The following is a 56,143-nucleotide window of genomic DNA, read 5'->3' on the forward strand; positions in this document are numbered from 1 at the left end:
ACCAGGGCACCGCCCTGGAGGCGGCCTGCCGCATCATCATCCTGGAGGACCAGCTCGCCGAGGCCCTGCGCATCAACACCGAACTCCAGCAAGCCCACGACCGCCAACGATCCGACAGTACCGACCGCATCTCCGCGTGAGACCGGTGACCGGTGCCCCAGCGGCACCGGTCCGGGTCCGGTCGCCGACCGGGTCACCCGGTCGGCTCCACCGGATCACCGGGACGCCGGCCGGGGAGCGATCCCCGGCTGTCCCTCCCGATGGCTAGAGGTCGATCTGGTAGAGGATGAACCCCCTGTTCACGCCGACCTTGTCGTAGAGCCGCCGGGCGGCGGTGTTCGTCTCCTGGGTGGACCAGTAGACCCTGCTGCAGTCGCGGGCGCGTGCCCACTCGGTCACTTCATCGATCAGTGCCCGCCCCGCCCCCTTGCCCCGGGCCTGCGGCGCGGTGAACAGGTCCTGCAGGTAGCACACGTCCAGCGCCGTGGTGCTGGAGTGGATGAGGAAGTGCGCGATGCCGACCAGCTCGCCGTTGAGCTTCGCGCCGAGGGCGTGCATCCGGACGTCCTCCCGGAACTCGTCCCAGGCACGGTCGTACAGTTGGGGCGTGAGCGTGCGCTCGTAGAAGTCGTTGTAGCCGCGGAACAGGGTTTCCCATTGAGGGCGGTCCGAAGAGGTGAGCTTGCCGATCCTGAGCATGCGATGTCCTCCGAGCGACGATCGGGAGTTCAGCCCCTATGTCCCCCGTGGAAACCACCCCGAACGTTGACCGGGTGTCGCTTCCCGACAGCCTGCCACCGCTTGCCGTCCCCCAGGACCACGTCCCGGAATCTCCCTGGACCGCGACGGCCCCGGTGTCCCCGGGGCCGTGCGCGGTTTACGCCGGGCCCGTTCACCGGTCACCGGTACGGCTGCCACCTGACCGTCTGGTCGCGGGACCTGAAACTGCGCATGCGGTGTTCCCACTGCGGCCGGATGCCCGGGTTGCTGCGCAGGACGGGCACGACGCTGGTGACCAGCTTCAGCTCGCGAAGGCGGCGCAGCACCGGGAAGCCCGGCCAGCGGGTGACGTCGAAGCCGTAGCCCTCGGCGAGCGGCGTGTGCTCGTCCCAGGGATAGTCCATCCGCAGGCGTCCGACCGCGACGGGGGCCAGGTCCCACTCGCGCGGGCCGATCGCCGTGCTGTCGAAGTCGCACAGCACCGGCCCCGCGGGACCGGCGATGACGTTGCCCATGAACACGTCGCCGTGGATGACCCCGGCGGGGAGCACGTAGTCGAGTGCGGCGAGCCGCTCCTCGATCTCGTCGCACTCGTCGAGCAGGAAGGCGTGGTCGCCAGGGGGCAGGTCCTCCGGCTCGTCGAGCCGCTGGCGGACCTCGGTCATCGGGGCCCACTCCGGCAGGTCCACCGGCGGGTCCGCGAGCGTGTGAAGCCGCCTGAGCATGGCGGCCAGGTCACCGCCGCCGGGGCGCGGCCCCACCTCGGGGGTGTTCTCCCACAGGGTGACCAGGTGGCCCTCCACCTGGAGCGGCTGCTCGCAGCCGGGCAGCAGCCGCACCGCGGGGAAGTCGTGGTCGGCCAGCCAGCGGGCGACCCGCACCACCGTCGGCACGCGGGAGCGGGCGGCCGAGGAGCCGGCGACCCGCACCACGACGGACGCCCGCCGCAGGCGGAAGACGGCGTTGTTGGTGAACTTGATCAGCTCGGCGTCACCGGGTACGAGCCCCGCCCGGGCGCAGACCGACGCCAGCAGCGAGTGGAGCCGGTCGCGAGTGAGCCCGCCGGCGTGGTCGGTGGTCATCGTCATGCGGCGCGCACCGCCGAGATCCGCCGGGCGAGGTCCTGCGCGTCGCCGCTGTGCGCCCGCATCATGGCGACGGCCTGCAGCGGCGCGAGGCGGTCGCTGATCCTCACCGAACGGATCTCGGTCGCCAGGGTGACGGCCTCGTCGCCGTTGGCGAGCCCCGAGGTCATGTCACCGGCTCTGAGCTGCACCGTCGCGAGGGCCGTCAGCTCGAAGGCCCTGCTCCTGGCCATGCTCGGATCGCGCTGCCCGAGCGCGTCGGTGAGGAACCGCTCGGCGATGCCGAGGTGACTGTCGAGGTGGGTCACGGCGAGGTCGGCGTGGACCATGCCGCTCGTGGCGTCGAGGTCGGCGGTGCCGAAGAAGCTCACCCAGGCGGGTGACTCGCGGTCACGGGCGCGGGCCAGCTCGTCACTCGCCCTGTTGATCGATTTGAGGGCGAGGTCGCTGTCGCCCAGCAGCGCGTAGGCCCACGCTTCGTTGGCGAAGAGCATCGCCACGGTCCGCTCGCAGCTGGCGTCCTGCGCGCAGATCTGCCCGAGCTGGAAGAACCGCAGCGCGTCCAGGATGCGGTCGCAGTGCAGGTGGACGCGTCCCATCCGATACAGGACGTTGGCCGCGAGCGAGGGGTTCCTCGCGTACTTGGCCTGTTCCAGCGCGCGGGCCAGGTGACTTCTCGCCGCCCCGTACAGGCCGACGTCGAAGGAGGTCCAGCCCGCGAGGTTGTGCTGGTCGGCCAGCGCCTGGTGCAGCCGCAGGGTGACCGACTCCGGGCACGTGGCCCGCAGCAGCCGCTGCGACCAGGTCAGCTGCGCCACCACCGCGTCGCGGCAGACACCGCCCCCGTGCCGGTAGTCCAGGGCGCGCAGCGTGCGGGTCACCGCCTCGATCTGCTCGACGTCGGCCATGCCGATGCGGTACGGGACGGGGGTCTCCGTGGGCGTCAGCGGCTCGGCCCACTCCTCGGCGTCCCCGACCGTCGCGCCGATGGTCACCTGCGCGGCGTGCGCGAGGAGGCGGCGCACCTGCTCGTCCTCCCCGGGGTCGTCGCGGTGGTCGGCCGCCGCCGTCCCGGCCAGCGCCGCGGAGGAGGCGTCGTAGGCCAGCCCCATGTAGCCGCGCGGGATTCCCAGACCGTCGGCGATCCGGCCGAGCACCTCGTACGCCATCACCTGGCGGCCCTTGAGGATCTCGGAGATCTCCGACTGGGACTGGGCCGTGAGGGCGGCGATGTGACGCTGGGAGACCCCGATCCGCTGGAGTAACCGGTACACGGTGGCCATGTCGCGGGCGGCCAGAGCCTGGCGCATCTGCGGGCGTTCCCAGAGCGCGGGGTCGATTTCCTGCGCGTTCCCACTGCTGACGTTCATGCCGACCTTCCCGGCCGAATTCCCCTGACGGGTTGCCTTGACGGGTTCCCTTGACGCCAAGGTAACCGGCGACCGGGCACCGCCGGAGCCGTATCGGTACGACCGATCATGCAAGGTGATCGGTCTCACCTATCACCGGACCGATCTGCGGACAGTATTGGCCCTGCGACTCTCCGTATATCGGTCTTGTCCCGCACCATGGGTAATTCAGACCAGCGAGCGGCCGGAAGCCCCGGCGGCACCTGCCCCTGGTGCCCTACGCGATAGGAGCGACGATGCTCATCGAGCACGCTCAGGCTCTGGAGTTCGGCGTGCACGGTGGAATCCACGGCCGCTTCCGGATGACCGCCTGGCGCCTTCCGCAGGGCGACGCCGCCCGCCGCGCCCGCAAGCTGCTGCGCGACCTGCTGTCCCGGCCGCCTTTCGCCGCCCACGATGTGGCCGAGATGGAGGTCGTGGTCACCGAGCTGGCCACCAACGCCGGCAGCTACGCCCCGGGTCCGTACGAGCTTCGCATCCTGCACGACGGCGATCTGCCGATCAGGGCCGAGGTGGCCGACGCCGGTGGCGGGGTCCCGCTGATCGAACGCCTGTTGCGCCGCCCGTTCACCGCCCCCGGCCGCGTGGACGATCTGGAGCTCGGCGGGCGGGGCCTGCGGATCGTCGACGAGTTCACCGCGGGCCGCTGCGGGGCGCGCTGGACACGTCTGTGCGGCACCGGGCAGATCGGCACCGGCGTCTGGTTCGACCTGCCCACGCACCGCCCCCGGACGTGACCCTTCACACCTCCGCACGCCCTGGAAGTACCCCGGGCACCGCTCACCGGTCCCGCCTGTGCGCCCCCGGACATACCCGCGGCCACCGCTCACCGGCACGCCCCCGGACGCACCCCCGGGCACCGCTTCCGCGCCCCCGCCCCGCACCCCGTCCCCGTACCGCCACCTCTCCGGCGGTGTGGTATTAATTAAATGACCAGATGAGGATATTTGGTCAAATTTACGGAAAATGGTGGGGACCATGAAGCCGGAGGGCAGGAAGGCGGGCCGACCCCCGCAGGACGCCTCGCACCGGCTCGCACGGGCGCACCGCATCCTGGACACCGCCGCCGACCTCGTCCTGCGCTGGGGGTACGACAAGACCACCGTCGAGGACATCGCCCGGCGGACCGGGGTCGCCAAGGGCACGATCTACCTGCACTGGAAGACGCGCGAGGAGTTGTTCGCCGCGCTGGTGCGCCGTGAGCGGGTCGAGATGATCACCGAGGTGCGGCGGCGGCTCGGGGACGGCCCGGCCACCCTCCGCGACCTGCTCAGGTCGCTCGCCTCGGAGGTTCTCGGCAGGCCCCTGATGCGGGCGAGCATCCTGGGCGACTCGGAGGTGCTGGGCAGGCTCACACGCCAGAAGCGGGACGGCACGGCCGGCGCCGAGCTGGGCGGCGACTTCCAGGCCTACCTCGGCACGCTGCGGGAACACGGCGCGCTGCGGAGCGACCTGTCGCCCGCCGAGCACGTGACCATGCTCGTCTCCGTCCTGTACGGGTTCCTGCTCGTCTCGCCGATGATGCCGGGCGGGTACAGGCCGTCCGACGAGCGACTGGCGGAGCTGATCGCCGACGCCGGCGGCAGCGCGACGGAGACCGCGGGCCCGCTCCCCGCCGGCGTCACCCGGGTGGTGACGCGGGCCACCCTGGAGTACGTCGACGCCACCGTGGAGGCCGCGCGGCGAAAACTGCGCGTCTCCCTGGGCCTCGAGGAGAACGGGGAGTCCGGGGAGAACAGGGCGTCCGGGGAGTCCGGGGAGTCCGGGAAGTTCGAGAAGCCAGAGAAGTTCGAGGAGAACACGCGGTGAAGACCCTCCCCCTGGACGACGAAGCGGCCGACCTCGCGCTGGCGGGCGGCAAGGGAGCCTCGCTGGCCCGGCTGGCCCGCGCGGGCCTGCCGGTTCCCGGCGGTTTCCACGTCACCACGGACGCCTACCGCGACTTCGTCTCGCGCGACGGCCTGAACGAGCAGATCATGGAGGCCGTCTCCGGCATGCCTCCGGAGCAGGCGTCGCCGCGGATCGCGGCGCTGTTCTCGGAACGGGAGATACCGGCGGAGACCGCCGCCGAGATCCGCGCGGCCCACGCGAGGCTCGGCGAGGACGTGCCGGTCGCCGTACGCTCGTCGGCCACCGCGGAGGACCTTCCCGACATGTCGTTCGCCGGGCAGCAGGACACCTATCTCAACATCCGGGGCGACGGCCTGCTGGACGCCGTCCGGCGCTGCTGGGCCTCGCTGTGGACCGCGCGCGCCATCGCCTACCGGGCCGCGAACGGCGTGCCGCAGGACGACGTGACGCTGGCCGTGGTGGTCCAGGAACTGGTGGCCGCCGACGCCGCGGGCGTCCTGTTCACCGCGAACCCGGTCACCGGCGCGCGCGACCAGATCGTGATCAACGCCTCGTGGGGCCTGGGCGAGGCCGTCGTCGGCGGGCAGGTGACGCCCGACACCGTCATCGTCGCCAGAACCCGCGGTGGAAAAGGCGAGAACAACGAGAACAACGGGAACAGCGGCATTGGCGACATCGACGACATCGTCGAGGAACACGTCGGCGACAAGACCGTCATGACGGTGCGCACCCCCGGCGGCACGCGTGAGGAACCCGTGCCCGAGGACCTGCGCCACCGGCCCGTGCTCGACCCGGCCCAGGTCACCCGGCTCGCGCGGCTCGCGACGGAGATCGAGGAACTGTACGGGACGCCCATGGACGTGGAGTGGGTCAGGCGCGAGGGGACGTTCCTCATCGTGCAGGCCCGCCCGATCACCCGGCTCAGGCAGCAGGTCGAGGAGTGGAACGACAGCCTGACCGGCGACTACCTGTGGACCGGCGCCAACCTCGGCGAGGCCATCCCCGACGTGATGACGCCGTCCACGTGGTCACTCGTCCAGATCTTCATCGGGGAGGCGATGTCGACGTCGGCGCTGCCGGGCTTCACCATGGTCGGCAACATCGGCGGCCGCTTCTACATGAACCTGAGCGTCGTGTTCTCGGTGGCGCGCGCCCTGGGCATGCGCAGGCGGCTCGGCGCGGTCGAGCAGGTCTTCGGCAGGCTGCCGCGTGGCCTGGACGTGCCGCTGCTTCCCGCCTCGCGCCGGCAGATCATCAGAAGCGTGCTGCCGCTCGCCTTCACCCTGCGCAGGCGGATCACGGCCAACGCCGCAAGGATGCCCGGTTTCCTCGCCACGGCGCGGCGGCGATGCGAGGAACTGCGCGGGCGGATCGCCGCCACCGCGACCACGGGCGAGCTGGCCGGGCTGTGGGAGGCCGAGCTGCTTCCGTACTTCGTCGAGGCCTGCCAGACCCTGGAGGCCGCCGGGCGGCAGGGCGGCAACACCCTGGTCATGACCCGCGCCAGGCTGCGCGAGATGGTGGGCGAGACAGACGCCGAGGCCATACTCACCGGCGCCAACGCCGACGGGGAACTCGCCAGCCTCGGGACGATCGTCGGCCTGGAGAAGCTCGCCGCGAAGGAGATCGACAGGGAGACGTTCGCCCGCCTCTACGGGCACCGGGGCGCGCACGAGTTCGAGGTCTCCATCCCCCGGCCCGGCGAGGACCCGCGGTGGATCGACGCGCAGCTCGCGGCCGTTTCCGAGAGCAGCGGGCACACCGGTGCGCTGCTCGACCGCCAGCGGGAGGCGCGTGAGGCGGCCTGGAGGCGCTTCGGGGAGCGTTACCCCCGCAAGGTGGCCGGGACGCGCCTGCGGGTGGCGCGGTGGAACGCGATCGTCCGTGACCGGGAGTCGGCCCGCTCGGAGGTGATTCGCGCCTTCTGGGCGTTGCGCTCCTTCGTCCTGCGGGCCGGGGAGCTCACCGGCCACGGTGACGACCTGTTCTTCCTGTCGATCCAGGAGATCCTCGCCGTCCTGCGCGGCGACGACGCACCGGCGGAGAAGGTGGCGGTCCGGCGGGCGACGTACGAGCGGTACGCGGCCCTGCCCGCCTATCCCACGCTGATCGTCGGCCGGTTCGACCCGGAGCGCTGGGCCGCCGATCCCGGCCGGCGCGGGGACATCTTCGACGCCAGGGGCGGCGGCGCCCCGGTGAGCGACACCGTGACCGGCTTCCCCGGAGCGCCGGGCGTCGTCGAGGGCGTGGTCCGCGTCATCGCAGGTCCCGAGGACGGCGACAGGCTCGCCCCCGGCGAGATCCTCGTGACGACGCTGACCAACATCGGCTGGACGCCGATGTTCCCCCGCGCCGCCGCCGTGGTGACCGACATGGGAGCCCCCCTGTCACACGCCTCGATCGTCGCCCGCGAGCTCGGCATCCCGGCCGTGGTCGGTACCGGCAACGCGACCATGCGCCTGCGCGACGGCGACCGGATCAGGGTCGACGGCGAGCGCGGCACGGTCGAGCTGCTGGAGCCGTGATCCCCCGGCGGCCGGGGACCGCCGGGGTGACCGGCCGCGGCGGAAAAAACGGGAAACCGGGGAAGGACCCGATACGAGAAGACGAACCGCCGAGGAAGGCCATGGCTCATGAGGATCACGCTGGTCCAGGGGGACATCACCACGCAGTACGTCGACGCCGTCGTCAACGCCGCCAACTCCTCGCTCCTGGGCGGCGGCGGGGTCGACGGGGCCATCCACCGGCGCGGCGGCCCCGCCGTCCTCGCCGAATGCCGGGACCTGCGCGCCTCCCGGTACGGCAAGGGACTCCCCACCGGGCAGGCCGTGGCCACCACCGCGGGAGACCTCCCGGCCCGCTGGGTCATCCACACCGTCGGCCCCGTCCACTCCCTCACCGAGGACCGCACGCACCTGCTGGCCTCCTGCTACCGCGAGTCCCTCCGCGTCGCCGACGAACTCGGCGCCACCAGCGTCGCCTTTCCCGCCGTGTCGGCGGGAGTCTACGGCTGGCCGATGGACCACGCCGCCCTCACCGCCGTCGGCACCGTACGGGCCACTGCGACACAGGTGACGGACCTGCGGTTCGTCCTGTTCACCCCGGAGGCCCACGCCGCCTTCGAAAAGGCCCTCGACACCGCGGGATCGTGAGCCGCCCCGGCCGGACGGACCCGGGATCCGACACCGGCTCGCCGGGAGACTCGCCGGTCGCCGCCTCCCGGCGCCCCCGGCCCCGCAGTGCCCCGGCATGCCCCGGTGGACGGCCCGGTCGTCAGGCCGGTTCGTCGCCGAGCGCTCCCTCCAGGCCCGTATCGCCGTCCGGACGGGGCGTCGAGGGACGGCGTCCCGGCAGGAGTCGCCGGCCGGCCCCGCGGCGTGCCCGCGGAGCGAGGGTGAAGGACCCGGTGAACCAGGCGGCGAGCAGCGCGCGGTCGATCAGCGTCAGGCCGGTGCCCGCCGCGCACTCCCTGGCCGGAGCCGTGAAGGTCGACGAGGTGACGAGCACGCCGCGGTGGCCGGGATAGGCGTGGAGCGCGCCGAGAAGGTCGCGGATCTGGGGTGAGCCCACCGAGGTGCCCCAGCGCTTGCACTGGATGACGAAGTGTTCGCCGCCGGGCGCGGTCGCGACGACGTCGACGCCGCCGTCACCGCTGCCGCCGATCCTGCGCACCCCGCGGAAGCCCTCGCGCCGCAGCAGGGCCTCGACGAGGGCTTCGAACCGGTCACCGGTCATGCGGTCGACGCGTTCGAGGCGCGCGTTGTCCTCCAGCCATTCCCGCTCCCGGGCCTCGATCACCCGATGGCGGAGCAGGAGCGCCCCCGCCAGACCCGCGATCAGCACGATCGTGCCGCCGATCACCAGCGGCCAGTTGGCGACGACGACGTCGACGAGCCACACGGCGGCCACGAAGAAGGCCGCGGCCGCGACCGCCCACAGGAACCGGTCGCCGTCACCCTGGCGCCGGCGCGGTCTTCGCCCGCCGGACGCCCGCCGTCGTACCGCCTTGGCGGGTGTCCGTCGCCGTGCCATCGCGCACCTCCGGGGGACGAGGGTGGAACGTTGCCGCTGACCCTGCCGACTCTGACAACGGGCACCGACAGTTTCCGGGGCGACCCAGGGCGACGTGCTTCGGGGCGACCGGCGAACGCGAAGAGAGGGCCGGGCGACGGCGCCTCAGTTCGCCCGGTGGTGGCAGCACACGACCAGGTCCACGGCCTGCCGCATCGCGTTCCGCACCCCTTCGGGCGAGTCGCCGCGCCGAAGGCTGGCCAGTGTCGCCGCGCTCACCGCGCCGACCATCGCGCCCACCAGGGCAGCGGCGGCAACCGGGTCCAGCTCGTCCGGATACGCCTGGTGCAGCGCCCGGGCCAGCTCGGTCTGCGCGGTGACATACCCCTGCAACAACCGCGCCTGCAACACCGGCGCCGACTCGGCCAGGCGGACCCGGAGCGCCGCGAGCCCGCTGGTCAGATCGCTGTCCCAGCTATTGGCGATCATCTGTTCCATCGCCCGCGCGAGAACGCCGGGAAATCGCTCCTCGGCGCCGCGCTCGGCGACCGCCTGCAGCGCCAGATCGATCCGCACGTCGGCGTTGGCGAAGAGCACGTCCTCCTTCGTCTGGAAGTGAAGAAAGAACGTACGGGTGGACACCTCCGCGGCCTCGGCGATCTCGGCCACCGTGACGTGTTCGAACCCCTTCCGCTCGAACAGGCGGACCGCCGCCTCGATCAGCGCCTGCCGTGTGCGCCGCTTCTTGCGCTCCCGCAACCCCGGACTCTCCGTCATGACCTCAGCCTATTGCATTCCATGCATTGCTTCATGCAATGTATTAATGCATCAAGTGTATTGATTGAGAGGGAGTGGTGCACGTGGGGAGTCTGGACGGACGCGTCGTCCTCATCACCGGAGGCGGGCGCGGCATCGGGCGAGAAGAGGCGTTGTTCTTCGCGTCCGAGGGTGCCAGGGTCGTCGTCAACGACCCCGGCGTCGCCGTCGACGGCACGGGTGGCGACGCCGACGTGGCGGCCGCGGTGGTCGAGGAGATCATCGCCCGCGGCGGGCAGGCGGTCGCCAACACCGACAGCGTCGCCGACTGGCACGGCGCCCGACGCATGGTGAACACGGCCCTACGGACCTTCGGTGACCTCCACGTCGTCGTCAACAACGCGACCATCGAACGGAACCGCGGAATGGCCGACCTGACCGAGGAGGAGTTCGACGACGTCATCGCCGTGAAGCTGAAAGGCACGTTCGCGGTCACTCGCTGGGCGGCCCGCCACTGGCGCGAACGGTTCGAGGCCGGTGACCGCGTCGACCGTGCCGTCGTCAACACCTCCTCGGGCTCGGGCCTGCTCAACCCGCTGCCCACGCAGGCCTCCTACGCCGCCGGTAACGCCGGAGTCGCGGCCATGACCATCGTCGGAGCTCTCGAACTCGGCCGGTACGGCGTGCGGGTCAACTGCGTCTCGCCCTCCATGGCGCGCACCCGGCTCACCCTCCAGGTCCCCGGCATGTGCGAGGAGCCGCCGGCAGGACGGTTCGACCCGCTGCACCCCTCCACCAACGCGCCCGTCGCCGCCTACCTGGCCACCGCGGCGTGTCCGCTCACCGGTCAGGTGCTCTCCATCCGAGGCGGATCGGTCACGGTCAACCACGGATGGTCGCCCGGTGCGCACGTCCACAAGGACGGCCTGTGGACGGTCGACGAACTCGCCGAGCGGATGAGGGAGCTGTCGGTGGACGACCCCTTCGAAAAACTCGCCGACGTCCTCGGCCGCGCCCTCGGCCCCACCGGGCGTACGCAACTCCAGCAGATGGTCGACGCCCTCCTCGATCAAGGAGCCCGTTCCGGCGGCACACCCGGATGACCGGCATCGGCGGACCCGCCTCCGGTCCCGCCGCCCGCTGCCGGGCTGTCGCCGATCACGATCGTGACATCTCTTCCACGTGTGCCGAGAACCTCACGCGTGCCGTGAAGAAGCGGGTGAGCCCTCGCGGAACGCCTGGTCGATGTCCCCGACGCCGGCGAGGCGCTCCGCGATGTCGGCGACGAGTTCCCCTTCCGCGTCCATCGGGCAGAAGGGGCCTCCGGGAAAGGTCCGCAGCTCGAACCCGGAGCCCGCGACGCGGCTCCAGGCACGCATCTCCCCGTGGCTCACGCGCGGATCGTCCGTCCCCAGGTAGCCGATGATCGGAGCGGTGACCGGCGGGGTGAACGCGGGCCGGTAGGCGTGCAGGAGATCGTGGTCGGCCCGCAACGCGATCATCTCCAGGTCCATCAGCTCCGGGAAGCGCAGGAGCGTCGGATTCGCGGCGGCGGCCTGCTCGGCGAGCTGGCGGTCGCCGATGGGGATCCTCCTCGCGTCGTCCGCGCACAGGTGCGGCGCCGCGTGCGCGGACACCAGCAGCACCGCCGGGGAGATCCGGTATCGTCCGGCGAGCCTGACCGCGACCTCGTACGCGACCACGGCGCCCATGCCGTGCCCGAACAGGGCGAGCGGCCGGTCCGCCAGGGAGAACAGTGCCCGGCAGACGTGGTCGACGAGGGTTTCCATCCGGTCGATCGGCCGCTCGTTGACGCGGTTCTGCCTGCCGGGATAGCACACGGCGGAGAGCTCGACGTCGGCGGGCAACCGGTCCTGCCACCCGTGGTAGGACATCGGGGCACCCCCGGCGTGGGGGAAGCAGACGAGGCGCGCGCGAGGCTCGGCGAGCGAGCACTCCCCGTGCAGCCACATGCGGGAGTCGGCCGGGATCGTCTCGGTCACGGGAGGTCGTTCCTTCCGGGGGCCGCGTACGGGCCGGCCGCCTCCGGTTCTCCCTCGCCCCCGGCCCGGGGGGTCGCGTCTCCGTGCGCGCGAGGCTCCCCGCCCGCCGCAGAGGTCGCGGCGAGGTGACGCGGGCGCAGGGGCCGTGACCGGGCGTCCGGCGCCGGGGACCGCCGGGCGGGGTCCGTGTCCCCCGGCGGGCGGGAGGCGACGACGACCTGACCCAGCGAAAGGACGGCCAGGCACCTCTCGAAGAACGCCGGCCCCTCCTCGGGGCTCAGCCCTCCGGTGAGGCCCTCCCCGGTGAGCTCACGGTGACGGCGTTCCGCGTCACGGGCCGTTCCCACGCCGTTCCACCGGTCCCAGTTGATCGACAGCACCGGTACGCCTCCGCCGTCGCGCCGGGCGCCGAGGGCGAACGTGTCGAGGAAGGCGTCGGCGGCCCCGTGACAGGTGAGCCCGGGAGCCCCGGAGAACGACGCCAGCGAGGAGAACAGCACCACGAAATCGGGAAGCGCGCCCACCTCCCGCAGGACCGAGACCAGGGTGGCGGTCCCCTCGGTCTTGGCCCGCAGGGCGGCGGCGATGCCGTCCTCGGTCAGGAACTCCGCCATGCCCTCCCCCGGCACGCCCGCGGCGTGGATCACCCCGTGGATCTCGCCGAACCGCGACCGCGCCTCTTCGAGGACCTCCCTGAGGCGCCGGGCGTCGGCGACATCGGCACCTCGCACCAGCACGTCGTCCCCCCGCTCCGCGAGAAGGGCCCTCAGCGCCGCACTCTCCCCGCCACCGGAGCCGGAGCCGTACGACGGGAACGTCCCGGGCGCCTCGCGTCCGATCAGGACGAGCCGCGCCGAGTGGACGGCCGCGAGGTGTCCGGCCAGCCGCAGCCCGATCCCGCCCGTCCCCCCGGTGATCACGTAGGTCCCGCCCCGGCGCACCGAGGGACTCCCGTACGTGCCGGGCGCCACGTCCAGCGGCTCGAACCCGCGCAGCCAGCGGTGCCCCGCCCTCAGGCCGACCGGATCCTCGTGCGGCGGGCGGCAGAGCTCGGCCAGGAGCTCCGCGGCCCGTATCCCGTGGTCTTCGTTGTCGCCGGGGTCCAGGTCCACGAGCCGGACACGTGTGCCGGTCAGTTCGCGGCGGAGCGGCCCGGCGGCTCCGACCGTGAGGGCCGCCCGCGGGTCGAGCCGCTCGCCTCCGGTGATCTCCAGGGCTCCCCGGGTGACAAGGCAGAGATCGGTCTCCGGCCGGCCGCTCAGGGCACGGGCCAGGCCGGCGACGTGGCCCAGCGGCGGGCAGACCTGTGCGGGCAGTGACGCTCCCCAGAGGCAGACGATCCGCGACGGCCCCTCCGCGTCACCCTCCACCGTCTTCAGGAGCTGCTCGTAGTCCTCCCCGCACCGGGGGTCGATCGTGATCCGGTCCCGGGCCGCGTGGTGGAACGCGCGCCCCGGGGTGACGACGACGGTCGTGGCCCCGTACTCCTCCAGCCTCGCGGCGACCGCCTCGGCGAGGGGTGACGAGTCGGAGAGCAGGATCCAGCGGTGTTCCCGCACGGTGGGGCCGGGATCGGCCGGGGACACCTCCACGGCCCGTTTCCAGGTGATCCCGTACAGACCGGCGGACGAACGTTCCCGCCCGGTGACGGCGGGAACGGTGACGCGCGGCCGGTCCGGAGAATGAGCGACGGCCGGCAGGTCCGGCGGGTCAACTCCGGTCGGCCGGTCCGGCGGGTGAACGGCGGCCGGCGCGAAGGGGTGGGGCGGCGCGGGCGGCCTGAGCCGCCGCTCCGGCCGCGGGGAGGACAGGTCGACCTCGACGCCCGCCTCCCGCAGCCGGGCCAGCGCGCCGAGCAGGACCTCCCCGTCGGTTCGCTCCTCCGCCGGATGGCGGGTCACGTTGACGGCGACGGAGTCCGTACCCGCTCGTGCCCGGGCCAGCGTGGTCAGGGTCGTGCCCGGTCCCACCTCGATGAGGATCTTCGGACCGCCGGCCAGGACGTGGCCGAGTCCGGCGTCGAAGCGGACCGTCGCCCGCAGATGGGTGACCCAGTACCCGGGGTCGGCGAAGTCGGCGTCGCCGGTCCCCGTCACGCCGGACACGAGGCGCAGCGAGGGGCGGCGCAGCGGGACGCCGTCGAGGAAGTCGCGGAACTCGTCGATCACGGGGTCGACCAGGGCCGAGTGCGCGGCGGTGCTGAGCGGCAGGAGGCGGCAGGCGATCCCGCGCCGGTCCAGGAGTTCCCTGACCTCGGCGACGTGGGCGGCGGGACCGGCGAGCACGCAGGACGCCGGGCCGTTGACCGCCGACAGGCACACCCCCTCCCCGAGGAAGGGCTCGATCTCCCGCTCGGAGGCCGGAACCGCCAGCATCGCCCCGTCGCGCAGGGTGGCCAGGAGCTCTCCGCGCCTGGCCACGACGGCCAGGGCGTCGCGCAGCGACATGACGCCCGCGACACAGGCCGCGGCGTACTCACCGACGCCGCTGCCGATCAGCAGGGAAGGGCTCACCCCCCGCGTCATGAGGAGCCGGGCGAGTGCGATCTCCATGACGAACACGGCCGGCAACGCCGACGAGGGGCCGGCCTTCCCGGTCTCCTCCCCCGCCGCCCCGCCCGGGGACACACCGGTCTCGCCGGCCTCGTCAGGGAGGGCCGGTGCCGCGTCCGCCCACAGGGCCTGCGGCCGCTCGGCGGAGCGGCCTGGCAGCAGGCCCAGGCACTCGTCCACGGCCGCGCGGAAGACCGGTTCTTCGCGGTAGAGCTCGCGGCCCATCCCGGGATACCGCGCCGCCCCGCCGGGGAACATGAACACCACGTCGCCAACCGTACGGACGGCGGGGACGGGCGCGCGGGGAGGGCGGCGGGCGATGCCGGCGGCCGCGGTGCCGGCACCCGGAATCCCGAGATCGGGAGCGCCGGGATCGGGCATGCCGGGACCCCGGGGACCGGGATCGGGACCTCCGGGGCCGGGGGTGCCGGGACCCGGAACTCCAGGGCCGGGAATCCCGGGGCCTGGGATTCCGGGGCCGGGGACGGCCGGGTCGGGAAGGCCGGGACCGGGAGTGCCCGGCCTCGGGGAACCGGGTCTCGCGACGCCGCCGGTCCCAGCGTCCTCGCCGGAGCCGCCGAGGCCGCCGAAGCCATCAGGACCGTCGTGGCCACCGGAGCCGCCGAAGCCATCAGGGCCGTCAAGGCCGTCAAGGCCGTCGTGGCCGCCGGAACCATCAGGGCCGTCGAAGCCGCGGAGGCCGTCAGGACCGTCAGGTGGCTCGCCGTCGACCGGTTCAAACCCGTGCATGCTTCCCCTCAGCGGTCGTGGAAGGCCGCTCGGCGGCTGCGGAACTGTTCGGTGAGCACCGCCACGTGCTCGCGCCGGTAGCCCTGCTCCATCGCCCTCAGCACGCGCTCGCGCATCACACCGAGGTAGGACTGGTCGATCCCGGCCCGCTCCGCGATGCCCGCCAGGTTGTTGAGAACGCCCAGGTGCGAGGTGAGCGGAGCCTGCTCGAAGGCGTAGTCACGGCGCGCGATGAGACCGAGGCCGACGCCGATCGTGTTCTGGAAACCGGGGTCGTAGAGCGGCACGGACTCCGCGAAGTCGTTGAGGGGGACTCCCATGCTCTCCGCGATGGCCGAGCATTCGAGGAAACCGTTGACGAAGGCGTAGTAGAAGGCGCTGGAGACGACGTGGTAGGCCTTGGCGTAGCCGGGGTCGGGGCCCAGGCGCACCTGCTTGCCGGACAGCGCCTCGGTCACGCCCGCCAGTTCCTTGAAGTCCTCGGCCGCCCCGCCGTAGACGGTGAAGCAGTCTTCGGTGCCGATGGCGTCCGGGTAGTTGAGGATCGCGGCCTCCAGGTATCTGCCTCCCGCGGCCTCCACCCGCTTCCGCAGGGGGGCGACGTCGTCGGGGATGCCGCTGGCGTGCTGGACGACGAGCCTGCCGGAGAGGTCGGCCGCGGTCTCGTCGAGGACCGCGTGGGTGATCTCGTAGTCGAGAAGGCACAGCAGCACGATCGGGGAGGCCTCGATCGCTTCGGCGGCCGTCGCGTGGAGGTGGACGTCCCGTCCCGCGAGCCTCTCCGAGCGTTCCGGCGTACGGTTCCAGACCGAGACCTCCAGGCCCGAGTCGACGCAGGCCCGTACGATCGCGGAACCGACCACCCCGGCCCCGATGACCGTCACATCCGTCATGTCAGTGCTCCATCCTGGTGAAGGTCATGACCACCCCGCCGATCTCGGCGGCGTCCGCCCACGCGGCGAAGGCGGCGGGCGGCCGCCCGGTGCCGGGCGTCCCGCGTCCGGCCTCCGGCCGCGCCCCGCGCTCCCGAGGCCCGCGCGCGAGCCGGGAGAAGGAGTCACGCACGTCCTCGGTGATGTCGACGAGCTCCGTGGCGGCCATCCCGGCCCGCCGCGCCGCCGACAGGTGGTCCTCCGGCGCGTCGAGCGACACGGCGTTCAGCATGGCCAGGTGGGGGCCGACGCGCTCGCGGACCTTCTCGGTCATCGGAACCCGCGGGTAAGGCGTCTCGACCACCAGGCGGCCCCCCGGGCGCAGGACCCTGGCGATGCTCCGGTAGAAGGCCGCGATGTCCAGGTTCGGGGTGACCTCGAGGGCCAGCACCGCGTCGAACGAGGCGTCGGCGAACGGCAGGTCCATCGCGTCGACGTGCCGGAACCGCACCGTCTCCGCCACCCCCTGTGCCGCGGCGTGCTCGGCTCCTTCGCGCAGTGCCTCCCGGTCGATGTCGATCGCCACGACCCGCGCGCCCAGGGTCCGGGCCAGGCGCACGGCCGGGCGGCCGTTGCCACAGCCCGCGTCCAGCACCCGGGAGCCCGGTCCCACCCCCAGCCTGGCCACCACGAGGTCGGTCATCCGCTCCGTGGCCTCCAGGATCGGCGCGACGTCCTGGGAACCCGCCCAGAAGCCGTAGTGCCGGTCGGGCCCCGCGATCCCGCCCACCAGTGCCGTGAGCTCGTTGTAGGTCGACTCGATCTTCGAGGACGGCGAGGGGCCGGTCCTGACGTTTCCCGCGCCCATCCGGAATTCGGAGTCGTCACCATCCAGACCAGAAATGAGACACCCCCTTTAACCAGAATCAACCCGGCTTAAGCAGAGAAACGCGACTTATCCCGATAGGCACACATCGCCGGTCGGGCGAACCTGCCGGTTGGGCGAAACACTAGCAGCGGGCGCCGATACCGTCGATGACCCTGAATATTGGTTTCTCGCCAGACAAGGTCAACGTTTCCACCGACATCAACATGGACACCACCTCCTTTCGCCATAAAGCCATTCTTCAGTAAAGGAGACCTAAAGCCTATCTCCTTCTCCCCGGCCGTTCCCTTTCCGGTCCACGGGCATTCCGTCCACGGGAACCGGCCGGTCGCACGACCTCGTTCCGGCCTGAAGACGCAGTTCGCGGGCTCGTCGTGGACCAACGGGTTCGGCCACGGAACAAGGAGGCCCCCGACAGGGGAACCACCGAGGGGATCTGACGAAAAACAGCCGGCGGCACAGCAGGGCAGCGGGCCGTCTCCCGAACGGGCCCCGGCCGGAGGCGACGCCCTCCCGCACGCCCCGGGCAACGGCGCGCCGAGCGTCAACGTGACGTCAACGCTCCCGGCATCCCCGTCTGAATCATGTAGAGATCACACCGAAACCATCGGAAGGGAGATAACGTCATTTTCGTACGAGTTCTCACCAGGAGGAAGCAATGTCGGAAGTCCCGTTATACGTGCCGGTCCGTGAAGGCGCCTTCAGCATGTCGCTGCGGCTGTTCAGGACCGATTCGGGCAGGAGGACGGCAGCCGCCTTCTCCTCGCCGATGCGCCTGACCAAGGTGCTCGGCGCCGGTCAGCGCTGGATCCGGCTCACCGAGCCCGCGCTCCGGAACATGATCGAAGATCTGGACGTCACCGGCATCGTGATCGACCCCGCCGGGACGACTGCTCAGCGGACATCCCCGCAGGCCGCGTGATGTGCGTTCTCACACAGGACCTGGAATACCAGACCGCCTCCGCGACGGAAGGCGTGCGAGACATCGGCCGAGCGAATCCGCCGGCGCGTTCGCCCGTCGGCCGGCCGGCAAAAGTCCCCGACATCGATCGTGCCCATGCGTCAGGTCCCATTCATCAGGCAAAATGACACGGTGGTTTACCTGTCCCAGGCGGCTCACCAGGATTCCCATCCCTTCGCCCACCTCAGCGCGCCGAACGCGGAGCTCTACCGCCGGGTGCTGCGCACGTTCGCCCAGGCGAAAGAACGCTTCGTCGTGCATCTGCGCCCCGAGGACGTCGCGGCCGAGCTGGGACGCGACAGCGACGACCAGCTCGCGCAGGCGCTGGAGAAGCTGACCGAATGGGGAAATCTGCGCGCCGACGCCGACACCGGCAGGGTGACCTCCGTCGAGGACTTCCACCGCAAGCGGTTCCTGTTCCAGCTCACCGTGGCCGGGCAGGCGGCCGAGCAGGCCGTCGCCTTCTACGAGGAGGCGATCGGCCGGCGGGGCACGCTGCAGTCGGTGGCACTGGGCGACATCGCGGAGCAGCTCGGATCCCTTTCCGCGCTGGCGGGCCAGGCCGATCCCGACCCCGCCAAGACACATCTGCTGCTCCTCTCCCTGGCCGAGCGGTTCGCCTCCCTCGCCGACAACGCCCAGGCGTTCATGGCATCGCTGCGCCGCGCGATCGACTTCTCCGACGGCGACGTCGAAGGGTTCGTCGCCTACAAGGAGCGGCTGATCGACTACATCAACCGCTTCATCGCCGATCTCGCCAACTCCGGCGCCCGCATCGCCGCGCTCCTCACCGAGCTGGAGTCGAGTGATCACGAGAAGCTGCTGCGGCTGGCCGCGCGGCGGGAGGCCGCCGACGCCGTACCGGAGGGAACGGACGCGGCCGACGCGTACGCCAGGGCCGAGGCGGCGGCGCTCGGCTCGTGGCAGAACCGCTGGCGCGGCCTGAAGGACTGGTTCGTCTCCCGCGACACCGGCCGCCCCTCGCAGGCCCGGCTGCTGAGGCAGGCGGCCGTGACGGCGATCAAACAGCTCATCGACGCGGTCGGCCTGATCAACGAGCGCCGCTCGGGCCGCTCCGACCGCTCGGCCGACTTCCGTACGCTGGCCCGCTGGTTCGCCGAGGCCCCCGACGAGGCGGCGGCGCACCGGTTGTGGCGCGCGGCCTTCGGCCTGTCGCCCGCGCGGCACCTCACCGTCACCGCCGAGACCGTGACCGCCTGGCAGGAGGAGGAGCCGGCCCCCAACACGCCGTGGAATGTCGCCCCGCCGGTCCGGATCTCCCCGCAACTGCGCAGGACCGGCTCCTACGAACGGCGCGGAAAGCCCAACCGGGTGCGGGACCGCTCCGAGGCCCGCGCCTTCCTGCTCGAACGGATGGAGCGCGAGGCCGCGGAGACCTCCAGGGCCCGCGCCGTGCTCCGCACCGGCGGACCGACCCTCCTGTCGAAGCTGGACGTCCTCGACCCGCGGGCGTTCCGGCTCTTCCTCGCGCTGCTCGGCGACGCCCTGGCCGCCCGCCTGCCCGGCGACACCGAGGTGAAGACCGTGACCGGCGACGGTTCGATGGAGGTGCGCCTCTCACTCGTCCCGGACGGGGGCAGCGTCGAGATCCACACCGAGGGCGGGGTGCTCACCGGTCCAGAGCATCTCATCGAGATCATCGATCTGATGGCGGCCTCGTGATCCGCGACGAGGAGCGGGCGCAGCGACGGGCCGCGCTGCGCGCCCTGCTGTCCAAGCCGCTGCTCACCACGGAGAACGACGCCGACAGGCTCGTGCTCGTCCGCCGCCACCTGACCGAGCTGCGCGACTGGCTGAGCCGGGAGACCGGCTGGCGGCTGCTGGCCGACGCGGAGACGGCCCGCCTGTTCAAGACCGCCCCGTCCCTCTCCGACGCCACCCATCCGGCTCGCGGACGGGCCGGTGAACCCTTCGGCCGCCGCCGCTACGTCGTGCTCTGCCTGGCCCTCGCCGTCCTGGAGAGGGCGGACGCCCAGACCACACTCGGCCGGCTCGCGGAGGAGGTGCTCAACGCCGCCGCCGAACCGGGGCTCGGCTTCGCGTTCGCCCTGGACAGCCGGGCGGAGAGGGCCGACCTCGTGGCCGTCGTGCGCATGCTGCTCGGCTGGGGCGTGCTGCGCAGGGTCTCCGGCGACGAGGACGCCTACCTGTCGGCCACCGGCGACGTCCTGTACGACGTGCGCAGGCCGGTGCTCGCCACCCTCCTCACCGGGGCGCGCGGCCCCTCCACGGTCGGCGCCACCGCCTTCGAGGAACGGCTGGCCGAGCTGACCGCCGAACCTGTCGCCGACACCGACGAGCTGCGCAACCAGGCGATGCGCAGGAGGCTCACCCGCAGGCTGCTGGAAGACCCCGTCGTCTACTACGACGACCTCGACGAGGCCGAGCGCGCCTATCTCGTCTCCCAGCGCCAGGCGATCACCCGCAGGGTCGAGGAGGCGACCGGTCTGCTGCCCGAGATCCGCGCCGAGGGCGTCGCCATGGTCGACCCCGACGACGAGCTGACCGACGTGCGCATGCCGGAACAGCGAACCGACGGGCACGTGACGCTGCTGGTGGCCGAGCACCTGGCCGCCCGCGGTGAGGCGAGCACGGACGAGTTGCACGCCTTCGTCCGCCAGGCCGCCGTCGCCCACTCCGCCTTCTGGCGCAAGGGCGTGACCGAACCCGGCGCAGAGGAGGAGCTGCTGGCCGACGCGCTGGACAGGCTGTCGGCACTCCGGCTGATCGAGATCGGCCCCGGTCGCGTGCGCGGTCTCCCGGCGATCGCCCGCTACGCCCTCGAAGAACCGACCGTCCGCGAACCAGGAAAGGCCCGGCGGTGACGCACCCCATCCCGGTCTCCGAGCGCTGGAAGCCCCTGCGAGCGGGACTCGTCGACATGTTCCACTACGACGTCGAGGAGTTCCGTTTCCACGACGGGCGACTGCTGCTGCGCGGCAACAACGGCACGGGAAAGTCGAAGGTCCTCGCCCTGACCCTGCCGTTCCTTCTCGACGGTGAGCTCGCGCCGCACCGCGTGGAGCCCGACGGCGACCGCCAGAAGCGGATGGAGTGGAACCTGCTCCTGGGCGGCAAGCACCCGCATCCCGAGCGGCTCGGTTACACGTGGATGGAGTTCGGCCGGCGCGCGGCCGACGGCACCGCCGAGTTCCGTACCGTCGGCTGCGGGTTGAAGGCGGTGAAGGACCGCGGCATCGTCAGGCACTGGTTCTTCGTCACCCCGCAGCGGATCAGCGCCGGGCTGGACCTCGTCTCCCCCACCGGCGTGTCCCTCACCAGGGAGAAGCTGCGCGAGGCCGTCGACGGACACGGCCTGGTCTACGACCGGGCCTCCGACTACCGCAGGGCCGTGGACGAGGCGCTGTTCGGCCTCGGCGAGCAGCGCTACGAGGCCCTGGTCAACCTCCTCATCCAGCTCCGGCAGCCGCAACTGTCCAAGAAACCGGACGAGAGGCTGCTCTCCCGCGCCCTCACCGAGGCGCTGCCCCCGCTGAACCCCTCCCTGGTCGGCACGGTGGCCGAGGCGTTCCGCGGGCTCGACGAGGAGCGCGACGCGTTGAAGGCCCTGGAGGAAGCCCGCGGGGCCGCTACCGACTTTCTCGGCCATTACCGCAGATACGCCAGGGTCGCCGCGAAGCGCAGGGCCGCGGTGCCCCGCACGGCCCAGAGCCGCTACGAGCATCTCGGCCGCGATCTCAACGAGGCCGAGAGCCACCACGCCAGGGCTCAGGCGGCCCTGGAGGCGGCGCGAACGTCGCTGGCCGAGCTGGCGGAGGCGCGGACGGTCCTGGAGGCCCGCAGGGAGACCCTCGAGACGAGTCCCGAGATGCGCGACGCCAAGCAGCTCGAACGGATCGGCGAGGAGGCCGGGCGGCAGGCGGAGCACGCCCGTACCCGCGAGAAGGACAGGGACGCCCTGGCCGCGGAGGCGGTGCGCCGCCGGGACCGGGCGGGCGCCTCCGCGGCCAGGGCCGCCCAGGCGGCCCGCGATCTGTCCGCCGCGCGGGAATCGGCCGCGTCGGGCGCTCGCGAGGCCCTGTGCGAGCCGGCGCATCTCGACATCGTGGCCCGGTGGGAGGAGGATCCGGCCGGGGCCCGCCGTGCCGCCGAGACGCTGGCCGACCGGCGGTCCGAGGCGGTGACCGAGCTCGACCGCCTGTCCGGGGCCGTCGCCCGCGCCCAGGCCCGGCTCGACGCCGCCCGCGCCGAGGCGGACCGGCTGACCGGCGAGCTCCAGGCCGCCGCCGAGCGCGTCTCCGCCGCCGAACGGGCCGTCGGCGGGCAGGCCGGCGATCTGGTCGGCGCCTATGTCGGCTATCTCGCAGGAATGGTCGAGCTGCGGGTCGACGACCCGGACGCGGTGCTCGCCCTCCTGGAGTCCTGGACCACCGCCGCCGAGGGCCCCAACCCGGCCGCGGCCGTCGTCGACGACGCCGCCAGGGCCGCCACCACCGAGCTGGCCCGCGATCAGGCGGGCCTCGACGCCGAGCTGCGCGTCCGGCGGCAGGCCGCGTCGGACCTGACGGAGGAGATCACCCGGCTGGAGGCGGGCGGTCACGACGCGCCGCCCGTCCCGCACACCCGAACGCCGGACTCGCGCGCGGACCGGCCGGGTGCGCCGTTCTGGAGGGCGGTCGACTTCACCGACGCGATCCCCGCCGGCCAACGGGCCGGGCTGGAGGCCGCGCTGGAGGCGGCCGGAGTCCTCGACGCCTGGGTGACCCCCTCGGGCACGCTCGTGGCGGAGGACGACACCGTCCTGCTCGCGGGCGCGGCCGTCGAGGGTCCTTCCTGCCGGGCGGTGCTCCGCCCTGCGGTCGACCGCGCCGACCCACGGGCGGCCGCGCTGCCGGACACTGCCGTCCACGCGGTGCTCGGCGCCATCGGGCTCGGCCCCGGCGCGGCCACCTGGGTCGCGCCGGACGGCCGCTGGGCCAACGGCGTGCTCGCCGGGTCCTGGCACAAGGAGAGCGCCGGATACATCGGCGAGGGCGCGCGGGAAACGGCCAGGCGCGCCCGTCTCGCCCTGCTGCGGGAGGAGTTGGGCCGGGCGAACGCGCGGATGGAGGAGCTGCGGCGGGCGCTGGCGGCGCTCACCGCACGGCAGCGGGCCCTCGCCGAGAAGCACCGCGCGCTGCCGCCGGACGCGCCGCTGCGCGAGGCGCACGTCAAGCTGGCCACTGAGCACGAGCGGCGGCGCGAGCTGAACGGCGCGCACCACGCGGCGCTCGGCGCGATGACCGCACGACGGGCGGAGACGGACGCGGCCAGGGCGCTGGCGGCCGAGTTCGCCGAAGACGTCGGCCTGCCCACGGAGGCCGAGGAGCTCGCGGCGGTCAGGAGGGGGGTGGCCGGCTACCGTCTCGCCCTGGCCGGGCTCTGGCCGGCCGCCGAGGCGACACTCGCGGCGCGCGAGGCCGCGGCGGAGACGGCCGAGGAGCTCTCCATCACTCTCGAACGGCACGGTGAGGCCGTCCGGCGGGCGGCGGAGGCGCGGGAGGGCGCGGAGGCCGCGGCGGAGAGATACCGGGTGCTGGTGGAGACCGCCGGAGCCGCCGTCGAGGAGCTCTACCGTCGCCTTGAGGAGGTGCGGCGGGCCCTGCGGGAGCGGGACGCCGCCGAACGCGCCGCCAGGGAGGCCGAACAGGCCGCCCTGAGCGATCGAGGTAAGGCCGAGGGCAGGCGCGACACCCTGCGCGACGAGATCGAGCAGGCCGGTAAGGACCGCGACACGGCGGTCGCGGGGTTCCGTACGTTCGCCGCCACCGGCCTGCTGCGCGTCGCCCTGCCCTCGCTGGAGGTTCCCGACACCGGCGCGGAGTGGGCGGCGACCCCTGCGGTTGTCCTGGCCCGCGCGGTCAACGCCGAGCTCGACGGCGTCGACGACGGTGATGGTCCGTGGGACAGGATCCAGAAGCGGGTCACCGAGGAGCACAAACTACTCTCCGACGCCATGTCCAGGCACGGGCACTCGGTGGGGCTGACCCTCCAGGACGGGATCATGGTGGTCGACGTCCTGTTCCATGGGCACACCAGGGACATCCCCGGCCTGGCGGAGGCATTGTCGGAGGAGACCGCGCACCGGGCGCAGCTGCTGTCGGCCAAGGAACGGGAGATCCTGGAGAACCACCTCCTCAACGAGGTGGCCGGAACCCTCCACGAGCTGATCACCACGGCCGAGACCGAGGTGCGGGAGATGAACGCCGAGCTGGAGTCCCGCCCGACCTCCACCGGCATGCGGCTGCGCCTCGTCTGGAACACCGCCAGGAACGCCCCTGACGGGCTAGGCCGGATCCGCGAGAAGCTGCGCCAGACCGTGGACGCCTGGTCGGCCGAGGACCGCGCCACGGTGGGCGCCTTCCTGCAGGAGCAGATCGCCCGGGAGTACGCAGGCAACCCGGCCGCCGGACGGACCGAGCAGCTGACCAGGGCACTGGACTACCGGACCTGGCACGAGTTCGCGATCCAGCGCCTGCAGGACGGCCAGTGGCGCAGCGCCACGGGACCGGCTTCGGGTGGCGAGCGGGTACTCACCGCGTCCATGCCGCTGTTCGCCGCGGCGTCGGCCCACTACAAGTCGGCGGGCAATCCGCACGCTCCCCGGCTGGTGGCGCTCGACGAGGCGTTCGCGGGCGTGGACGACGACTCGCGCGCCAAATGCCTCGGACTGCTGGCGACGTTCGACATGGACGTGGTGATGACCAGCGAACGGGAATGGGGCTGTTACCCGCAGGTGCCGGGACTGGCGATCTGCCAGCTGTCCAGGCACGACGGCATCGACGCCGTCCTGGTCACCACGTGGCGTTGGGACGGCCACGAGCGCCGCAGGATGGAACGGCCCGCTCCACACCCCGCCGCGATCGTCCCCGAGCAGGAGCCCGAGGGGCTGTTCACATGAGCGGCGAGCCGGGGCGGCTGGAGCGACTGCTCGGCGCTCGGGAGACCGCGTGGCTGGTCGAACGGGCCCGCCGTCGCCTCGAACAGGGCAGCCCGTTGACCGGTACGGTCACCCTGGGCAGGGCATCGCTGGAGCAGCGCCGCGCGGTCGAGCTCCTCCTGGGGCGCCGCGCGGGTAACGGCACCTCACTGTCGGTCTCCCTCGACGAGGTCGACCGCGTCCTGCGCTCCAGCGGCGCCTGCCGTGACGGCCTGGCCGCCGCGGTCGTCCTGCTGCGCGGCCCCGTCCGCGACCTCGCGCGAGAGAACGCCGGGCGGGAGACGGCCTGGCGCGACGCCTGCGCGGGACTCGACGCCCTCGTGGCCGGCCGCCCGGAACTGCACGGCTGGCGCTCGTGGCTGGACACCACCGGCCAGCTGCGGCGGAGCGCGCCTGATCCCGGCGAGGTCCGCGTCCTGCTGGACAGGCTGGTCGAGGTGCTGTGCCGCCTGCCGCACCCGGGGATTCCCCTCGGCCTTCTGGCGGCGGAAAGCTGCGACGACGCGCACGCCCTCGACGAGGGCCGGCCGCTGGCCACGCTGGCGATCTCGGCGGCCCGCGCCCTGGCCGGGCTGCCCTACGCCGGTGAGGGCACGGCCGACGCCCGCAGGAAGGCATGGGCCGCCGTCGGGGTCCACCTCGACGATCTCTCGTCGACCGTCCTCTGCCTGGGGTTGCCCGGAGACGACCGCACCCCGACCGGGCGCATGCTCGCGCTCGCCCGCGAGGCGGGCGAGCCATGCGTACTCACCCTGCGCCAGCTACGCCGCCACGAGACGCCCATCGCCGGGGGGCTTGTACGGGTGTGCGAGAACCCGATCGTGGTCGCCGCCGCGGCGGACGCGCTCGGGCCGCTCTGCCCGGGGCTGGTCTGCGTCAACGGCAGACCTTCCGCGGCCGTCTGGCGCCTGCTCGACCTGCTCGCCGCCGGAGGCACCGCCTTCGCCTACCACGGCGACTTCGACTGGGGCGGTGTCGGCATCGCCGCGGCCGTCCACGAGCGATTCGGATGGCGGCCGTGGCGCTACGACGCCGCCTCCTACGAGGCCGCCGCCTCCCGAGCTCCCCTGGCCGGACGCCCCTGTCCGACCCCCTGGGATCCCGCGCTCTCGGCCGCGATGACACGGCGGGCGGTAAGAGTGGAGGAGGAGCTGGTGCTGGGCGACCTGCTCGCCGACCTGACCTCCGACCGGCGGTGACCTCCGACCGGCGGTCACGTCCGACCCGCGATGACGACAGGGCCGGGACCGCTAGACGGGAAGCGGACGGTCGAGGCCGGCGCGGTCGAAACGCTCGATGAGACTGGGCTTGCGCAGATGCTCCTGCCGCAGGAGCGCGAAACGCCGCCTGAAGTCGCCGAGCCGGTCGGCGCGCTCGGCCAGGGTCCGCAGATCCCTCAGGAGTTCGACGGCCATGTCGTACTCACCGGCCTTCTTGACGCCGATCATCTCGTTGACGCGCAGCCAGGCCCCCTCCTCGTCCGCGGCCAGCTTTTCCAACTTCCTCTCCCTGGCCAGGGCACGCTCCCGTTCGCGACGGGCTTCCTGCGCCGCGTGCCTGGCCGCTTCCTCGCGTTCGCGTTCCTGACGACGCTCCGCCGCGGCGTCCAGCAGCTCGGCCACGCTACGCCGGGGAAGGTCATCGGTGTCGCCCCCGGGTTCGCCACGAAACCGGCGCAGCAGCTCCATCCGAACCTGCGCACCCTGGTCCCGGACGACCCGCAGCAGCAACTCGTCCTTCTCGGTCTCGGTCAGCTTCGCGATCTCCTTGGCCAGCCTCCGCGGATCGTCCTTCACGACGACCGGCGCCGGGCTTGCCTCGGCCGCGACCGCGAGCAGGTCGGGGTCAAGGCGGAGGAAGTCGGCGAGGGCCTGCTGCCCCGCGCTCAGCGACCCCAGCCCCGCCGGCACCGGAGGTTCGAGCTCGTCCTCTGCGGTGTGGTCGAAGGCGTCCTCGTCGCGTTCCCACCGGCCGAAGGCCGACAGCCAGGCGATATAGAGAGGGCGCAGGTCACCCGCGCCGAGTTCGGCACGGACACCGACGACGGCCGACAGGGAGTTCTCGGCGTCCTCGTCCCAATCCCCCGACTCGTCTTCGCTGGTCAGGTCGAGAATGAGATGCTCGCCCGAAACCCACGCCGATATCTCGTCCCCGACGCAGTACCGCTCGGCGACGTCCATGTCGAGGAGCGTCCGCGGCAGCCGGAGCATTATCCGGTGAGTGCCCCAGTTGGCCAGGTACAGATGGGCATCGTATTGACGCGCTCTCCGGCCTGAAGGCCGGGGATTCAGCCCGTGCCGCGTCATGCGGCACCGCTGTGGCTTCCTGCTTCATCGGCGTCCGCCACCGCGAGCGGTGGTCTTACGTCACCTCCACAGGCGTTTAACGTCTCCGCCTCCCGCCGCCTCCCAGCGGCGGGTTTCCGTCCAGCGGCGACGATTCGTCGGCCCTCGGCCAGGATGTTGCGTGCGGCGTTGACGTCGCGGTCATGAACCGCGCCGCAGAGGCAGGCCCATTCCCGCACACCCAGCGGCAGGGCGGTGGCGACGCTCCCGCACTCCGAGCACAGCTTGGAGGACGGAAACCACCGGTCGATCTTGGCGAAGGTCCGACCGTACCGGGTGGCCTTGTACTCCAGCATGGCCACGAACTGCGACCAGCCCGCGTCGTGCACGCTCTTGGCCAGCCGGGTGCGAGCCAGACCCGAGACGGCAAGGTCCTCCACGTAGACGGCTTGGTTGTCACCGATCAACGTGGAGGAGAGCTTGTGTGTGAAGTCCCGGCGCGCGTCGGCCACCCGGGCGTGCGCCCTGGCGACCTTGACGACGGCCTTGCCGCGGTTGGCTGACCCTTTTGCCTTGCGGCTCAGTGCTTTCTGCGCCCTGCGCAGTTTCTTGGCCGCCCGCCGCAGGAAGCGCGGGTTGTCGATCTTCCGGCCGTCCGACAACACCGCGAAGTGAGTGAACCCGAGGTCGATGCCGACCTCGGACGCCGTCTCGGGCAGCGGCTCATCACCGGTCTCAACGGCGAAGGAGGCGAAGTATCGGCCCGCCGCATCCTTGATCACTGTGACCGATAAGGGTTCCGACGGCAAAGAGCGTGACCAGGTGACCGGCACGTCACCGATCTTCGGCAGTCGTAGTTTCCCGCCCGCGGTGATGGCGAACCGGGCGTTGCGGGTGAACCGGATCGCCTGGCGGCTGTCTTTGCGGGACCGATACCGGGGCGGGCCGATCTTCGGCCCTTGGCGCCGACCGGACAGGGAGGCGAAGAAGTTGCGGTAGGCGGTGTTCAGGTCGGCCAGCGCCTGCTGAAGAACCACGCTGGACACCTCGCCCAGCCATGCCCGCTCCGGCGTCGCCTTCGCGGCGGTCAGACGCCTGGACAGCTCCGCGTCGCAGACGTGGGCCAGGCCCGCCTTGCGGGCGTCGGCTCGTGCGCGCAGCCCGTCGTTGAACACCACCCGCGCGCACCCGAACGCCCGCGCCAGTGCCTGGCGCTGAGCGGCGTCGGGGTAGAGCCGGTACCGGTAACGAAGCTGCACGGTACTAAGGGTTCCATGGTTCATGACGGAACGCATGAGTGTTCGACGACTCCGCGACCGCCTGGGGCAACGCATCGACGTCGCTCACTTCACCGGCGAACCCACGATCGTGGAGCGACACGGGAAGCCTCGCGTCGTGGTCGTCTCCCGCACCTGGTGGGCCGAGCGGCAAGACCAGGAAGGTCAGGGCACGCTCGCGCCCTAGCGGGCACTCCCGCGCGGGCCTTCACCCCCGGCCTGAAGGCCGGAGCACTGGCCCGCATTTCGGTAGCGCTCCACCATCCGGCGCGGATCGCCTCTGAAGTTGCCCCAGTGGTACTCGTTGGTGAAGCTGGTGGCGGTGATCCGTGCCCGGGTGGACAGCTCGCGGACCTCGTCCTGCTGGCGGGCGTTCAGAGGACGGTCCACCGCCAGGAACTCGTAGTACTGATATTCGCTCATCGTCAGCGCGCCCAATGCCGATAGGCGTCGATCCACTTCGAACCCTCAGGTGGCGGAGCCGGCAGCGGGAGGTCAAGAATGCCGATCGTCTGCCGGTGCTTCCCTCGGACGCAGATCGCGACGATGCCGCTCCCCGCGAGCAGATCGATCTTCTTGACCGTCACCTCGACACCCAGCACGTTCGTCTGGAACGGTATCGCCAGATGCTCCTCGATCATGACGTGGAAGCCCGAGAGCTGTTCGTGCTCATCGTAGGCGTCGACGGTGGCTTCCTCGGCCAACGCCTCCAGCTCCGCCTTGCTCAACTCTGCCACGATCACCAAGGTTAGGGCTTCTCAGGCGGCTGCGCCGGGAAACCCGGTCCCGGCGCAGGCCGTACGGAGATCACACGACCTGCGAGGCGGCGGCCTCGGGGCGCATGTCGGCGAGGCTCAGCCGGTGCGCGGGCTCGTCGGGCAGCACGATCCGGCGGGTGGGGTGGAGGCCCGGTCCGATGTGGAGCAGCTCGCCGGGCTCCATCGGGCACCAGTCGGGATGGTCGTCCATGTGCTCGCTGGCGACCACGAAGGCGGGGACATCCACCAGGTCGCGGGAACGGACGCGGATGCGGCCGTCGGTGCCGCTCTGGTCGAGGTGCCGTCCGCCGCGGCACCCGCCCGCGGCACGCTGGAGCACGTACAGCTGGTGGGTGTCGGGGTAGCGCAGCGCCCACAGATCCCGCGGGGTGCTGAGGACCAGGTTGAGGGCGTAGACGGGCAGGTTCTCGGCCACCCAGCGGGCGGCGGCCTCGATACCGGCGGCGACGTCGCCGCCGTGCGCCCTGGTCTCACGGGTGATCAGCGCGAAGAAGCGCTCGGAGTCGGTCTCCCCCTCGACCAGATCCCGGTACTCGCCCAGCTCCGCGTCGAGTTCGTCCAAACCCTCGATCACCCCGTTGTGGGCGAAGAGCCGCCCGTCCTGCAGGAAGGGATGCGTGTTGCGTTTCTCCAGGCCACCGGTGGAGGCGAAACGTACGTGGGCCACGAAGGTGGCGGATTCCGTCTCCTTGGCCTCCTCGGCGAAGCACTGGTCCCGGTAGGCGGCGACGGGCGTCTTGTGCACCTCCGGGGTGCCGTCGGCGTCGAAGTACCCCAGCCCGGTCCCGTCGGGATAGTGGCGGCTCTGCTCGCTCATGCTGACCGGCGCGTCCAGAAGCCAGAAGGTGGCACACGTGCGCCGAGGCGCGCTGCTCATGCCGAACAAACGGCACATCCCGATCTCTCCTTCTCCCTCGTCCTCCGCCCGCGCCGGTTCTCCCCCGTCCGGCGCGGACGTCTTCGATCGCCGCCGCGCGCCTTCAGCCGTGGCCGTGACGGCGAGTGCTCTTGCTCTCGGTACCGTGCGCGAAGCCTCCGGCGTCATCGGCGGTGCGGCGCGGTTCGCCCTGAGCCTCCAGCCGGGGCAGCACCCTGCGCAGGTCCTCCAGCAACAGATCGGCCAGGTCGTGGCTGAAGCCGTTGCGGACGACGACGCGCAGTACCGCCAGGTCCGTACGGTTCTCGGGGAAGGTGTAGGCGGGCACCAGCCAGCCGCGCTCACGCAGCGCGGCGGAGACGTCGAAGACCGTGAAGCCGCCGACCCCCTTCCGTACCCGGAAGGCGAACACCGGGGTCTGGCCGCCGTCGGTGATCAGCTCGAACGGGCCCAGCTCGGCGATCTCCCCGGCCAGGCGGGTCGCCACATCCCGGCACGTCCGCTGCACCCGGCGGTAACCGTCGAAGCCCAGCCTCAGGAAGTTGTAGTACTGCGCGACCACCTGGGCGCCCGGCCGGGAGAAGTTCAGCGCGAAGGTCGGCATGTCCCCGCCGAGGTAGTTGACGTGGAAGACCAGGTCGTCGGGGAGCGCCGGGGAGTCGCGCCACAGCGCCCAGCCCACTCCGGGCATCACCAGGCCGTACTTGTGCCCGGAGGTGTTGATCGACGCCACCCGCGGCACCCGGAAGTCCCAGTGCAGGCTCGGGTCGAGGAAGGGGGCGATCATGGCACCGGAGGCGCCGTCCACGTGGATCGGCACGTCGAGGCCGGTGCGGGCCTGCAGCTCGTCCAGCGCCGCCGCGATGTCGGCGACGGGCTCGTAGCTGCCGTCGAACGTGGAGCCCAGGACGGCGACGACACCGATGGTGTTCTCGTCGCACGCCTCGACCGCCGTCTCGGGGCTCAGGTGGTATCGATCGCCCTCCATGGGCACGTACCGGGGTTCGACGTCGAAGTAGTCGGCGAACTTCTCCCAGCAGATCTGCACGTTGACGCCCATCACCAGGTTGGGGCGGTCGACGGGGCGGCCCTTCGCGCGGCGCCGGTGCCGCCAGCGCCGTTTGAGCGCCAGACCGCCCAGCATCGCCGCCTCGCTCGACCCGGTCGTCGAGCAGCCTGTTGCGCGGTCGGGGTCCTCGGCGTGCCAGAGCCGGGCGAGGATGTCCACGCATCGCTTCTCCAGCTCCGCGGTCTGCGGATACTCGTCCTTGTCGATCATGTTCTTCTCGACGCACTCGGCCATCAGCCTCAGCGCCTGCGGCTCCGCCCAGGTGGTGACGAACGTCGCGAGGTTCAGCCGCGCGTTGCCGTCCAGCATCAACTCGTCATGCACCAGCTGGTAGGCCGTGTCCGGCTCCATCTCCCCGTCCGGCATGGCGTGGCGCGGGACCCGGAGGGGCTCCCGGCTGAAGATCGGGTTGATCTCCAGATCCCGGCTTCCGCGCCCGGTGTGACCGGGCTGCCGCAAAGGCATCGTCCATGTCCTTCCCGAGCTGATCAAGCACCGTGAGCTGGAGTTTTCCCCCTGAACGGGGTACCCCGCCACCGCCGCGCGACACCACCTCGAGACGTGTGGGGCCCGGGACCGTCCGGTCGCGGCGGCCGGCTCACCGATGTTCGCCCCCTCCCGATCGCCCCGGTTGCCGCGTGCGGACGGCCCGGGACCGTCAACGAGCGTGATCCTCGATTCGATCCGGTCGCGGCGCGGCCCGCCGGGAGCGCGCCGCCGACCACACGTGCCACGCGACCACGTAACCGGCCAGGACGACGCCGCCCCCGATCATCCCGCCCAGGATCACGCACCGCACCAGGTCGTACAGGCTCACCGCGGCACGGTCGCTGCTCCCCAGCACGACCGCGCCGACGGTCGCGGCGCCCGCCCCGGCGGCCAGGACCCACCCGCGCGACCGCCCCGTCACGCCGGGCCGGCGTCCCGGCGTGACGGCGGCGCGCCGGTACCACAAGGCGAACCAGCAGGCCAGGACCACGAGCCCGCCCAGCGAACTGACGTACATCACCACGTTGAACACCCGGTGCGCCCCGACGACCGAGACGCGCATCGCCGGCCAGTGCACCACGGCGAAGCCTCCCACCTGGGTGAACCCGTCCCACACCAGGTGCGTGGCGACGCCTGCCAGCAGCGCGGCCACCACCGCGATCCCGCGCCCGGACGGCGCCGGGTCGGGCAGCCGCGCGCGCAACCCGTCCGGGGCGAGCGCCGTCAACGGCGCGCGCAGCAACAGGTTGAAGGCGACGAGCACCGCCACCCCCACGGGCAGATCCACCAGCAACGCGCCCAGCCAGCCGTGGGTGGTCCTCGAGGAGAAGGGCAACGGCAGGTAGTACGGCAGGTCGGGCACCATCGCGCCGATCGCCAGCGCCGAAGGGGGCAACCATCGCCGCAGCGGCAGGATCGCGACGGTGTGGCTCAGGGTGAAGGGCATGTCCCATTATCGACATCGTCGACGTGCGCGGTGATCATCTCGGAGGCAGGTCATCCGCGGCCGGTGATCATGCCGGACGGCCGGTCATCCGCGGCCGGCGCCGAGGTCGTCCCGGCCGAGCCGGTAACCCGGTGGCCGTCCGGCGGCCGCCCGTGGCACGGTGTACCGGTGTCCGATCCCATCAGAGCCCCCCGCTCGGTCGCCGAAGCCGTCGCCGCCGAGCGAGACGGGGAGCGGTTGCGTTATCTGTTCTTCTGGGGCCACCGGCCGCCGCGGGACGGCGGGGTCGGCGCCGGATGCCTCAGCCAGTGGTGGGAGGCCGTCTTCACCTCGGAGGGGCACGACTTCCGGTCGGCCGAGCACTACATGATGGCGCACAAGGCATGGCTGTTCGGCGACGGCGAGACCGCCGCGCGGATCCTCGCCGCCGAGCACCCCGGCGAGGCCAAGAAACTCGGCCGCGAGGTCCGCGGCTTCGACGAGACCGTGTGGGACGAGCACCGCTACGAGATCGTGGTGCGCGGCAACATCGCCAAGTTCGGCGAGCACCCCGAGCTGAGGGACTTCCTGTTCGGCACCCGCTCCCGACTCCTGGTCGAGGCCAGCCCCGTCGACCGGGTCTGGGGCATCGGGCTCGCCGCCGACGACGAACGCGCCGCCTCCCCCGCCACGTGGCGGGGCCTGAACCTGCTCGGCTTCGCCCTCATGGACGCCCGCGACGCCCTGGGCGCCTCATCGTGAAAAGGGCCCGGACCTTCCTTGATCGAGGCGGAGTCCGACCAGGCCATCGGTCGAGGGATCCGGGGCGCTTAGGCCGGTGCGCCATGCGGCAGCGCCCTCGCATGTCGCCGGGCCGGGCATGACCGCCGGTTCCGCGAGGAAGGAGACAGAGTGACGCCGTGGGAGATGCTCGCCGTCTTCGCGGCGGGCGTCGGCGCCGGCGCCGTCAACACCGTCGTCGGCTCCGGGTCGCTGATCACCTTTCCCGTTCTGCTCGCCACCGGCATGCCGCCCGTCACCGCCGCGGTCTCCAACACCCTCGGCGTGATCCCCGGCTCCATCAGCGGGGCGATCGGTTATCGCGCGGAGCTCGGCGGCCAGGGTCGGCGCATCCTGAAGATGAGCGTCGGCGCCCTGCTCGGCGGCCTCACGGGGGCCACGCTTCTGCTGACCCTGCCCGCCACGTCGTTCGAGCGGATCGTGCCGGCCCTGGTGGGCCTCGCCCTCGTCTTGATCATCTTTCAGCCCCGGATCGGCAGGAGCGTGCGGCGGCGCCGCGAACGCGCCGGCGCCGCCGCCCACCCCGACGGCGGCCCGCTGCTCCTCACCGGACTGACACTCGCCAGCGTCTACGGCGGCTACTTCTCCGCCGCCCAAGGGATCATCTACATGTCCCTGATGGGCATGTTCCTCGACGAGACCCTGCAACGCCTCAACGCCGCGAGGAACGTCCTCGTCGCCGTCGTCAACACCGCCGCCGCGACATTCTTCCTCTTCTCCGCGGATTTCGACTGGACGGCCGTCGCGCTCATCGCGGCCGGTTCCGCCTTCGGCGGCTCGATCGGGGCCAGAGTGGGCCGCCGGCTCAGCCCCGCGGTGCTGCGCGGCCTCATCGTGGCGGTCGGCACCGTCGCCATCGTCCAGTTGCTGCGCCCCTGACCCTCGTACCGCACGGTCCCCGCCCCGAGCGCCGTTGCCGGACTTCGGCACGTGTCCGGCAACGGCCAACCGCCGGGGACCGACGGCGATCGGTGACAGCCGGACACAACAAAAGCGCCCTCGACCTCGAACACGCAGGTCGAGGGCGCTTTTCGTGTGATCAGCGGGGGTAGGGCGGGCGGGACTCGAACCCGCGACCCAGGGATTATGAGTCCCCTGCTCTAACCGGCTGAGCTACCGCCCCTCGCGCACGCCGTACGCGGCATTCAACCAAACGTAGACGCTGTTCGCACACCTGCCGGGCGGGACGGGTTCAAGATGTGACCTTCAATGGAACCGGGCTCCGGCGGACTCGCTACCCTACTGGTGAACCTTGTTGAGGAGTGTTGGATCATGCGCGTTGTTGAAGCTTTCAGGGACTCGTACGGCACGGAACCGGACGGGGTGTGGCACGCCCCGGGGCGGGTCAACCGTTCGCGCTGCCGTGGGGGGTGACCGCGGCGGTGTCGCCGCGCGAGGACGGTGTGGTCAGGCTGCGGTCGCTGCAGGCAGGCGGGCCGGTGACGCTGGCGACGCTGGAGGAGGCCGAGGGCTGGGCCCGTTACGTGGCCGGGGTGTTCTGGGCAATCGGCGAAGCGGGGCGGGAGCAGGGGCAGGGGCAGGGCCGGAAACGCTCGGTCGGCGGTGCGGATGTGGTGATCGACGGGGACGTGCCCCGGGGGGCGGGACTGTCGTCGAGCGCGGCGCTGGAGGTGGCCGTCGGCACCGCGCTGAACGAGCTGTACGGGCTCGGCCTGACCAAGATGGAGATCGCCCTCGCCGCGCAGAAGGCCGAGAACGACTTCGTGGGCATGCCGTGCGGGATCATGGACCAGGCGGCCTCCGCCCTCGGCGAGGAGGGGAAGGCGCTGTTCATGGACTGCCGGAGCCTCGGTACCAGGAACATCCCGTTCGACCTGGCGAGTCACGGCCTGCAGCTGCTGATCATCAACACCGGGGTGCACCACGAGCTCGCCGACGGGCAGTACGCCCGCCGTCGCAGAGACTGCGAGAACGCCGCCAAGCACCTGGGCGTCGACGCGCTGCGCGACGTCACGGACCTGGCGGGCGCCCTGGCGCGGCTGAGTGGCGACGAGCGCAGGCGCACCCAGCACGTGGTGACGGAGAATCACCGGGTGGAGGCGGTGATCGGGATGCTGCGAGCCGGTGCGGTGCGGGAGATCGGGTCGCTGCTGAACGCCTCCCACCTTTCGCTGCGCGACCAGTTCGAGGTGTCCTGCGCCGAGCTGGACGTGGCCGTGGAGTCGGCGGTCAGGGGCGGGGCACGGGGGGCGCGGATGACCGGGGGCGGGTTCGGCGGGTCGGCGATCGCGCTGGTCGCCGACGACCGGGTGGAGTCCGTGCGGGAGTCGGTGACCGGGGCCTACGCCGAGCGCGGCTGGGCCGCGCCGGAGATCTACCCGGCGACCCCGGCCGCGGGAGCCCGCAGGTTGCTCTGACCGCCCCACCCCCTCCCGCGCACAGGATCATCCGACGGCCGGTCGGGTGACCTCGGAACCGGTTCCGAGGTCACCCGACCGGCCGTCTCCACTTCCGAGGTCACCCGGCAGGCCGGCTCGATCCCTTGCCCGCACCGGAACCCGGCCCCGCCGCCGAATCCACCTCCGCCCTCGACCCCGAACCCGGATCCGCCCCCGGAGCCGGATCCGGCCCGGACGGCCAGTCGGGCATCAGCGGCGGGCCGTCCCGCTCCGCGTTCCGGACCATCCGGCGCAGGAGATCGTCGAGGACCTCGCGCTCCTCGGGGTCGAGCGGGCCGAGCAGCTCCCGCTCCGAGAGGTCGCCCTGGTCCATGCGCTCCTGCCAGACAGCGCGCCCGGCGGGGGTCAGCGCGACGAGCAGGCGGCGGCGGTCGCCGGGATCGTGCACGCGGTCGACGTATCCGGCCTGCTCCAGCCGGTCGAGCCGGTTGGTCAGCGTGGCCGGGTGGGTGTCGAGCCATCCGGCCAGCAGGGAAGGGGTCACCCGGTAGGGCGGCCCGGCCGCGACCAGGTGGTGGAGGACGTTGAACTCCCAGGGCTTGAGCCCTCCCTCGCTCAGCCAGGCGTCCTTGCTCCGCTTGAGCAGCCGCACGAGCGCCTGCATACGCGTGATGATCCCCTCGACCTGCGGATCGAGGTCGGACAGCTCGCGGGACCAGTGCGCGATGTGCCGGTCGATGGAATCAGGCTCTGGCATGCCCAAAGGGTAACGCCGCCTTCCGTCGAGTCGTCGTCGACGCCGCATCGCCCTTAATACGGATGCATATATTATGTTTTCGTAGTAACTTTCCATCCATGACCCCTTCGCGTGACTCATTGGCCCCCTTGCGAGATCCTCGCTTCCGCCTGCTGTGGACCGGCCAGACCCTCTCGCACATCGGCGACTCCATCACCGTCGTGGCCCTCGCGCTGGCGATCGTCACCGCGACGGGCTCGGCCACCGACCTCGGGGTGGTCCTGGCCGCCCAGTCGATCGCCACGGTGGCGCTGATGCTGCCCGGCGGCGTGTGGGCCGACCGGCTCCCGCGCCGTCGCGTGATGATGGGCGCTGACGTGGTGCGCGGGCTCGCCCATGCCGCCATGGGCCTCGAGCTGATCACCGGTACGGTCGACATCGTCCACCTGGCGGCGCTGGCCGCCGTCTCGGGGGCCGGTTCCGCGTTCTTCCTGCCCGCCACGACCGGCCTGGTGCCCGCCACCGTGGCGGCGGAGCACCTTCCCCGGGCCAACGCACTCATGGCGATCGCCCAGCGCGGGTCCATGCTGCTCGGCCCGGGGATCGCCACCGCCCTCGCGCTGACCGTCGGGCCCGGCTGGGCACTGCTCCTGGACGCCGTGACGTTCACGGCCAGCGCGGTGCTGCTGGGCCGGCTCCGGATCGCGCCGATCCCGCCCGCGCCGCGCGAGCGGTTCGTCAGGCAGCTGGCCGAAGGCTGGTCGCAGCTGCGCCGCCACCGGTGGTACTGGACGAACCTCGTCGGCCACTCCCTGTGGAACCTCAGCCGCTGCGCCCTGATCACGATCGGGCCCGTGATCGCCGTCACGAGCCTCGGTGGCGAGCTCGCCTGGGGCACGATCGTGCAGGGTGGCACGGTCGGCGCCCTGTGCGGCGCGCTGCTGGCGCTGCGGGCGAGGCCGCGAAGGCCTCTGGTCGTGGCCAACGTCGCGCTCACGCTCGGCGCCCTGCCCCTGGTCCTGCTCGCCGCCGAGGCGCCCGCGCTGATCGTCGCGGTGGCCTACGGGCTGATGACCGGCGGCCTGGCCTTCATGTCCCCCATGTGGGAGACCGCCGTGCAGGAGCACATCCCGGCCGAGGCGATCTCACGGGTGTCCGCGTACGACTGGCTGCTCTCCCTCGGGCTGACCCCCCTCGGCATGGCGCTGGCCGGGCCCCTGGCCGGGGCGGTGGGCACGGCCCCCACCCTGTACGGGGCGGCGGCGCTGCTGGCGATCTCCTGCCTGGGGTTGCTGGCCCTGCCCGACATCCGTCGCCTCCGTCAGGGCTCGGCCGGCACCAGCTTGGGCACCGCGCCGAGCAGCTCGCGGGTGTAGTCGTGCCGGGAGGGATGCCGCGCGAGGAGCCGCGCTCGAAAGGGGCACCGCCCGAAGATGCGCTCCCGGAGAAGACGCCGCGCGAGGGGCCGTCCCCGGAGAAGACGCCGCGGAGAGGTTCGGCCACCAGGCGGCCCACCGTGTAGCGGGGGTCGAAGGAGTCGAGCGGATTCTGGGAGATCACCTGGATGCGGGACCTGCGGGAACGCCGCCTGCGCTCGCGGATCCCCGACCAGGGCTCGCCGCCCAGCCGGACCTCCCCCGAGGCGGGTTCGAGCAGTCCGAGGACGAGCCGGGCGACCGTGGTCTTCCCCGAACCCGACTCTCCCACGATGCCGAGCGTCTCACCGGGGTAGACCTCGAAGGACACGTCGTCGACCACCGTGCGCGAGCCGTACGCGGCCGACAGCCCCGAGACCTCCAGGATCGGCGCGGTGTGGTCCACGGTCCGCTCCGGCAGCGGGGTGCGCAGCGCGAGCCCCACTCCGGGCTGGGCGGCTGCGGGCCCATGCCGAGGAAGCTGAGCCCGGAGGTGGCGATGATGGCGGTGCCCATGCCGATCGTGGCGAGCACCGGCAGCGGGCCCAGCACGTTGGGCAGCACGTGGCGGGCGACCAGTGCCGACCTGGCCGGCCCGAAGGTGACCGTCTGTTCGACATAGCCGGAGCGGCGCACCACGAACGTCTGCGCGCGGATCACCCGGGCGTGGTTGGGGACCTGCGCGATACCGATCGCGAGGATCACGTTGCCGGTGCCGGGACCGGTGATGGCGATGACCAGCAGGGCGAGCAGCAGTTCGGGGAAGGTCGCCACGACGTCGAACAGGCGGCTGAGCAACTCGTCGATGTAGCGGGGGGACAGCCCGGCCAGGCCGCCGAGCCGGGGGCGGCGGCCCGCGGTGGCCAGGGCGAGCACCAGGGCCAGCATGACCCCGAAGAGCGCGGCGGTGAGCGCGAGCTGGATCGTCGGCCAGATCTGCGAGGCCAGGACGTCGCCGACGCCGCGCTGCAGGATGTAGGAGCGGCCCAGGTCTCCCTGCAGCAGGCGGAGCAGATAGCCGCCGTACTGCTGAGCGGGGAGCGGTCCAGCCCCCACTCGGCGATGATCTGCGCCCGCCGCTCGGGGGTGTCGAGGCCGTCGCCGACGAGCACGTCGACCGTGTCGCCGGGGGCGAACATCAGGGCGAGGTAGGCCGCGGTGGCGGCGGCCCAGAGCACGGCGACGCCCGCTCCGAGCCGCCGGGCCACGGGCCGAGCCACCCGGCGGCGGCCAGCCCCCGCCGCCGGGTGAGTGTGAGAGTGCTCACGTCCCTGTCCGGACGTCGTAAGCACTGTTGGGAGTGCCGGAGACCGGCTCGAAGGTGATCCCGGTGACCGAGGCACGGTAGGCGATCTGGTCGGCGGGAACGTAGAGCGGGAGCAGGAGCGCCTCGTCGGTGACGACGGTCTTCTGCACCTTCGCGTAGAGCTCCTTGCGCTCGGCGAGGTCGGAGACGGCCGACGCGTCGGCGAGCAGCTTGTCCAGCTCGGCGTTCCCGAACTTCGTGCGGTTGATCGCGGCGTCCTTCGCCAGGATCAGGATGAGCGCCGCCCCGGCGTCGGTGTCGCCGCGCGAGTTCTCGAAGATCTCGTACTCGTTGTCGTCGACGGCCTTCTGCGCGGCGCCCTGGCCCACGATCTTGACCTGGAAGTCGATCCCCGCGCTCTGCTTGACGGCCGCCTGGACGGCCTGGGCGAGGATGTCACGGCGGTCGCGGACGAACGGCGCGGCGTTGACGGTGCGCACGGTCAGCCTCTTGCCGTCCTTGACCCGGAAGCCCTCGGCGTCGCGCTTCTTCCAGCCCGCCTCGTCGAGCAGCCGGTTGGCCCGCGCCGGGTCGTTGCCGAAGGTCTTCTCCAGCGAGGGGTCGTAGAACTGCGGGCTGCCCTGGCCGATGACGCTCCAGGCCCGCTTGGCGGTGCCCTGGTAGACGGAGTTGAGCGCGCCGACCCGTACCGCCGCCTCGGACAGGAAGCGGTACGTGACGTCGGCCAGGTGCGCGGGACCCTGGTGGGCGGCGCCGGTGGGCGGCCAGTCGTAGTTCGGGTTGCGCCTGTAGTGGACCTCCTGGCCGGGGTGAACCGGTCGAGGATGAACGGCCCGGTGCCGACCACGTCGACGCCGCCCGCTTTGAGGTCCTTGGCGCTCTTCAGCGACTTCGGGGAAACCTGGCCCGCGTACGGGGAGGAGAGGAAGTCGAGGAACAATCCGTCGGGGGCCTTCAGCGTGACCTTCAGGGTGTGCGGCGCGGTCGCCTCCGCCCCGTCGAAGTTGCGCAGCTGGACGGCGCTGACCGCGGCGTTGTAGCCGGGCGAGACGAGCTGGTCGAGGTTGGCCTTCACCGAGGCGGCGTCGAACTTCTCGCCGTCGTGGAAGGTGACGTCGTCGCGGAGTTCGAAGGTGTAGGTCAGCCCGTCCTCGGAGACCTTCCAGGACGTGGCCGGCCACGGCAGGAACTCGCCGTTCCTCCCCCGGGCGATCAGGGCGTCGCTCTGTACGGCGTGCGTTTCCACGGCGGGCTCGGACGGCTCGGTGAGGCGCCGGCCGGGACGACCGGCGTGATCGGGGTGATCGGGGCGGTTCATGCGACGTGCCGTCGTATCTGGGTTCCGGCGGCCTCGGACAGCACGATCCGGGCGAGGGCGTCGGCGTGGCGGAAGAGCGGGGCGTTGAGGTGCGGCCTGGCGAAGCCGCCGCTGGCCCGGCCGCCGACGACCCAGGGGCCGAAGGCGAACCTGCGGGGGTGCGGGGTGCCGGACCTGTCGAGCAGGCGGCGGTCGGCGGTCCGTACGTTCACCAGACCCGACTCCTCGTCGAGCTCGCCCCGGTCGCGGAGCGCGGCGATGAGCGGGTCGACGGCCCGGCTCACGCTGGGCGCGGGCAGCCTGGCCTCGACGAGGGTGGTGGCCGTCACGCCGCCGGGCACGGTGGGACTCTGTGCCCGCCAGCGCCCGTCGTGGTGGTCGACCTTGAGGTCCGCGCCGAGGAAGGTGACCACCCCCGCCCTGGCCAGGGCGCGCAGCTCCTCCAGCCGGGGTCCCGGCGGGCCGCTGGCGACGTAGCTGAAGAACCCGCCGAACCACGGGTCGGAAACGCCCAACTCGGCGAGGACACCGTGGACGGAGAGCAGCCCGAGGATCATCGCGTGGTCGGCGCTGTGCGCCGGGTCCGAACGTCGCCGCAGGTCGGCGGCGAGATAGCCGTGCATCCACTTCTGCAGGCCGGCCTGGTCGCCGAACCGGATGCCGTCCAGCGGCCGGTCGAGCCGGTCGAGGTCGAGCCGGTCCGGGTGCCGGGGCACGGCCTCACGGATCAGCTTGCGCATCCTGAGGCTGCGCCACTCCTCGGCGGCGAAGCCCTCCTCGAACCGCGCCCAGCCCAGCTTGGCGCGCTCGGGGTGGGCGGTGATGAGCTCGTGGTAGTACGCGAAGGCCAGCTCCTTGGCGACCAGCGGCCACACGTCGCGGCGGAAGTTCCACGGTCCCTCGCCCAGCGCCTCGCGGGTGAGGAAGCGCGGCACCGGCGGGCGGGCGCCGGTGAAGCGGTAACCGGTCTTGGAGTGGTACGGCACGCCGCGCCGCGACCCCACGTGCAGGAGGGGCTCGCGCCCGTTGGACAGGTAGACCAGCTCCCCGTCGTACTCGCGGACGAACCGGCCGCCCCGGCCCGAGGTGAGCAGCACCATCAGGTCGACGAAGGCCAGCCCCATCCCCCGCACGATCACCGGCTCCCCCGCGGGAACACCGTCCAGGTCGAGGTCCGCCGCGTAGCCGGTGGGCAGGTAGCGCAGCCCCCCGCGCGCGGCCAGATCGGCCAGCGCGCTCTCCTCCCTCGTCGGCGTCACGTCGCTGTGTCCCTGGGCCAGGATCACCGCGTCGGCCTCGATCGTCCGGCCGTCGTCCAGCGTCACCGCCTGCCCGCCGGGGACGTCGGCGAGGTCGACGGCGCGGGCGGCGTGCACGTGCACCCGGACGCCGCGCGGGGCGGTCGCCACCGCCTGCCGGAAGACGTGGGAGAGGTAGCCGTTCTGTGCCGGGCGGGAGGCGAACCTGCCGGGGTCGCAGCCGAGCCACTCGGCCAGCGTGGGTCCGGGGCGGATCGGTCCCTCACAGCGCACCGACTCGTCGGTGAAGAGCGTCACGTCGGCGGCGGTGGAGTTCATCCAGAGCAGGTCCGGCTGGTCGTGGCGCCAGACGCGCCCGCCGCCCGGCGGGTGGGGGTCGATCACGTGGACGTCCAGCGACGGCCAGCCGAGCAGGTCGGCGGCGTTGGCGCAGATGCGCTCCACCAGGCAGGTGCCCGTCGGCCCGGCGCCGACGACGGCGATCGCGGCGCTCATACGGCGGCTCTGCGGTACGGCTGGTCCCAGTCGGCGTGCAACGGCTCGACCGGGATCCGCCAGGCGTCGGTCTCGCCCGACGGACGGGCGATGACGGTGAAGCCGGTGTTCTCGCGGAAGGCGGGTGTGCCGATCCACCCCTGGAAGGGGTAACGCGGGCCGGGCCTGCCACCGGGCCGGTGGTGGCCGTGGGTGTCGAGGCCGACGGGGCTCGCGTGGTCCGGTGTGCTGGTCTTCGACATGTGGCGCTCCCGGGCATGTCTCGTAACCCTGGTGAGGGGTCCGCGCTTGCGGCACGCCCACCGTGCCGCCAGGTCTCCCCCGGGGGCACCCCGCGCGGTGCGAGGGTTGCCGGTCAGCCGGCCGGGGCTTCTCACTGACACTCTTAACCTATTTAGAAGGTAGGAAATACATAGATCTCTGTCAAGCCTTAGTGTCCCGCCCGGAAGTTCGTCGGGGGTCAGCAGTCGAGGCGGAGATCGCCGGCTTGATCGCGCGCTCGAACACAACGGCGATCCGGCGGTCACGCTCGGTCTCGGGTGGCATCTCCTCCCCAGGCCCCGGGTGCGCTGCTCGACCACCCGGCCGGCACGCCCCTGCGACCCTGTTGAATTTCCAGGCGCATGACATGGCCGGAAGCCGCCCCGCGCTCGGGCTCCGACACAGCCGTCAGTGTACCGTCTAAATTGTATTGACCGGTAGCACACACACGTCTACATTCATGTCCAACAGGATATTCTCGCGAGGCGACACGAAGAAGCTACCTTCATCATCCAGAACGGTGGTGAACCAGCCGAGGAGACCCCGTGCAAGAACGCTTCGGAAGCAAGTCGGCGATCGTCGCACTGACCGCCCTGACCCTGGCCGTGTTCATCTACGTGACCACCGAGTCGCTGCCCATCGGCCTGCTCCCCCTGATCGCCCAGGATCTCGGCACCAGCCCGTCAGCGGTCGGACTCCTGGTCACCGGATACGGCCTGATCATCGTGCTGGTGTCCCTGCCGCTCACGCGACTGACTCGCCGGCTGCCCCGGCGGCGGCTGCTGTGCGTCCTTTTAGGCATCTTCGTCGTGGCGACCTGCCTGTCAGCCATGGCGGGGAACTACTGGCTGCTCATGGGCGCCCGGATGGTGACCGCGCTGAGCCAGGCGCTGTTCTGGGCCATCGTGACGCCGGCCGCCGCCGGCCTCTTCCGGGTCGAGGTGCGCGGCCGGGCCCTGTCCATCCTGTACGCCGGTGCCTCCAGCGCCGCGCTGACCGGCATCCCGGCCGGCACGTGGCTCGGCCAGCAGACCAACTGGCGGGTGGCGTTCCTCGCGCTCAGCGGCCTGGCCCTGCTCGTCCTCGCCACGATCGCGGCCGTCCTGCCCGACACGCCCGCCGGGCAGGGCGCGGCGGACCGGGGCAGCGCGCCCGACCGCGGCCGGTACCTGTCGATCGTGGCCACCACGGCGGTCGCGGTCACCGGCGCGTTCACGGCGTTCACCTACATCAGCCCGTTCCTGAGCGACGTCAGCGGCTTCACCGAGTCATCGATCGGCCCGCTTCTGCTGGCACGCGGGATCGCGGGCCTGACCGGCGTGTTCGTGGTGGGCTACCTCGTCGACCGCCACGGCTGGAGCACCATGACGGGGCTCATAGGCCTACAGGCGTTGGCGCTCGCCGGGCAGTACGCGTTCGGCGCCTCCCCGGTCGGGACCGTCATCGCGATCTCCCTGTCCGGCTTCACACTCGCAGGCCTGACCGCCGTACTGGGATCGCGGGTGCTCGTGTACGCGCCGGGCGAGTCGGTCATGGCGAGCGCCGCTACCTCCATGGCGTTCAATGTGGGTATCACCGCGGGCGCGTTCCTCGGCAGCGTGCTCCTGCCCGGTCCGGGCGTGCGCAGCACGGCACTGGCCGGGGCGCTGCTCAGCCTGGCGGCGTTCGCCATCGTGCTGGCCGAGCCGGTCCTGTCCAGCCGGCGGAAGGGCGCACCGGCCACGGCCGCCGCCCCCCTGCCCGAGGGCGCCCGAGTCACGTGATCCGATGCTCAACGCACCGAACCGTGCAACCTCCTTGCCTGCCTTGAGTGGTAGCCTCAAGGGCATGTCACTCGACGTGGAACACCTTCCCCTGGTCGGCGGGCACCCCGCGCTCGATCTGGTCAACACGCTCGAACGAGGCGTACCGCTCGACGGCGGGCCGCCCCACGACTATCTGTCCGACGCCCCCACGTTGCTGCGCTGGGCGGCCAGGGCAGGCCTGATCAGCGACGCGGAGCACGATCGGGCCGGCCAGGCGTGGCACGACGATCCCGCGTCGGCGCAGGCGGGGCTGGCCACCGTACGGGACATCCGGGAAGGGCTGCACCTCGTGGTGCTCGCAACGATCCGGCCCGCCGACGGCGGGCCGGCGGACGACGCGGGCGAGGGGGATCCGATCGCGGCCGGGGCCGCGCTGGTCGTGCTGCACGAGCGATGGGCCGGGGCAGTTGCCAGAGCCGCGCTGGTGCTCGACAGAGGCGACCCGCCGCAGGTACGGCTCACCTACGGCACGATACCCGCCATGCTGATACCCGACCGGGTCGCCGAGGCCGCACTCGACGTCCTGCGGACGGCCGACCTGCCCCGGATACGCCGCTGCCCCATACGCGACGGCGGCTGCGGATGGCTGTTCCTCGACCAGAGCCGCAACGGCTCCCGCCGCTGGTGCCGCATGGCCGACTGCGGCAACATGGCCAAGGCCCGGCGGCTCACCGAGCGCCGCCGCGCCGCCCGGGGCGGCACCCCGTAGGACTCGTATGCGATCAGCGGTCGACGCCGCACCCAGGCAGCGGGTCACCTCGCCGCTGCCCATCGAGGACCCGGCCGGCACCGCGTCCTGCCGGTCGAGTTCGTCCATGAGGGCGTTGAGGTCGGCGGCGAAGGTGCCGTAGCCGGCAGTGGGCCGGCTCAAGCGGCCGAAGCCACGCCGGTCGTAGGCGATGACGCGGTCGCGGCCGTCAGGAGGGCGCGTTCCGGTTTCTCCCAGACCCGAGGACGCTGTCATGGACTGTCAGCGCAGGCGGTGCGTGCGGGACTATGAGCGCTTATCCGAGCATCACGAGGCCATGGTCCTATGGGCGATGATCATCCTTATGGGGCGAGGACTCGCACGGTCCACATCTCCCAAATCGACCTGGCGATCAGTTTGCGCAGGGGCACTTGGTGGTCTCGCCGGTAAATCCTTCGGGGGTTCACGCGGGTGTTGGCAGTCGGGTCGGCCTCCAGCTGGGGCTTCGGCCTCTACCTCGCCAGTAGCGGCAAGTACGAGAACCAGATCCTGCCGACCGGGCTACCCATCGGCACCGCCCAAGAAGCCCTCGACTGCGCCTGCGATCTCTACCTCGACTACCGACCCCCGGGGAACTTCCGGGCGGGACCACTTAGTGTCGTGGAATGTCCTACGAGAGCGTGAACGTGGTCTACCGCAAGTACGACGGGTCACTGCACTGGCACCACCGCGGCCTGCTGCTCGGCGAGGACGAGCACGGGGTGTGGACGGGCTGCGTGGCCGGCTCCAGTGGTCACAAGGGCGACGGTCCCGCGGTCGCCTGGCCGCATCCGTTCGTGATGCTCTTCCCCCGCGACGCCTGGTGGACGGCCGCCTTCAACGCCGCCCCGAACAAGCACGAGATCTATTGCGACATCTCCACGGTGCCGGAGTGGAGAGACGGCGAGGTCACCATGGTCGACCTGGACCTCGACGTGATCCGGACCCGCCGGAACCTGCTGAAGGGCCGCCCGAGCCGGGTCTTCCTGGACGACGAGGACGAGTTCGAGGAGCACCGGGTCAAGTACGCCTACCCGCCCGACGTGGTCGAGAACGCCCGCGCCTCGGCCGCCTGGCTGATGGAGGCCGTCACCTCCCGCACCGCCCCCTTCGGGGACGCGCCGCGCTGGCTCACCCTGGTCGGCTGAACCATGGGCGGGGGCACCGGGGGCATCTGGGGCGGCGAGGGGGCACCGGGGGCGGCGCCACCCCCACCGCCCCCGGCACCCCCGCGACCTCAGCTGGCGCGGCGGCGGAACATCCTGCCGGAGAGGACCGTCGAGACCAGCAGGAAACCGCCGCACCAGGCCAGCGCCTTCCACGGGTCGCTCCCCACGGGCCGGTCGAGCAGCAGGCCGCGTACGGACTCGATGATCGGCGTGGCCGGCTGGTTTTCCGCGAACCCGTGCAGCCACGCGGGCATGGTGTGCACCGGGACGAATGCGCTGCTCGGGTAGGGCAGGAACATCACCAGGAAGGTGAAGGCGCCCGCGGCCTCCGGTGTCCTGGCCAGCAGGCCGACCAGGGCCGAGACCGCGGACATGGCCAGGACGAACACCACCAGGACCCCTGCCGCCGCGGCCCAGCCGGACAGCCCCGCGTCCGCCCGGAAGCCGAGCAGGAACGCGACGGCGAACACGATGGCGAGCGAGGTGAGGTTGCGCACGGTGCTCGCGGCCACGTGCCCGCCCAGGAACGCCCCGCCGCCGACGTCCATCGACCTGAACCTGTCGACGATCCCCCGGCTCATGTCGTGGCTGACGGCGACCGCGGTCAGGGAGGCGCCGTAGGAGGCGCACATGACGAGGATGCCGGGGACGGCGTAGGTGACGTAGTCGGTGCCGGTCTGGATCGCGCCGCCGAACAGGTAGACGAACAGCAGCATGACCAGGACGGGCATCAGGAACGAGGTGAGCAGCGCGTCGAGGTTGCGCAGCGACAGGCGGACGGCACGGCCGGTCATCACCGGCCAGGCGGCGAGTTCAGACACCGGCCCGCTCCCTGTCCGTCAGCGCGAGGAACGCGTCGTCGAGCGTGGCGCCGCGCACGGTGAACCTCTCGACCGCCGAGCGCCCCGGGTCCACCTCGTCCAGCAGGGCGCGGATCCCCGTGGCGCTCCCGTCGGTGGCCGCCCCGACGGTCAGCGTGGCGAGATCGGCGTGGACGGCCCGCGCCCCGAGAAGGCGCGTCACCTCGGCGAACGACCGCGCGTCGGACAGGACGAGGTCCAGCCGCCAGGCGGCGACCCTCGCCTTGAGCTCGTCGGCGGTGCCCTCCGCCACCACCCGCCCGCCGTCGAGCAGCGCGATCCTGTCGGCCAGACTGTCGGCCTCCTCCAGATACTGGGTGGTCAGGAAGACCGTGGTGCCCGAGCCGGTGAGCTGGGTGATCACCTCCCACATCGCCTGCCTGCTCCGCACGTCGAGACCGTTGGTCGGCTCGTCGAGAAAGATCACCGACGGCGCGCCGACCAGCCCCGCCGCCAGGTCCAGCCGTCGCCACATGCCGCCCGAGTACGTGCCGACCCGCCGCCTCCCCGCCTCGACCAGGTCGAACCGCTCCAGCAGCTCGGCCGCCCCGCGGCGGGCCGCCGCGCGTGACAGGCCGGACAGGCGGCCCATCATCCGCAGGTTCTCCTCGCCGGTCAGCAGCTCGTCGACCGCCGCGTGCTGGCCGGTCAGGCTGATGGCGCGGCGGACCCGGCGGCGGTCGCGCACGACGTCGAACCCGGCCACCGTGGCCCGCCCCGCGTCCGGCCTGACCAGCGTCGCCAGGATGCGCACGGTCGTGGTCTTGCCCGCGCCGTTCGAACCGAGCAGCGCGTACACGCTGCCCCTGGCGACGCGCAGGTCGACACCGGCCAGGACGGCGACCCGGCCGTAGGACTTGGTGAGGCCGACGACCTCTATCGCTGGTTCCACTACCCCTCCTGCGTATGGCGTACGCTCTACTGTTTATGGCATACGCTGTATTGCGTAAGGTATACACTCGCAGGAAAGGACGGTCAAGCCCGGGAGCGCGATGGAAGTGCCGGAAAGCGTGGAGATCGCCTGGGGGCTGCGCGAGCGGCCCGGCAAGGGACCCAAACGCACCCTGAGCCTGGAGCACATCGTGGAGGCGGCCCTGCGGGTGGGCTCCGCGGAGGGACTCCCCGCGGTCTCGATGAGCAAGATCGCCGCCGAGCTCGGCGTCTCCACGATGGCGCTCTACCGCTACGTCACCTCCAAGGGCGACCTGCTCATGCTCATCACGGACGCGGTGCTCGGCCCGCCTCCCCTGCTTCCGGAGCCGGGCGACGACTGGCGCCGAGGCGTCCACCGGTGGGCCGCCGCCATGCGCGCCTCCCTGCAGAAGCACCCATGGTCGTTACGCATCCCCATCACGGGCCCGGGGATCATGCCCAACCACGTCGCCTGGCTGGAGGCCGGGCTGCGCTGCCTGCGCGGCACCGGGCTCAACCCGGATACGAAGCTGGCGGCGCTGCTGCTGGTCAACGGCTTCGTCAGGACCGAGGTGGCGCTGCTGGCCGACCTCCAGGATGCCTTCGACGCCTCCCAGGTCACCGACGAGGAGGCGCTGTCCGGCTACGCCCGGTCACTCGCCAGGCTCACCGACGCCGAGCGCTTCCCCGAGATCCACGAGCTTCTCGAAGCCCGGGTCTTCGACATGTCGGGCGGTCCCGACGACGAGTTCGCCTTCGGCATGGACCGCATCCTCGACGGCGTCGCGGTGCTCGTGACCGGAAAACCGCCCGCCTGATCCGGGACGCCCCCGCACCCCTCGTGCCCCCGCGCCCCTCAAGCCGGAGGCCGGCCCGGCCCGGCGGCCCGGCGACGTCCCGCACTCGACGGCGTCCCGCACTCGACGAAACGGAAGGCCGCCGGCCCCGCCCGCGAAGGACCCCAGCGGGACCGCGGGGGACTACAGGGGCGGGAAGCCGGGTGCGCGGCGCTCGACGAAGCTGGCGACGCCCTCGACGAAGTCCGACCGGCCGAAGGACTCGGCCATCAGACGCGTCGCGGCCGACTCCGACGCCTCCAGGCTCTGCTGCCAGTCACCCCAGACCTGACGCTTGATCACGGCCATCGAGGCCGGGGAACTGTACGTCGCCAGCTCGCGGGCGTAGGCCAGCGTCTCCCCCATCAGGCTCTCCCCCGGCACCGAGCGGCCGGCCAGTCCCAGCTCGTACGCCTCGGCGCCGGTGAAGGTGCGGCCCGACAGCAGCAAGTCCATGGCCCTGGCCTGACCGGCCAGCCGGGGCAGGACCCACGACATGCCGTACTCGGCGATCAGGCCTCGCCGGGCGAAGGCGGTGGTCCACTTGGCCTCGGCGGCGGTGAAGACCAGGTCGCAGAGCAGGGCGTGAACCATGCCGAGCCCGGCGCAGGCGCCGTTGACGGCGGCGATGATCGGCTTGCGGATCGTGGTCGGGAAGGTGGTGGGGCGCGGGTCGGGCCGCCCCGCGTAGGAGCCGTCCTGCAGGGCGGTGAGCGTCTGGAAGTCCGCACCGGCGCAGAAACCCCGCCCCGCGCCGGTGACCACGATCACCCGGACCTCGGGGTTCTTCTCGGCCTCGGCCAGCTGGTCGAAGTAGCGGCGGCCCATCTCGTCGGTCCAGGCGTTGAGCCGGTCCGGGCGGTTGAACGTCAGCGTCAGCACGCCCCGCTCGATCGACGACAGCACCAGATCGACCATGCCGCATCCCCCTCGGAAGCCCATCGGGGCTCCCCGCCCGGAGAGCCACAGAATATCGTTCTACACCTTTTCCCTCTCCGGCGTCAGCATGTGCGAGCGGACCAGATCCTCGACCGTGGCACGCAGGCCGAGGAAGGAGGAGGTGCGCTTGACCGCGAGGGCCCGGTAGGCGGGCAGGCCGATCGGGACCTCGGCGGCGACCCTGCCGGGACCGCAGGCGAAGACGAGCACCCGCTGGGCGAGCAGGACGGCCTCCTCCACGTCGTGGGTGACCATCAGCACCGTCGTGCCCGTGTCGCGCCACACCTCGCGCAGGAAGAGCTGCATGTCCTCCTTGGTCTGCACGTCCAGCGCCCCGAAGGGCTCGTCCAGCAGCAGCACGGCCGGCTCGCACGCCAGTGCCCTGGCGATCGCCACCCGCTGGCGCTGCCCGCCGGACAGCTGCCGGGGCAGCGCGCCCGCCAGGGACGACAGCCCGACCTCGCCGAGATACCAGCGGACCCGCCGCTCCCGGTCCGCCCGGGAGATCGGCAGCAGCCGCAGCCCGAAGGCCACGTTCTCGGCGACGGTGAGGAAGGGGAACAGCGCGCCCGACTGGAAGACCAGCCCGCGCTCGGGCCCCGGGCCCGTGACGGGTGCCCCGTCGAGCGAGATGGATCCCGCGCTCGCCGGGGTGAGCCCGGCGATCAACGACAGCAGCGTCGACTTGCCGGAGCCGCTCGCCCCGACCACGCACACGAACTCGCCAGGCTCCATCGACAGGTCGATGCCGTCCAGGACGCGCGTGGTGCCGTAGTCCTTGGCCACGCCGCTCAGCACGAGGGTCATGCCGCCCACCTCCCGGAACGGTCACCCGGCACTCGTGACGTGGACCTCACACCACCCACCTCCCGAGACGGTCGCGCAGGACGCGCAGCGCGACGTCGATCAGCAGGCCGACGACCCCGATCACGATGAGCACCGCGAAGATCTTGTCGGTCTGCAGGAACCGCTGGGCCCGGACGATCCGGTAGCCGAGCCCCGACTCGGCCGCGATGAGCTCGGCCACCACCACGAAGTTCCACGCGGCGGCGGCGTTGATCCGCGCCGCGTCCACGACCGCCGGGAGCGCGTACGGCCAGGTCACCTTCCTGAGGATCTCACCGCGCCGGGCGCCGAGGGTGGCCGCGGCCTGGCCCAGCTCGCCGGGCACCCGCCGTACGGCGTCGGCGACCATCAGCGTGTTGAAGAACACCACGCCCAGCACGAGGATCGCGATCTTGGAGGGCTCGCCGAGGCCCAGCCAGATGATCAGCAGGGGGATGAAGGCGGCGGCCGGCATGTAGCGGAGCAGGCCGACGACCGGTTCCAGCAGCGCCAGCGCCACGGCCGAGGTGCCCATGGCGACGCCCAGCGGCACCGAGATCAGCACCGCCAGCCCGAACCCGGCACCGACCCTGCCGAGGCTGGCGAGGGTGTCGTCGAGCAGCTGTCCGGTACCCAGCATCTCCGCGAACGCCTCCAGGACGGCCAGCGGCGAGGGCAGGAAGGTGGGATCCACCAGTCCCGCCGTGCTGACGGCGGCCCAGAGGGCGAGCGGGAACAGCACCGAGGCCGCCCGCAGGCCCCAGCGGGCCCGGGCGGACGGGCCCCCGCCTGATCGGCCTTTCCCGGGGAATCGGCCTTCCGCGGCGGACCGGCCCTTCCCCCCGGACGGGTTCGCGCCGGACGGGCCGGAACCAGAGCCGGGGCGCCGTCCCCGGAGGCGTCCCTGCCGGTCCGAGCGCCGGGGCAGCGGCTCCCAGTCCTGCCGCCCCGCGCCGGGAGACGCGACGGGCTCCGCGGTCCGCGCGCTCATGAGGGCCTCGACCTTCCGGGTGGCGAGCAGGGCGAGCCGGACCCGCCCCGGCAACAACCGGTCGTCGCCCGGCGTTGTCTCCATGTCGGCGCTCCCGCTCTCGCAGCTCTCACGGCTTGCGGCTCCTGACGGATCACGGCTTGAGACTCCTGACGAACTTCGGCTCGAACAGGCCGTCCAGCGAGGGCTCGGTGTCGGCCAGGCCCGAGTCGACGAGGAACTTCGCGATCAGGGCGGCCTGGTGGCCGAGGTGATCGCCGGTGTCACCGGGTTCGAAGGCGGCGAGGTTGTCCTCCAGGGAGAAGATCGTGGTCCCCGCGTCGTAGCTCGCGTAGTCGGCCTCACTCACCCCCGCCCGCCTGGCCATGATCGCGGTGGCGTCGGCCTTGTTGGCGGCGATCCACTCCAGGGTCTCGAACCAGGTCTTCACCAGCGCCTGCACCTCCTGCGGCCGCTCGGCGACCAGCGAGGCGGCCACCACCAGATGGTCGGGGATGGCCCCGGGGAAGTCCTTGGAGGTGGCGATCGCCGTCGAACCGGGCAGTTCCAGAGCGGTGGTGGTGAAGGGCGCGAACACGCCGACCGCGTCCACCTGGCCCGCCTTGAAGGCCGCGGCGGCGGCGTCGGTCGGCAGCGGCTTGAAGGTGACGTCCTTCTCGGTCAGCCCCGCCTTCCGCAACGCGAGCAGCAGCAGGTAGTGGTCGACCGTCCCCTGCTCGGCCGCGACGGTCCTGCCCTTCAGGTCGGCCACCGTGGAGACGCCGGACCTGGCGATGATCTGGTCGTTGCCGGTGGAGTTGTCGTTGACCAGCACGATCGTCTGCTTCGCCCCGCCGGACACCGAGGCGATGGTGTCGTTGAGCGTCTGGCTGTTGGCGTCGACGTTGCCGGTGGCCAGCGCGGTCAGGCTGTCGGTGTAGCTGTCGAAGTACTTCAGCTCGACCTCGAGGCCGTTCTTGGCGAACAACCCCTTCTCCTGGGCGACCTGCCAGGGAAACCAGCCGGGCCAGGCGGAGAAGCCCAGCGTGAGGGTCTTCTTCCCGCCGGAGGCGGCGGGCTCGGCGCCCCCTCCCGGGGTGGACGCGCACGCCGCGCAGGCGGCGAGCAGGCAGAGCGGGACGAGCAGGCGAAGCGAGAGCGGCGACCTGAGCGACCAAGGCCGGGAAAACGAGGGGAACGAGCCGCGCGGACGGGACGAACGCCGCGAACCGAACAGGCCGAGTGAGCGGAGGGTGACGAGCGGGCGGCGGAGCATCAGGAGGCTCCCTTCCTCGCGGGCAGGTGCCCGGAACGGACCAGGCAGCCGAGGGTGTCGCAGATGACGCGGGTGGCGATCAACGAGGTGATCTCCGCGTTGTCGTAGGGCGGTGAGCACTCCACGACCTCGATCCCGGCCAGCGGCGCCGCGTCGGCGATGATCTGGATGAACTTCAGGACCTCGCGCGGCAGGAAGCCGCCGGGTTCCGGCCAGCCGGTGCCGGGGACGAACGCGGCGTCCAGGCAGTCGACGTCGAAGGAGAGCCACACGGCCTCGGCGTCCTTCCAGGCGACCTCCAGCGCGCGCTCGGCCGCCGCCTCGATGCCCATGTCCACGCAGTCGGTGACCGTCATGATCGTGGTGCCGCGTTCGCGGCCGACCTTCACCCCCGGCCGGGGCGCCTGCCAGCCGCCGATGCCGATCTGCACCAGGTTCTGCGGCGGCACGTTGGGGATGTCGGTCGCGTGGAACCACGGCGTGGTGTGCATGCGCTCGTCGAGGTCGGTCTCCTGGGTGTCCACGTGCCGGTCGAAGTGGATGATCCCGAGGTTGCCCGACAGATGCTCGGCCACGCCGCGCACGGTCGGGTACCCGATGGAGTGGTCGCCGCCCAGCACGACCGGGAACGCCCCGCTGGAGTAGACGTGCGAGACGGCCTTGGAGATCTGGTCGAAGGTCTTCTCGATGTTGCCGGGGATGGTGAACACGTCCCCGAGATCGGCCATCGTGATCGACTCGCGCAGGTCGACCCCCAGCTCGAAGCTGTAGGGCCCGTACAGGGCGGAGATCTTCCTGATGCCCTGCGGGCCGAAGCGGGTGCCCGAGCGGTAGGTCGTGCCGCCGTCGAACGGCGCGCCCAGGATCGCCACGTCGTACTCCCCGCAGCGCCGCACGTCCTCGACGTACGGGGCCTTGAGAAAGGTGTTGATCCCCGCGAAGTGCGGCAGCTCCCCCCGGGAGAAGGTCGGGATGCGCCGGTCGACGATGGAGTCGGCGCCCTGCAGACCCACCTCCAGAGCCCAGGCGACCTCGCGTTCCCAGTTGGTGGTGGGCAGTTCGGCCTCGCGCTCGACGGCGAAGCGGGCCTCGGGGCCGTACCGGCCCGGCCCCGAGGGGGCCGCGCCGGAAGGGCCCTGGCGGGCGGGGTCGGAAGCGGACGGGTGCCAGTGCATGGAGCTCCGATCAGCTCGGAACCCGGCCGGAGGGCAGCCGGGATCGGCCGGCCTCCCGGGCTTTTGTCCCGCCGTGGAACGGCCGCGTGGCCGCCTGCACCTCTCGGACCAGTCCCGCGCCGACGCCGTACGACCTCACGATCGTGGCGCGCGGCGTCGGCGGCGGCGGAACCCTAGGTGCGCCCCACCATGAGGTGGGTCACTGCAAGTGCATCGCCGGTACGTTTCCTCCGGATTAACCCCCCGTTGCAGTCCGGTGACCGAGTGCACGCTCCAGGGAGTCCGGATGGTGGACGAAGTTCGGCGACAGCAGCCGGTCCTCGTAGTAGCGGTGGAAGACCGGCGTGGCCGAGGAGGACATGGGGGGAACGATCCAGGTCCAGTCGGCCGGGCAGACCCGCCCCTCCCTCTCCTCGCGTTCGAGATGCATCAGGAAGTGCCTGGACTCGGTGTGGTGGTCCGTCATCGTCACCCCCGCCCGCTCGAAGGAGTGCAGGACGGCCACGTTCAGTTCCACCAGCGCGTGGTCCCGCCAGAGCGAGCGGTCGCTTTCTGTGTCCAGTCCCATGCGCCGGGCGATCAACGGCATCAGGTCGTAGCGGTCGGTGTCGGCCAGGTTGCGGGCGCCGATCTCGGTACCCATGTACCAGCCGTTGAACGGCGCCGCCCGGTAGCAGACCCCGCCGATCTCCAGGCACATGTTCGAGATGACCGGCACCGCGTGCCAGCGCAGTCCCAGCTGCTCGAACCACGGGTGGGTGGGGTGCGAGAGCGCGACCTCCAGCACGGCGTCGCCGGGGATCGTGGACAGCAGCGGCGGCCCGTCCCCCACCGAGACCGCCAGCGGGAGAACGTCGAAGGGACTTCCGGGACCGCCGGGCCAGCCGAACTCGCGCAGCATCGCGGTGAAATCGGTGTAGCGGGGGTCACCGACGACGGAGCCGTCCTCCATCGCGTATCCGGCGTAGCGGATGAGCTGCTCGTTCCAGATCCGCGGCCCGGGGGCCCCCGGCCGGTCCTGCGGGAAAACGGTGATCGTCGGGCGGATCCGGCGACTCGGCGCCGCGTCCCGCAGGTGGTTCACGCACTCGACGGCGATCCCCTCGGCCGTGGTGACGTGCCGCCGGTCGCGCACCCGCAGCGAGCGCCAGTACAGGCGTCCGATGCACCTGCCGCTGTTGCGCCAGGCCACCCTGGCACCGAAGATCAGCTCGCCGGGAGTGTGCGTGTACGTCCCGGTCCTGGCGATCTCCTGCCGGACCTCGCGCAGGCGCTCCCGCAGGACTCCCGCCCCGGGATTCTCCGTGTGGAACAGCTCGAGGTAGTCCTCGGCCGCCGCCACGTCGACCGGGGGCACCTCGGGGACACCACCGAGGATCCCGGGGACCCCGGGGATCCCGGGGACCCCGAGAACATCAGGGACATCAGGGACATCAGGGATGCCGGGGACGTCATAGATCGGATCCGGCGCACGCCGCCGGGACCTTCGCCAGGTCAGCACAGAAAAACCACCAATTGTGGCTCACGGGCACGACGACCGTTCCGGGCGGCGCGGTGCCCTGAACGCGGCGGCCCTTCCCCGCTGCGATCGCTGTTGTCCGCGGCAACCGCGCGTCGGCTCACTCGCCGCGATCAGGGCGGCACCGGGCGCGGCGTTCCTCATTTTCTGTGATTCACCGTGGTTTGTCCGGCGAATCGCGACGCGAGAGGCCACCTGAATCGGAACGGGAGACGACGAAGGCCCCGGAAGCGGGGCTTCCGGGGCCTTTCAACTGGCTCCCGCGATAGGACTCGAACCTATAACCTGCCGGTTAACAGCCGGCTGCTCTGCCGATTGAGCTACACGGGATTGCGCTTTGCGCTGGTCGGGCCGGGTGTTCCCCGTTCCTTGCGGCGCAGGAATAGATTAGCGCACTCCATGGGTGTGTGTCGCATCGATACTCCGGGGTAGGTGCGAGACGAGGCGATCCGCGAGTGATCACAGGACAGGGTCCGCGGAACATGCTTGTGGAGGTGGACATGCGTTATCGACTGATGCTCGGTCTGGGATTCGCGGTCGGCTACATCCTGGGGAGCCGTGCCGGCCGGGAACGTTACGAACAGATCAAGGCGCTGGCCCAGCGGGTCTCCGACAACCCCACCGTGCAGGAGACGGCCGGGCTGATGGGCGCCAAGGTCTCCAAGGCGACGGGCGCGGCCAGGACCAAGGTGAGCGACGT

Annotated in this window: 48 protein-coding genes, 2 tRNA genes, 5 pseudogenes and 1 riboswitch (1 of these 56 cut by a window edge); of the genes and pseudogenes, 21 read left to right on the forward strand and 34 right to left on the reverse strand. The window is 71.9% G+C overall.

The genetic code is table 11. The annotated features are described in order from the left end of the window. Nucleotides 1–264 precede the first annotated feature (264 nt). The 3 genes from ACTOQ2_RS35350 to ACTOQ2_RS35360 form a co-directional block, all read right to left on the reverse strand. Nucleotides 265–699, reverse strand: a complete 435-nt coding sequence (locus tag ACTOQ2_RS35350) for an N-acetyltransferase family protein (protein WP_440105178.1) — start codon at nt 697–699, stop codon at nt 265–267. 200 nt (nt 700–899) lie between these two features. Next, nucleotides 900–1,808: a phosphotransferase enzyme family protein gene (locus ACTOQ2_RS35355; protein ID WP_440084278.1), complete on the reverse strand. Its 909-nt coding sequence runs from the start codon at nt 1,806–1,808 to the stop codon at nt 900–902. Beyond that, a complete protein-coding gene (locus ACTOQ2_RS35360) occupies nt 1,805–3,175 on the reverse strand; it encodes a helix-turn-helix domain-containing protein (RefSeq protein ID WP_440105179.1) in 1,371 nt (456 codons plus the stop codon). Before ACTOQ2_RS35360 ends, ACTOQ2_RS35355 begins: the two co-directional genes overlap by 4 nt. 275 nt (nt 3,176–3,450) lie before the next feature. Here ACTOQ2_RS35360 and ACTOQ2_RS35365 point away from each other — a divergent pair, with 275 nt between their 5' ends. From ACTOQ2_RS35365 to ACTOQ2_RS35380, 4 genes are all read left to right on the forward strand, one after another. After that, the gene (locus ACTOQ2_RS35365; protein ID WP_440105180.1) at nt 3,451–3,951 is read left to right on the forward strand and encodes an ATP-binding protein; all 501 of its coding nucleotides are present in this window, start codon (nt 3,451–3,453) and stop codon (nt 3,949–3,951) included. A 229-nt stretch (nt 3,952–4,180) separates the two neighbouring features. Next, entirely contained in the window at nt 4,181–5,023 is an 843-nt protein-coding gene (locus ACTOQ2_RS35370) for a TetR/AcrR family transcriptional regulator (protein WP_440105181.1), read from the forward strand. Further along, nucleotides 5,020–7,590, forward strand: coding sequence for a PEP/pyruvate-binding domain-containing protein (locus ACTOQ2_RS35375; RefSeq protein ID WP_440105182.1), 2,571 nt, complete (start codon nt 5,020–5,022; stop codon nt 7,588–7,590). Before ACTOQ2_RS35370 ends, ACTOQ2_RS35375 begins: the two co-directional genes overlap by 4 nt. 108 nt (nt 7,591–7,698) lie before the next feature. Then, the gene (locus ACTOQ2_RS35380; RefSeq protein ID WP_440105183.1) at nt 7,699–8,217 is read left to right on the forward strand and encodes an O-acetyl-ADP-ribose deacetylase; all 519 of its coding nucleotides are present in this window, start codon (nt 7,699–7,701) and stop codon (nt 8,215–8,217) included. Between the two features lie 121 nt (nt 8,218–8,338). Here ACTOQ2_RS35380 and ACTOQ2_RS35385 read toward each other — a convergent pair whose 3' ends face one another. Both ACTOQ2_RS35385 and ACTOQ2_RS35390 read right to left on the reverse strand, forming a co-directional pair. Further along, nucleotides 8,339–9,097 (reverse strand): restriction endonuclease, encoded by a 759-nt coding sequence (locus ACTOQ2_RS35385; protein WP_440105184.1) that lies wholly within the window; start codon nt 9,095–9,097, stop codon nt 8,339–8,341. 144 nt (nt 9,098–9,241) lie between these two features. Continuing rightward, nucleotides 9,242–9,853, reverse strand: coding sequence for a TetR/AcrR family transcriptional regulator (locus tag ACTOQ2_RS35390; RefSeq protein WP_440071728.1), 612 nt, complete (start codon nt 9,851–9,853; stop codon nt 9,242–9,244). A gap of 83 nt (nt 9,854–9,936) precedes the next feature. On the opposite strand from ACTOQ2_RS35390, the gene ACTOQ2_RS35395 reads away from it, so the two are divergent. Further along, nucleotides 9,937–10,935 (forward strand): SDR family NAD(P)-dependent oxidoreductase, encoded by a 999-nt coding sequence (locus ACTOQ2_RS35395; protein ID WP_440105185.1) that lies wholly within the window; start codon nt 9,937–9,939, stop codon nt 10,933–10,935. Between the two features lie 93 nt (nt 10,936–11,028). Here the strand turns inward: ACTOQ2_RS35395 and ACTOQ2_RS35400 are convergent, their stop codons facing one another. From ACTOQ2_RS35400 to ACTOQ2_RS35415, 4 genes are all read right to left on the reverse strand, one after another. Continuing rightward, nucleotides 11,029–11,835 (reverse strand): thioesterase II family protein, encoded by an 807-nt coding sequence (locus ACTOQ2_RS35400; RefSeq protein WP_440105186.1) that lies wholly within the window; start codon nt 11,833–11,835, stop codon nt 11,029–11,031. Then, on the reverse strand, nt 11,832–14,768 hold the full coding sequence (locus ACTOQ2_RS35405) for an SDR family NAD(P)-dependent oxidoreductase (protein ID WP_440105187.1): 2,937 nt from the start codon (nt 14,766–14,768) through the stop codon (nt 11,832–11,834). Before ACTOQ2_RS35405 ends, ACTOQ2_RS35400 begins: the two co-directional genes overlap by 4 nt. A gap of 377 nt (nt 14,769–15,145) precedes the next feature. Next, nucleotides 15,146–16,030: an NAD(P)-dependent oxidoreductase gene (locus ACTOQ2_RS35410; protein WP_440105188.1), complete on the reverse strand. Its 885-nt coding sequence runs from the start codon at nt 16,028–16,030 to the stop codon at nt 15,146–15,148. 1 nt (nt 16,031) lies between these two features. Further along, nucleotides 16,032–16,877 (reverse strand): SAM-dependent methyltransferase, encoded by an 846-nt coding sequence (locus tag ACTOQ2_RS35415; protein WP_440105189.1) that lies wholly within the window; start codon nt 16,875–16,877, stop codon nt 16,032–16,034. Nucleotides 16,878–17,553: 676 nt separating this feature from the next. Between ACTOQ2_RS35415 and ACTOQ2_RS35420 the strand changes: the two genes are divergently transcribed. The 5 genes from ACTOQ2_RS35420 (at nt 17,554) to ACTOQ2_RS35440 (ending at nt 26,016) form a co-directional block, all read left to right on the forward strand. Continuing rightward, nucleotides 17,554–17,817 (forward strand): SAV_915 family protein, encoded by a 264-nt coding sequence (locus ACTOQ2_RS35420; RefSeq protein WP_440071735.1) that lies wholly within the window; start codon nt 17,554–17,556, stop codon nt 17,815–17,817. Nucleotides 17,818–17,988: 171 nt separating this feature from the next. Further along, entirely contained in the window at nt 17,989–19,539 is a 1,551-nt protein-coding gene (locus ACTOQ2_RS35425; RefSeq protein WP_440105190.1) for a TIGR02677 family protein, read from the forward strand. Next, nucleotides 19,536–20,702, forward strand: a complete 1,167-nt coding sequence (locus ACTOQ2_RS35430) for a TIGR02678 family protein (protein ID WP_440105191.1) — start codon at nt 19,536–19,538, stop codon at nt 20,700–20,702. The genes ACTOQ2_RS35425 and ACTOQ2_RS35430 overlap by 4 nt, the downstream gene beginning before the upstream one ends. Beyond that, nucleotides 20,699–24,778: a TIGR02680 family protein gene (locus ACTOQ2_RS35435; protein WP_440105192.1), complete on the forward strand. Its 4,080-nt coding sequence runs from the start codon at nt 20,699–20,701 to the stop codon at nt 24,776–24,778. Before ACTOQ2_RS35430 ends, ACTOQ2_RS35435 begins: the two co-directional genes overlap by 4 nt. Next, nucleotides 24,775–26,016, forward strand: a complete 1,242-nt coding sequence (locus ACTOQ2_RS35440) for a TIGR02679 family protein (RefSeq protein WP_440105193.1) — start codon at nt 24,775–24,777, stop codon at nt 26,014–26,016. Before ACTOQ2_RS35435 ends, ACTOQ2_RS35440 begins: the two co-directional genes overlap by 4 nt. A 51-nt stretch (nt 26,017–26,067) precedes the next feature. On the opposite strand, the gene ACTOQ2_RS35445 is transcribed toward ACTOQ2_RS35440, so the two are convergent. Further along, nucleotides 26,068–27,027 (reverse strand): hypothetical protein, encoded by a 960-nt coding sequence (locus ACTOQ2_RS35445; RefSeq protein WP_440105194.1) that lies wholly within the window; start codon nt 27,025–27,027, stop codon nt 26,068–26,070. Nucleotides 27,028–27,119: 92 nt separating this feature from the next. After that, a complete protein-coding gene (locus tag ACTOQ2_RS35450) occupies nt 27,120–28,361 on the reverse strand; it encodes an RNA-guided endonuclease InsQ/TnpB family protein (RefSeq protein WP_440105195.1) in 1,242 nt (413 codons plus the stop codon). 34 nt (nt 28,362–28,395) lie between these two features. On the opposite strand from ACTOQ2_RS35450, the gene ACTOQ2_RS35455 reads away from it, so the two are divergent. Continuing rightward, complete coding sequence (locus tag ACTOQ2_RS35455; RefSeq protein ID WP_440105196.1) at nt 28,396–28,566, forward strand: hypothetical protein; 171 nt, start codon at nt 28,396–28,398, stop codon at nt 28,564–28,566. On the opposite strand, the gene ACTOQ2_RS35460 is transcribed toward ACTOQ2_RS35455, so the two are convergent. The 5 genes from ACTOQ2_RS35460 to ACTOQ2_RS35480 all read right to left on the reverse strand — a co-directional run bounded on the left by ACTOQ2_RS35460 (nt 28,563) and on the right by ACTOQ2_RS35480 (nt 32,539). Then, nucleotides 28,563–28,802, reverse strand: coding sequence for a hypothetical protein (locus tag ACTOQ2_RS35460; RefSeq protein WP_440105197.1), 240 nt, complete (start codon nt 28,800–28,802; stop codon nt 28,563–28,565). The genes ACTOQ2_RS35455 and ACTOQ2_RS35460 overlap by 4 nt on opposite strands. Before the next feature lie 2 nt (nt 28,803–28,804). Next, nucleotides 28,805–29,116 carry a calcium-binding protein gene (locus tag ACTOQ2_RS35465; RefSeq protein WP_440105198.1) on the reverse strand — a complete coding sequence of 104 codons (312 nt, stop codon included), beginning with the start codon at nt 29,114–29,116 and terminating at the stop codon, nt 28,805–28,807. Nucleotides 29,117–29,186: 70 nt separating this feature from the next. Then, nucleotides 29,187–30,053 carry a class II glutamine amidotransferase gene (locus ACTOQ2_RS35470; protein WP_440105199.1) on the reverse strand — a complete coding sequence of 289 codons (867 nt, stop codon included), beginning with the start codon at nt 30,051–30,053 and terminating at the stop codon, nt 29,187–29,189. 85 nt (nt 30,054–30,138) lie between these two features. After that, complete coding sequence (locus ACTOQ2_RS35475) at nt 30,139–31,569, reverse strand: glutamate decarboxylase (RefSeq protein WP_440105200.1); 1,431 nt, start codon at nt 31,567–31,569, stop codon at nt 30,139–30,141. A 193-nt stretch (nt 31,570–31,762) separates the two neighbouring features. After that, entirely contained in the window at nt 31,763–32,539 is a 777-nt protein-coding gene (locus ACTOQ2_RS35480) for a DUF4184 family protein (protein WP_440105201.1), read from the reverse strand. A gap of 168 nt (nt 32,540–32,707) precedes the next feature. On the opposite strand from ACTOQ2_RS35480, the gene ACTOQ2_RS35485 reads away from it, so the two are divergent. Together ACTOQ2_RS35485 and ACTOQ2_RS35490 are read left to right on the forward strand one after the other, a co-directional pair. Further along, nucleotides 32,708–33,280 (forward strand): NADAR family protein, encoded by a 573-nt coding sequence (locus tag ACTOQ2_RS35485; protein WP_440105202.1) that lies wholly within the window; start codon nt 32,708–32,710, stop codon nt 33,278–33,280. A 150-nt stretch (nt 33,281–33,430) separates the two neighbouring features. Further along, a complete protein-coding gene (locus tag ACTOQ2_RS35490) occupies nt 33,431–34,198 on the forward strand; it encodes a sulfite exporter TauE/SafE family protein (RefSeq protein WP_440105203.1) in 768 nt (255 codons plus the stop codon). 170 nt (nt 34,199–34,368) lie between these two features. Here the strand turns inward: ACTOQ2_RS35490 and ACTOQ2_RS35495 are convergent. Then, a tRNA-Ile gene (locus ACTOQ2_RS35495) sits at nt 34,369–34,442 on the reverse strand. Between the two features lie 149 nt (nt 34,443–34,591). On the opposite strand from ACTOQ2_RS35495, the pseudogene galK reads away from it, so the two are divergent. Further along, a pseudogene (gene galK, locus ACTOQ2_RS35500) lies at nt 34,592–35,697 on the forward strand (galactokinase). 100 nt (nt 35,698–35,797) lie between these two features. Here galK and ACTOQ2_RS35505 read toward each other — a convergent pair. After that, nucleotides 35,798–36,436, reverse strand: a complete 639-nt coding sequence (locus ACTOQ2_RS35505) for a MarR family winged helix-turn-helix transcriptional regulator (RefSeq protein WP_440105204.1) — start codon at nt 36,434–36,436, stop codon at nt 35,798–35,800. A 128-nt stretch (nt 36,437–36,564) separates the two neighbouring features. On the opposite strand from ACTOQ2_RS35505, the gene ACTOQ2_RS35510 reads away from it, so the two are divergent. Further along, nucleotides 36,565–37,791, forward strand: a complete 1,227-nt coding sequence (locus tag ACTOQ2_RS35510) for an MFS transporter (protein ID WP_440105205.1) — start codon at nt 36,565–36,567, stop codon at nt 37,789–37,791. Between the two features lie 193 nt (nt 37,792–37,984). On the opposite strand, the pseudogene ACTOQ2_RS35515 reads toward ACTOQ2_RS35510, so the two are convergent. The 6 genes and pseudogenes from ACTOQ2_RS35515 to ACTOQ2_RS35540 all read right to left on the reverse strand — a co-directional run. Then, nucleotides 37,985–38,275: pseudogene (locus ACTOQ2_RS35515) on the reverse strand (ATP-binding cassette domain-containing protein); the annotation flags it as partial. A 50-nt stretch (nt 38,276–38,325) separates the two neighbouring features. Further along, nucleotides 38,326–38,718: pseudogene (locus tag ACTOQ2_RS35520) on the reverse strand (ABC transporter permease subunit); the annotation flags it as partial. A 375-nt stretch (nt 38,719–39,093) separates the two neighbouring features. Continuing rightward, a complete protein-coding gene (locus ACTOQ2_RS35525; protein ID WP_440105238.1) occupies nt 39,094–40,038 on the reverse strand; it encodes an ABC transporter substrate-binding protein in 945 nt (314 codons plus the stop codon). Then, nucleotides 39,957–40,415 (reverse strand): annotated as a pseudogene (locus ACTOQ2_RS35530) (ABC transporter substrate-binding protein); the annotation flags it as partial. The gene ACTOQ2_RS35525 and the pseudogene ACTOQ2_RS35530, both read right to left, overlap by 82 nt. Then, entirely contained in the window at nt 40,412–42,169 is a 1,758-nt protein-coding gene (locus tag ACTOQ2_RS35535; protein ID WP_440105206.1) for an FAD/NAD(P)-binding protein, read from the reverse strand. The gene ACTOQ2_RS35535 and the pseudogene ACTOQ2_RS35530, both read right to left, overlap by 4 nt. Beyond that, the gene (locus ACTOQ2_RS35540; protein ID WP_440105207.1) at nt 42,166–42,411 is read right to left on the reverse strand and encodes a hypothetical protein; all 246 of its coding nucleotides are present in this window, start codon (nt 42,409–42,411) and stop codon (nt 42,166–42,168) included. The genes ACTOQ2_RS35535 and ACTOQ2_RS35540 overlap by 4 nt, the downstream gene beginning before the upstream one ends. Before the next feature lie 37 nt (nt 42,412–42,448). Then, a riboswitch (SAM riboswitch) is annotated at nt 42,449–42,560 on the reverse strand. 415 nt (nt 42,561–42,975) lie between these two features. Between ACTOQ2_RS35540 and ACTOQ2_RS35545 the strand changes: the two genes are divergently transcribed. Then, a complete protein-coding gene (locus ACTOQ2_RS35545) occupies nt 42,976–44,193 on the forward strand; it encodes an MFS transporter (RefSeq protein ID WP_440105208.1) in 1,218 nt (405 codons plus the stop codon). A 64-nt stretch (nt 44,194–44,257) separates the two neighbouring features. After that, nucleotides 44,258–44,944, forward strand: a complete 687-nt coding sequence (locus ACTOQ2_RS35550; protein ID WP_440105209.1) for a CGNR zinc finger domain-containing protein — start codon at nt 44,258–44,260, stop codon at nt 44,942–44,944. A gap of 42 nt (nt 44,945–44,986) precedes the next feature. Here the strand turns inward: ACTOQ2_RS35550 and ACTOQ2_RS35555 are convergent. Next, nucleotides 44,987–45,199 (reverse strand): annotated as a pseudogene (locus tag ACTOQ2_RS35555) (alpha/beta fold hydrolase); the annotation flags it as partial. 195 nt (nt 45,200–45,394) lie between these two features. Here ACTOQ2_RS35555 and ACTOQ2_RS35560 point away from each other — a divergent pair. Together ACTOQ2_RS35560 and ACTOQ2_RS35565 are read left to right on the forward strand one after the other, a co-directional pair. Next, nucleotides 45,395–45,607 carry a hypothetical protein gene (locus ACTOQ2_RS35560; RefSeq protein ID WP_440105210.1) on the forward strand — a complete coding sequence of 71 codons (213 nt, stop codon included), beginning with the start codon at nt 45,395–45,397 and terminating at the stop codon, nt 45,605–45,607. Then, the gene (locus ACTOQ2_RS35565; RefSeq protein ID WP_440105211.1) at nt 45,589–46,110 is read left to right on the forward strand and encodes a DUF402 domain-containing protein; all 522 of its coding nucleotides are present in this window, start codon (nt 45,589–45,591) and stop codon (nt 46,108–46,110) included. Before ACTOQ2_RS35560 ends, ACTOQ2_RS35565 begins: the two co-directional genes overlap by 19 nt. Nucleotides 46,111–46,199: 89 nt before the next feature. Here ACTOQ2_RS35565 and ACTOQ2_RS35570 read toward each other — a convergent pair whose 3' ends face one another. Continuing rightward, nucleotides 46,200–46,952, reverse strand: a complete 753-nt coding sequence (locus ACTOQ2_RS35570) for an ABC transporter permease (RefSeq protein WP_440105212.1) — start codon at nt 46,950–46,952, stop codon at nt 46,200–46,202. After that, nucleotides 46,945–47,883: an ATP-binding cassette domain-containing protein gene (locus tag ACTOQ2_RS35575; RefSeq protein WP_440105213.1), complete on the reverse strand. Its 939-nt coding sequence runs from the start codon at nt 47,881–47,883 to the stop codon at nt 46,945–46,947. Before ACTOQ2_RS35575 ends, ACTOQ2_RS35570 begins: the two co-directional genes overlap by 8 nt. Nucleotides 47,884–47,983: 100 nt before the next feature. Here ACTOQ2_RS35575 and ACTOQ2_RS35580 point away from each other — a divergent pair, with 100 nt between their 5' ends. Beyond that, nucleotides 47,984–48,721 (forward strand): TetR/AcrR family transcriptional regulator, encoded by a 738-nt coding sequence (locus tag ACTOQ2_RS35580; RefSeq protein WP_440105214.1) that lies wholly within the window; start codon nt 47,984–47,986, stop codon nt 48,719–48,721. 162 nt (nt 48,722–48,883) lie between these two features. On the opposite strand, the gene ACTOQ2_RS35585 is transcribed toward ACTOQ2_RS35580, so the two are convergent. The 7 genes from ACTOQ2_RS35585 to ACTOQ2_RS35615 all read right to left on the reverse strand — a co-directional run bounded on the left by ACTOQ2_RS35585 (nt 48,884) and on the right by ACTOQ2_RS35615 (nt 55,773). Continuing rightward, nucleotides 48,884–49,657 (reverse strand): enoyl-CoA hydratase-related protein, encoded by a 774-nt coding sequence (locus tag ACTOQ2_RS35585; protein ID WP_440105215.1) that lies wholly within the window; start codon nt 49,655–49,657, stop codon nt 48,884–48,886. A gap of 60 nt (nt 49,658–49,717) precedes the next feature. Then, a complete protein-coding gene (locus tag ACTOQ2_RS35590) occupies nt 49,718–50,485 on the reverse strand; it encodes an ABC transporter ATP-binding protein (RefSeq protein WP_440105216.1) in 768 nt (255 codons plus the stop codon). A gap of 46 nt (nt 50,486–50,531) precedes the next feature. Further along, on the reverse strand, nt 50,532–51,578 hold the full coding sequence (locus tag ACTOQ2_RS35595) for an ABC transporter permease (protein WP_440105217.1): 1,047 nt from the start codon (nt 51,576–51,578) through the stop codon (nt 50,532–50,534). Between the two features lie 49 nt (nt 51,579–51,627). Next, entirely contained in the window at nt 51,628–52,749 is a 1,122-nt protein-coding gene (locus ACTOQ2_RS35600) for an ABC transporter substrate-binding protein (RefSeq protein WP_440105218.1), read from the reverse strand. Further along, complete coding sequence (locus ACTOQ2_RS35605; RefSeq protein WP_440071756.1) at nt 52,749–53,924, reverse strand: agmatinase family protein; 1,176 nt, start codon at nt 53,922–53,924, stop codon at nt 52,749–52,751. The genes ACTOQ2_RS35600 and ACTOQ2_RS35605 overlap by 1 nt, the downstream gene beginning before the upstream one ends. A 235-nt stretch (nt 53,925–54,159) precedes the next feature. Next, nucleotides 54,160–55,281: a nitric oxide synthase oxygenase gene (locus ACTOQ2_RS35610; RefSeq protein WP_440105219.1), complete on the reverse strand. Its 1,122-nt coding sequence runs from the start codon at nt 55,279–55,281 to the stop codon at nt 54,160–54,162. A 416-nt stretch (nt 55,282–55,697) separates the two neighbouring features. Continuing rightward, nucleotides 55,698–55,773: transfer RNA gene (locus tag ACTOQ2_RS35615), tRNA-Asn, on the reverse strand. A gap of 170 nt (nt 55,774–55,943) precedes the next feature. Here ACTOQ2_RS35615 and ACTOQ2_RS35620 point away from each other — a divergent pair. Next, nucleotides 55,944–56,143: the 5' portion of a YtxH domain-containing protein gene (locus tag ACTOQ2_RS35620; RefSeq protein ID WP_440105220.1), read on the forward strand. It continues 112 nt past the right edge of the window; only the first 200 of its 312 coding nucleotides appear in the window; its start codon is at nt 55,944–55,946; the stop codon falls past the right edge of the window.

Origin of the sequence: Streptosporangium sp. H16 (genome assembly GCF_051918855.1) — a bacterium.
In the GTDB taxonomy this organism is placed as follows: domain Bacteria; phylum Actinomycetota; class Actinomycetes; order Streptosporangiales; family Streptosporangiaceae; genus Streptosporangium.

Coding starts and splice junctions, on each gene's coding strand:
- ACTOQ2_RS35350 (WP_440105178.1), bottom strand. CDS start 699: ATGCTCAGGATCGGCAAGCTCACCTCTTCGGACCGCCCTCAATGGGAA.
- ACTOQ2_RS35355 (WP_440084278.1), bottom strand. CDS start 1,808: ATGACGATGACCACCGACCACGCCGGCGGGCTCACTCGCGACCGGCTC.
- ACTOQ2_RS35360 (WP_440105179.1), bottom strand. CDS start 3,175: ATGAACGTCAGCAGTGGGAACGCGCAGGAAATCGACCCCGCGCTCTGG.
- ACTOQ2_RS35365 (WP_440105180.1), top strand. CDS start 3,451: ATGCTCATCGAGCACGCTCAGGCTCTGGAGTTCGGCGTGCACGGTGGA.
- ACTOQ2_RS35370 (WP_440105181.1), top strand. CDS start 4,181: ATGGTGGGGACCATGAAGCCGGAGGGCAGGAAGGCGGGCCGACCCCCG.
- ACTOQ2_RS35380 (WP_440105183.1), top strand. CDS start 7,699: ATGAGGATCACGCTGGTCCAGGGGGACATCACCACGCAGTACGTCGAC.
- ACTOQ2_RS35385 (WP_440105184.1), bottom strand. CDS start 9,097: ATGGCACGGCGACGGACACCCGCCAAGGCGGTACGACGGCGGGCGTCC.
- ACTOQ2_RS35390 (WP_440071728.1), bottom strand. CDS start 9,853: ATGACGGAGAGTCCGGGGTTGCGGGAGCGCAAGAAGCGGCGCACACGG.
- ACTOQ2_RS35405 (WP_440105187.1), bottom strand. CDS start 14,768: ATGCCCGATCCCGGCGCTCCCGATCTCGGGATTCCGGGTGCCGGCACC.
- ACTOQ2_RS35410 (WP_440105188.1), bottom strand. CDS start 16,030: ATGACGGATGTGACGGTCATCGGGGCCGGGGTGGTCGGTTCCGCGATC.
- ACTOQ2_RS35415 (WP_440105189.1), bottom strand. CDS start 16,877: ATGGGCGCGGGAAACGTCAGGACCGGCCCCTCGCCGTCCTCGAAGATC.
- ACTOQ2_RS35420 (WP_440071735.1), top strand. CDS start 17,554: ATGTCGGAAGTCCCGTTATACGTGCCGGTCCGTGAAGGCGCCTTCAGC.
- ACTOQ2_RS35440 (WP_440105193.1), top strand. CDS start 24,775: ATGAGCGGCGAGCCGGGGCGGCTGGAGCGACTGCTCGGCGCTCGGGAG.
- ACTOQ2_RS35445 (WP_440105194.1), bottom strand. CDS start 27,027: ATGCTCCGGCTGCCGCGGACGCTCCTCGACATGGACGTCGCCGAGCGG.
- ACTOQ2_RS35455 (WP_440105196.1), top strand. CDS start 28,396: ATGAGTGTTCGACGACTCCGCGACCGCCTGGGGCAACGCATCGACGTC.
- ACTOQ2_RS35460 (WP_440105197.1), bottom strand. CDS start 28,802: ATGAGCGAATATCAGTACTACGAGTTCCTGGCGGTGGACCGTCCTCTG.
- ACTOQ2_RS35470 (WP_440105199.1), bottom strand. CDS start 30,053: ATGTGCCGTTTGTTCGGCATGAGCAGCGCGCCTCGGCGCACGTGTGCC.
- ACTOQ2_RS35475 (WP_440105200.1), bottom strand. CDS start 31,569: ATGCCTTTGCGGCAGCCCGGTCACACCGGGCGCGGAAGCCGGGATCTG.
- ACTOQ2_RS35480 (WP_440105201.1), bottom strand. CDS start 32,539: ATGCCCTTCACCCTGAGCCACACCGTCGCGATCCTGCCGCTGCGGCGA.
- ACTOQ2_RS35505 (WP_440105204.1), bottom strand. CDS start 36,436: ATGCCAGAGCCTGATTCCATCGACCGGCACATCGCGCACTGGTCCCGC.
- ACTOQ2_RS35535 (WP_440105206.1), bottom strand. CDS start 42,169: ATGAGCGCCGCGATCGCCGTCGTCGGCGCCGGGCCGACGGGCACCTGC.
- ACTOQ2_RS35540 (WP_440105207.1), bottom strand. CDS start 42,411: ATGTCGAAGACCAGCACACCGGACCACGCGAGCCCCGTCGGCCTCGAC.
- ACTOQ2_RS35550 (WP_440105209.1), top strand. CDS start 44,258: ATGTCACTCGACGTGGAACACCTTCCCCTGGTCGGCGGGCACCCCGCG.
- ACTOQ2_RS35565 (WP_440105211.1), top strand. CDS start 45,589: ATGTCCTACGAGAGCGTGAACGTGGTCTACCGCAAGTACGACGGGTCA.
- ACTOQ2_RS35580 (WP_440105214.1), top strand. CDS start 47,984: ATGGAAGTGCCGGAAAGCGTGGAGATCGCCTGGGGGCTGCGCGAGCGG.
- ACTOQ2_RS35585 (WP_440105215.1), bottom strand. CDS start 49,657: ATGGTCGATCTGGTGCTGTCGTCGATCGAGCGGGGCGTGCTGACGCTG.
- ACTOQ2_RS35590 (WP_440105216.1), bottom strand. CDS start 50,485: ATGACCCTCGTGCTGAGCGGCGTGGCCAAGGACTACGGCACCACGCGC.
- ACTOQ2_RS35595 (WP_440105217.1), bottom strand. CDS start 51,578: ATGGAGACAACGCCGGGCGACGACCGGTTGTTGCCGGGGCGGGTCCGG.
- ACTOQ2_RS35600 (WP_440105218.1), bottom strand. CDS start 52,749: ATGCTCCGCCGCCCGCTCGTCACCCTCCGCTCACTCGGCCTGTTCGGT.
- ACTOQ2_RS35605 (WP_440071756.1), bottom strand. CDS start 53,924: ATGCACTGGCACCCGTCCGCTTCCGACCCCGCCCGCCAGGGCCCTTCC.